The sequence below is a fragment of the Trinickia sp. LjRoot230 genome (assembly GCF_964253315.1).
Lineage (GTDB): Bacteria > Pseudomonadota > Gammaproteobacteria > Burkholderiales > Burkholderiaceae > Trinickia.
This window is the reverse complement of the sequence record NZ_CAXUQX020000001.1, coordinates 3,025,561-3,081,947: the sequence shown is the minus strand read 5'-3', so window position 1 is coordinate 3,081,947 and position 56,387 is coordinate 3,025,561. Positions and strand designations below refer to the sequence as shown.

The window sequence follows — 56,387 nt, the reverse complement described above, 5'->3', positions numbered from 1 at the left end:
CGAAGAGCGGGCAACTGCGCCTCACGACGGACTGCCTCGTCGTGTTCGTGGCCGTCGATGAAAACGGCACACCAATTCCCGTGCCGCCGTTCGTGCCCGCCACCGACGAACAAAAGCGCGTGGCGAAGTATGCGATGGACGTCAAGAGCGCGCTCGATGCGATCGTCGAACTCAAGCCCGAGGAAATGGCGCAGGGCAGAATCTGACCCGCCACGCCACCCCACGGGTGCCTGAGGGGGGTTAGACGCCGCGCCGGCCGACCATGTCGCCCGGCCGCACCCATTCGTCGAACTGCGCCTCGCTCATGTAGCCCAGCGCAAGCGCCGCGGCTTTGAGCGTGGTGCCTTCCTTGTGCGCTTTCTTGGCGATCCGCGACGCCTTGTCGTAGCCGATGTGCGGATTGAGCGCCGTGACGAGCATCAGCGATTCGTTCAGCAGCGCGTCGATGCGAGCATGGTTCGGCTCGATGCCGACCGCGCAATGATCGTTGAAGCTGCGGACGCCATCGGCGAGCAGGCGGATCGATTGCAGCACGTTGTGCGCGATCATCGGGCGAAACACGTTGAGCTCGAAGTTACCGCTCGCGCCGCCGATATTGACCGCGACGTCATTGCCGAATACTTGGCAGCAGAGCATGGTCAACGCCTCGGACTGCGTCGGATTGACCTTGCCCGGCATGATCGAGCTGCCCGGCTCGTTCTCGGGAATGGTCAGCTCGCCTAGACCGCAGCGCGGGCCGCTCGCGAGCCAGCGTATGTCGTTGGCGATCTTCATCAGACTGGCGGCAACCGTCTTCAACGCGCCGTGCGCGAAGACGAGCGCGTCAGCCGCGGCCATCACCTCGAATTTGTTGGCCGCGCTGACAAACGGCAGCCCCGTCAGCCGCGCAATGACGGCGGCCACGCGCGTGGCGAACTGCGCCGGCGCGTTGAGCCCGGTGCCCACGGCGGTGCCGCCTTGCGCGAGTTCGTATAAATGCGGCAACGCCGATTCGACGTGCCGTATGCCCTGCTCGATCTGTGCGACATAACCCGAGAATTCCTGCCCGAGCGTCAGCGGCGTGGCGTCCTGCAAATGCGTGCGGCCGATCTTGACGACATCGGCGAACGCGCGCGCTTTGGCGTCGAGCGTGGCGCGCAAGGCCGACAGCGCGGGCAGCAAGTGCTTGACGATGCCTTGCGCGGCGGCGATGTGCATGGCGGTCGGAAATACATCGTTCGATGACTGGCTGCGGTTGGCATCGTCGTTCGGATGAACGAGGCGTGCTTCGCCGCGCTGGCCACCGAGAATTTCGCTCGCGCGGTTCGCGATGACCTCGTTCAGGTTCATGTTGGTTTGCGTGCCCGAGCCCGTTTGCCAGACGGCCAGCGGAAATTCGCCGGCATGACGGCCGGTAATGATTTCATCCGCGGCCAGAACGATCGCGCGCGCTTTGTCTTCGGCGAGCACACCCAACTCCAGGTTGACTTCGGCGGCGGCGCGCTTGACGAGCGCGAGCGCGTTAATGAGTTCCGGTGATTGCTTTTCGCTCGAAATCTTGAAATTTTCCAGTGAACGCTGCGTTTGGGCACCCCACAGACGGGCATTCGGCACAGCGATTTCGCCGAACGCATCGCGTTCCATGCGTACATCGTCGGTCATGATCGGCTCCGGTAGGAAGGATCGAATCGGTAACGGCGTTCACAGTTGCGAATCGATCGGCAGCCACAAGAATAGCCCCGTCAGCAAGTTGCGCAGGAAACCGGCCTGCGGATCGAGCGACCAGGTGCGGTGATACGACACGTGGTCCACCGTTTCGTTGGCGCTCCACACGAGGCCCGACACAGGCGCACCTTCTGCGCGCAGCCGCGCGTTTTCCTCCGGCGTGGCGAGCGTGACGTGATAGCTCGCATCGGGCGATGTGGCGCGCAGTATCTGCGACGCGACGGCTTCGGCCAGCGCGGGACTGTCGATAAAGAGCGCCAGCTCGGTGTTCAGGTGAGCCGAGCGCGGATCGAAATTCAGCGAACCGATCACGAGCATGCGCCGGTCGATCACATAGGCCTTCGCATGCAAGCTCGAGCGCGAGCCAGAACCGGAGCCGGAAAACAAGCGCGAATGCTCCTGTTGCAGCGGCTGGAACTCGTAGAGTTCGACCCCGTTTTGGAGCAACGGAATGCGATATGGAGCATAGCCTGCGTGAACGGCGACTGCGTCGGTCGACGCCATCGAGTTGGTGACGATGGTGATATGCACGCCTCGCCGCGTCAGCGCGCCGAGCATCTGCACGCCGGCAGTATGGGGCACGACGTAAGGTGAGAGGATCAGCACCTCATGCTGTGCGCCGCGCACGAGTTCGGCGAGCCGCTGCATCGGCGGGCTGCGGTAGGTGTCGTTCGGATCGGTGACTTTGCGCGGTGAATCGACGAGAAACTGCGCGTGCGCCCACACAAGACCGAGTTCTTCTTTCGATATCCGGACGGCCAACGGCTCGCTCGTGAGCGGCTTTGCGCCGACCGTTTCCGCTTGCGCGCGCCAGTGCGCGCGCAGCGCTTCGCGGGCGGTGCGCAGGTCGTCGGCAGCGTAATGCCGTTTGTCGAGCGCGCTGATCGGATAAGCGAGCGCGCTGTTCCAGAAAAGATCGAAGCTTCGGGAGACATCGCGCACGATCGGCCCCGCTGCAAACGCATCGAGATCGCGAAACTGCAAGGTGGGGCTCGCGCTGAAGTATTCATCGCCGAGATTGCGTCCGCCGACGATTGCCACGGCGCCGTCGGCGATCATCGCCTTGTTATGCATGCGGCGCGTGAAGCGGTCGAGGCGCGTGAGCAGGTCTTCAGTGCGCGCAAATACGCTGCCACGCGTGCCGCCGAACGGGTTGAAGACGCGCACTTCGATCAGCGGATGCGTCGCGAGCGCGGCCATCAAGCGCCGGTTGTCCTTGAAATTGAGGTCGTCGACGAGCATGCGCACGCGCACGCCCCGCTCGGCCGCGTAAAGCGCGGCGGCGAGCAAGAGGCGCCCCGTCGTGTCTTCGGCGGCGATGTAGTACTGCAGATCGAGGGTCTTCGTTGCCGCGCGCGCAAGTGCAATGCGCGCTTGCAGCGCGTCTGTGCCGTTTGTCAGCAGGCGAAAGCCGGATTGGCCCGCATGCGCGGCTACGAGGGGCGTAAGCGCTGTGCCGAGCGGTGTGGCTTGCGGGTCCGCCAACGCGTGCGTCGCAGGTCGATCGAGCGAGGTGGCCGGCGGCAGCGTCGAGCAAGCGCTCAGCCCTAGCAGCCCGAGTGTGACGGTGACGGTGACTGCGACCGCACCTGCACGTGCCAGCGTGCGACGCGTGACGCGCTGTATCGAGCGCAGCGGATGCCAGGTGCGCCGCGTGCCAGCCGCCCGTGCCTCAGATGCCACGTTGCGGACTCCGTTGTGCTGGAAGGGTTTTTTGCGTCACAGCGAAGTCGTTTGCTCTGCCACGAAAAACTCATTCTAGGGGAAGGTGGCCCGCAGCGGGGGCTGGGGCTTGTCCGGGGTGGCAAAAAGAAGCCTCGCGAAAAATGCGGGCGGTGTACGACGTGCGATCCGGCTTTCGATCCTCCGCTACGAATGTCGGCTTCGCCGAGTCATCCGTTCGAACCGCAGGGTCATCAAAAGCGCCACGCTCGCGAGCCCAGTTGCAAGCCCCCACCAAAGCCCGCGCGCGCCGAGACCGGCATGAAACGCCAACAGATAGCCGGTCGGAAAACCCACGCCCCAATAACCAAACGCCGCGGCCAGCATCGGAATGCGCGTGTCTTTCAGGCCACGCAGGCAGCCGGAGCCGACCGCCTGCATTCCGTCGACGATTTGAAATACCGCCGCTACGCCGAGCAACGATGCGGCGATACGGATGGTCTGCGCATTGGCTGGATCGTCCAGATGCAGATAGATCCCGACGATCGCGTGCGGCGCGACGACGAGTACGAGGCCGGACAGCGACATGAAGGCGACGCCGAGCCCGAGCGCGACGAAGCCGGCATGGCGCGCCGCCAGCGGTTGCCCGGCGCCCATCCAATAGCCCACGCGCACGTTGGCGGCTTGTCCGATCGCGAGCGGGACCATGAACGAGACCGATGCGACGTTCAATGCGATCTGGTGCGCGGCAAGCTGGGCTTCGCCGAGCAGGCCGATCATCAGGCCGGTGCCGAGAAAGAGCGTCGACTCGACGCCGTATGTGATTGCAACCGGCCAACCGATGCCAAACAGCTCGCTGATCAGCGGGACGTTCGGGCGGGCTGCCGCAACGAAATGCCGATAGCGCTTGCGGCCATGCAAGAGCGCGACCAGGGCGATGGCCGTGAGCCAGACCGTGATCGTGGTCGCGGTGGCAGATCCGAGGAGCCCGAGCCTGGGCAGGCCGTAGGCACCGTGAATCAGTCCGTAGTTGAGTACCGCGTTGACGCCGACGCTCGCAATCGAGATCCACAGCAGCCGCTTCGCCGCGCCGATGGCCGGCAAGAACGCACGCATCATGCCGATGCCGATCAGGCTGCCGAGCGCGGCCCAGCGCAGCACGCCGGTATAGGCGCCGACGTCGCGCGCGAGGGCACTGGGTTCACCGAATGCGAGCAGGATCGGCTGCGAGAATGACAGTACCGCGAACGCCGGCACGGCGAGCAGTGCGGAGAGCAGCAGCCCGGTCCAGTAAATGTGCGGCACACGGTGTTCGGCCTGTGCGCCGCGCGCGTTCGCGACCGTGACGCTGACCGAGCTCAGGATGCCTTGCAGCAGTGTGACGATGACGAAGAAGAGGCCCGCGCCGAGGCCGCCCGCTGCGAGCGCATCGGCGCCCAGCGAGCCGAGCAGGATCGTATCGGTTACGCCCATCGCCATTTGCGAAAGCTGCGAGATGGCGAGCGGCGCAGCGAGCCTCGCCGTTTCGGCGGCGTGGCGCGAGAAGGTAGGCGGCGCATTCGCCGCGTGCGAGAGACCGGGTTGTGGCATGGCTGAACGAAGCGGAGGCCTCGCGTAGGGTGTTTGGCGCCAGTGCGACAGGACGATGCCTGCGCGATGGCCCTTTTTATCGGAAAGCAAGAGGAGCAGCTTATTGCCTGGCGGCGCGCCTGTCGATGGACGGCTTTGTCCGCGACCGCGGTGCGATGCTCAGACGGCTTCGTGAACCGCGATGCGGGTGTCACCGAACATCACCACCTGGCCCGCGCGGACTTTGCAGGTCTTGCGCAGCTCGACATGCCCATCGACGGTAACGGCACCTCCGGCGACGAGCGCTTTGGCTGACCCGCCGCTGTCGGCGAGGCCGGTCAGCTTGAGCAGATTGTGCAATTCGACGTACTCGCCCGTCAGCGTGAAATTGAGATTGGCCATGGCCAGATGTGCGAGGCGGTTGAACGAAGGAGGGCACGCATCTTAAGCCATGCGGCCGGCCGCGGGAATAGGCCGAACGCTTTACTTGCGGGCAGACAGTGTATGGATATACAGTATGCATCGCCGCGCCACCCGCGTGAACTCTCGATTTTCAGTTCGGATTTGTCGTGCTTTCGTCCCCTGTTGCGCTTAAACGTCCATCGCCGGACGCCACCTATCTCGACAAACTCAACGACGCGCAGCGCGCGGCCGTGGAATACGGCGTGGGCGAAAACATCGGCCGCAGCGGGCCGCTGCTTGTGATTGCCGGTGCCGGCTCCGGCAAAACGAATACGCTCGCGCACCGGGTGGCCCATCTCGTGGTCAAGGGCGTCGATCCGCGGCGCATCATGTTGCTGACATTCTCGCGCCGAGCGGCGCAGGAAATGACCCGGCGCGCAACGCGCATTGCCGGCGCGGCGCTGGCGTCGCGCGCGGATTTCGCCCAGGCGCTCACGTGGTCGGGCACGTTTCACGGCATTGGCGCGCGCCTGCTGCGCGAGTATGCGGAGCGCATCGGCCTGACGCCTGCCTTTACGATCCACGATCGCGAGGATTGCGCCGACTTGATTAACGTCGTCCGGCATGACTTGGGCCTATCGGCAAAAGCGCGCCGGTTTCCGACCAAGGGGACGTGTCTTGCGGTCTATTCGCGCGTCGTCAACACCGGCGACGCACTGGCCGATGTGCTGGATGCGGCGTTCCCGTGGTGCCGCGAATGGGAGGCAGAATTGCGGCGTCTGTTTAGCGGCTACGTGGCTGCGAAGCAAACGCAAAACGTGCTCGATTACGACGATCTGCTGCTGTATTGGGCGCGCATGGCTGCGGAGCCGGCCATTGCCGCCGACCTCTCGGCGCGTTTCGATCACGTGCTAGTCGACGAGTATCAGGACACCAACCGCTTGCAGGCGTCGATCCTGCTCGCCATGAAGCCGGATGGGCAGGGGCTGACGGTTGTCGGGGACGACGCGCAGTCCATCTACTCGTTTCGCGGCGCGACGGTGCGCAATATTCTCGATTTTCCGGCGCACTTCACGCCGCAAGCGCACCGCGTGACGCTCGAGCGCAACTACCGCTCGACGGTGCCGATCCTGGCTGCCTCGAACGCGGTGATCGGGCTTGCATCGGAGCGCTTCACCAAAGACCTATGGAGCGATCGGGCGTCGCACCAGCGCCCGCATCTGGTGAATGTCGCTGACGAGTTGGAGCAGGCGCGTTACGTCGTCGAGCAGGTGTTGTCGGCGCGGGAGGCCGGGGTCAAGCTCAAAGCGCAGGCCGCGCTTTTTCGGGCGGCTCACCATAGCGCAGCGCTCGAAATCGAGCTGACGCGACGTAACGTGCCCTTCGTGAAATTCGGGGGGCTGAAGTTTCTCGATTCGAGCCACGTGAAGGACGTGCTGGCCGTGCTGCGCTGGGCGCAGAACCGGCGCGACCGCATGGCGGGATTCCGCGTCGCGCAATTGCTGCCGGGCGTGGGGCCCGCGACGGCCGCGCGGCTGCTCGACGAAGCCGCGCCGGCGCCCGATTTCGCGCATGCTCTGGCTGCCTTCGCGCCGCCGGCGCGGGCTGCGGCCGACTGGGCGTCATTCGTCGCGCTGATGGCCGATCTGGCTGGCGCCCGCACGCCTTGGCCCGCCGAATTCGAGCAGGTGCGGCGCTGGTACGAGCCGCATCTCGAGCGCGAGCACGACGATGCGGCGATGCGCCATGCCGATATCTTGCAAATGGAGAGCCTAGCTGCGACGTATGCGTCGCGAGAGCGCTTTTTGACTGAACTGACGCTCGATCCGCCCGATGCGACGAGCGGCGAAGCGGGCGCGCCGCTCGTCGACGAGGACTACCTGATCCTTTCGACGATCCATTCGGCGAAGGGCCAGGAATGGCGCAACGTGTTCGTATTGAACGGCGTGGACGGCTGCATTCCTTCCGATCTCGGGGCGGGCACGCAAAGCGAACTCGATGAAGAGCGTCGGCTCCTTTACGTCGCGATGACGCGTGCGAAGGACGATCTGCACATCGTTGTGCCGCAGCGTTTTTACGTGCATAACCAGGCGCAGCATGGCGATCGCCATGTGTTCGCATCGCGCACGCGTTTTATCCCCGCGCAATTGCTGCCGCATTTTCAGATTGAAGCTTGGCCCGCCGCTGTGCCGCCCGCTGCGCCGAGCGAGGCCGGCCGCGCTGCGGCGGCCAAGGCGCGCGTCGATATCGCCGCGCAACTCAAGAAAATGTGGGATTGACGAACGAAGCTATACGGCGGGCCGCATCGAGCCTCACCGTTGCCTGCGTTGCTCGGGGCGCGGCTGCGATGCCGTGGCGGGCACCATGAAGATGCTGCGCAGCCACGTGGCGAGGCGAGAGAAGATGTCGTAGGGTTCTTCGACGAAAATTTCGGGCTTGAGCAGCCGCAAGAACTCCATGATCTGCTGGGCTTCCTGCTTTTGAAACGAGCCATGGGCGAGCCCGAGCTTGAGCAAGCCGCGCAGCTCGCCGAGCTTCTCGCGCGCGGTGCTGCCGACGCTCGTTTCGCAGGCGATCTTCGCTTCGTAGACGCGCTGGCGCAGCGATTCGGCAAGACGCCAGGCCGGCGTTTGCATCTTTTCCTCTAGCGCTTGAATGTCTCGCGCTGACGACTTGAATTGTGCCGCCAGCGGGTCGAGAAGGGCGGCGTCGCCACCGGCTTCCTTGACGATGGCAGCAGCCCAGTCGCGGCACGCCTTCGCGAGTTCGTCGGAGGTCCACTGCGACCGGTACGCGAACGCGAACCCGTGCTCCTCGGCCTGTTGCACGAGGATCGCCACGACATCGGGAAACTCCTTGTCCAGCGTGCGCTTGGCCCACGCGTACTGGCCGCCTTGCAGCATGCGCTGTACCGCGTGCTCGGTGAGCGGCACCATGTTGTCGAGCAGCTTGGCGCGCAGGAAGTCTTCGAACGAGGGCGTCGCGAACTGCGGATCGAGCTTGAGCGATACGCGCACGAAGGCTTCGAAGTCCTTGTGCAGCGAGGCGACGGTCTCATCTCGAAGAGAAAGGGTGATCTGGCCCATGGCGTGTCCTGATGGCTCGTGCATGCGCTCGCCGCGCCGCGTAAGGCGACGCGCGGAGCAGCGGCAGCACCCGCCGGCGACCAATCAGGCAGCCAGGTGGCGCTTCGCGATGCATGAAAAGGCATCGCGTCGATGTCTCGGATGGGGGCGGCGACGGCGGTGGCGATCTTATATCGCGTCGCTAACCTCGCTGGCCAGCCCATGCATTTCGTCTGTTTATCGGCTGCGCGGGGCGGAACTTGAGGACGATTTTTGCACCGCGTCAGTGCGCGACGAGCCACTGCCAGGTGAAGAAGACGGCCATCCCGGCCGCGATGGTCAACAGCGGCCGGCGTGTGAGAGCGGAAACGGCACACGCGGCGAGCGCGCCGATGAGCTGCGGGTTGCGCCAAGTCAGCTCAGGCCCGCCGCCGTGAGGGGCCACGGCCATCGGAACGATGATTGCCGTGAGCACGGTGACGGGTACGAAGCCGAGCGCCATACGCACGAGCGGCGGGAAGACGACGCGCTCGCCCAGCACAAAGACTGCCGCGCGAATGAGGCAGGTAATCAGCGCCATGCCCACGATCAGAACGACGTAGTTCATTGCGTGGCCCTCGCTTGCTCCCGGCGGGCTGCCCAGGGCTTGGAAAGGACAAGGCCGACGGCCACGCCGCCCGCCACGGCTGCCAGCAAGCCGAGCTTGTAGGGCCACGCGGCGCAGAGCATCGCGAGCAGGCCTGCCGTCGCGGCTGCGGCGACGTAGCGCAGTGCGACGAGTTGCGGCACAACGATCGCGATGAACGTCGCCACCATGGCGAAGTCGAGCCCCAGCGACTGCAAACTCGGAAAAGCCGCGCCGAAAACGAGGCCGGCAAGCGTCCAGATCTGCCAGTTGACGTACATCGCCACACCCGAACCGAGAAAATAGTGGGGGCCGATGGCGCCGGGTGGTGCGTGGCGGTAGTGCGAATAGGCCACGGCGAACACCTCGTCGGTCAAGAGTGCGGCCAGCGTCCATCGCCAGCGGGCGGGCAGGTGCGCGACGTACGGCGCGAGCGTGGCGCTGTAGAGCAGATGACGAACGTTGACGACGCAAGTCGTGGCCCATACGACGACGAACCCGGCGTGCCCTGCGATGAGCCCGAGCGCAATGAACTGGGCCGAGCCGGCGAACACCGCGAGCGACATCAACTGGCCCTGCCAGAGATGGAGCGGGCCCGACGTGACGAGCGTGCCGAAGATGACACCGAACGGCGCGCCGCCCACCATCATCGGGATCGTGTCGCGTGCGCCGTCGGCAAATTCGTTGAGCGAAGTGCGCGAATTCAAGGCAGGTTCCTCCTATGGCAGACGAGGATACCGGCGCGTGTGCGCAACGGGCTTGTACGTTCTTGCGCGTGGAGAGGACGAACAAGGACGAATGTGGAAAGCGGATGCTGCCGAGCGAAGCGCGCGAGGCGTGCGAACCGGTTAGCTGGTCTGCCAGCGGCCAGGCGGCACGCCGAACATGCGGCGAAAGTGCCGCGTGAAATGGCTTTGATCGGTAAAGCCGCTCGCGGCTGCGACGTCGGTAACGGGTACGCCCGCCCGCAGCGGGCCCAGCGCACGCTGCAAGCGCAGCTGGTTACGCCAGGCGTGCGGGGGCAGGCCGGTCGTGCGCGCGAACAGCCGTGCGGCGTGGAAGGCCGAGAGGCCAACGACGCTAGCGAGCTCGGTCAGCGTGACAGGTTCGGCGAGGTCTGCACCCAAGCGCGCTTTCATAGCCGCCACACGCGGCGGATCGGCCGCGCGCTGGACGCCGGCCGGCTGCACCCGTGCGTGACGCGCGATCAGCAGTGAAAGCGCTTCGACGAGCGCTGTTTCTGCCATCAGCGCGTCGGCGCCCGGCGCATCGGCGCCCGGCACGTCGGCGCCTGTTTCGAGCAGTCGATGCGCGCGGCCGATACGTTCGGAGAGATCGGGGTCGGAAATGGGTTCCACGGGGAACCATGGCATCGCCTGCGGCTTGCCGGCCATATCGGCGGCCAGCCGATGGACGTAGTCGACGGGGACGTAGAGCACGCGGTAGCGCCAGCCTGCTTCGATCGCGCGTGAGCCCGTATGGACTTCGCCGGGATTGATGATCGGTACCGAGCCTGGCTCGGCAACATGGCGCCCGCCCCGGTACGTGTAGGCTTCCGCACCCGCTTCGATCATGGGGACGGTATAGGCCTCGTGCCAGTGCGGCGCGAACGCGTGCTCGCGATACTCGGCCGTCAGCATATCGGCGTCCGGTAGGAGCGGCGTGCGCCAGTAGCGGGCGCAATCGCGAAAGCGTGGCGCGTTCATGATCGTGTGGATGGGGGCGAAAACCTGGCAGGAACGACGAGACCGACCTAAACGGTACCATAGGCAGGGCCCGGTCATCTGGTCGATACGCCGATCGAAAAAAGCGGCCGATAAAACAGAAGGCCCGTCAATGCTGACGGGCCTTTCACGTGTTTGGCTCCCCGACCTGGGCTCGAACCAGGGACCTACGGATTAACAGTCCGGCGCTCTACCGACTGAGCTATCGGGGACTTGCAGTGGTATTGCAGCAGTTGTTGCAGCGATGGGAAGGTGGCGCCGCTGCAAAAAATTGCATCTCGTTATGCAAAAGAGCCCGTTTGGGTAACGGGCTCTTGCACATATTCTTTGGCTCCCCGACCTGGGCTCGAACCAGGGACCTACGGATTAACAGTCCGGCGCTCTACCGACTGAGCTATCGGGGAACAACAAACAGCAGAGAAGCGAGATTCTATGAAGTGGCGCGCGGCGTGTCAAGACCCTTGCCCGGATTCGGCCGCGAGCGGGCAACATGATTTGACGCTCGCGCTGCTTTTGCGCGGCTTGTGCGCTTTAGCGTTCGAGTTGGTTCAGCTTGTCTTTGACGTCTTTCCACTGATCTGCTTCGGGCAGCGGCACTTTCGTCTTCGTGATGCTGGGCCAGTCTTTGACGAGTTCGGCATTAAGCGCGACGAACTGCTGCTGATCGCCGGGGACGTCTTCCTCCGCATAGATTGCGTTCACCGGGCACTCGGCTACGCACACGGCGCAGTCGATACACTCGTCGGGATCAATCGCGAGGAAGTTGGGACCTTCGCGAAAGCAGTCGACCGGACACACGTCCACGCAGTCGGTGTACTTGCACTTGATGCAGCTTTCGGTCACAACGTGAGTCATTCAAACTCCTGCATACGGAATATCGGGGGAAGCGGATACCGGACCAGCAAACGGGGTATTGTAGCGTAACGCGCACGCCGGAGCGGCCATAGGCCTCGTGCCGGCTTTAGATTGATTCGTGATTAGTTTATGGCGGCCGCCGTCGGCGCGACGCCCGTCACCGGTTAAGACTCATGATCATTACATCGCTGATCGATACCGATCTTTACAAGTTCACGATGATGCAGGTGGTGCTGCATCAATTCCCCGCGGCGAACGTGGAGTATCGGTTTCGCTGTCGCACGCCGAATATCGATCTCACGCCTTATATCGATGAGATTCGCAATGAAGTGCGCGATCTCTGTCAGCTTCGATTCACCGAAGATGAACTCGATTATCTGCGCAGCATGCGCTTCATCAAGAGCGATTTTGTCGATTTTCTGGCGCTCTTTCATCTGAATGAAAAATACATCTCGATCACGCCCTCGCCAAAACGCAATGGCGAGATCGACATCGAAATCGTCGGCCCGTGGCTGCACACGATTCTGTTCGAAATTCCTGTGCTGGCGATCGTCAACGAAGTCTATTTCCGGAACACCCAACGCCAGCCGGACTACGACATCGGGCGCGAACGGCTGCGCGAGAAGATCACGCTGCTGGGCGCGCGGCCCGAGTTCGCCGATTGCAAGATCGCCGATTACGGCACGCGGCGGCGCTTCTCGAAGCGCTGGCACGAAGAGGTGATCCTCACGTTGATGAGCGGCATCGGCGAGCAACTGGCCGGCACGAGCAACGTCTATTACGCGAAAAAGCACGACCTCACACCGCTGGGCACGATGGCGCACGAGTACTTGCAGGCCTGTCAGTCGCTCGGGCCCCGGCTGCGCGATTCGCAAACCTACGGCTTCGAAATGTGGGCGAAAGAGTATCGCGGCGACCTCGGCATCGCCTTGTCCGATGTCTACGGCATGCAGGCGTTCTTGAATGACTTCGACATGTATTTCTGCAAGCTCTTCGATGGCGCGCGCCATGATTCCGGCGACCCGTTCGAATGGGGCGAGCAGCTGTTGCGTCATTACGAGGAGAACCGCTGCGACCCGCGCACGAAAGTTCTCGTATTTTCGGACGCGCTCGATATCCCGAAAGTGCTGCAGCTATACGAGCGCTTTCGCGGGCGCTGCCGGCTCGCATTCGGCGTCGGTACGAATCTGACCAACGATCTCGGCTACAGTCCGCTGCAGATCGTCATCAAGATGGTGCGCTGCAACGGGCAACCGGTGGCCAAGCTCTCCGATTCACCCGGCAAGAACATGTGCGACGACAAGGCCTATCTCGCCTACTTGCGACAAGTGTTCGGCATCACAACGCCCGCCGAAGACCGCGACGAATAGCGTGGCGTCTTATCCATTCGGCCAAGTGTGTCTTGAAAAAGAGCGCCGGTATAATCGGCGATCCGACATTGCCCGCAAAGAAGGAATAGCTCATGGACACATCGGCGGCACGCCGCAACATCCTCGCGCGCATACGCGCGGCGAGCGGCCGCGCGGCACAGCCGGAGCCGGCCGAACGCGGGGCCGTGGCCGATTACCTCGCGCATCATCCCGCGGGGCCGCGTCCTGCGTTGCCGGCCGATCCGGTTGCGCGCGTCGTACGCTTCGTCGAGCAGGCGCGGCTGATGGGCACGACGGTTGACGAAGTCGATTCGCTCGCCGATGCCCCAGCCGCGGCTGTCCGTTACCTGGCGGACGCGGGGCTGGCGGCTCGCGCGGTTATCTGGCGCACGCTCGAATCGCTTGCGTGGGCTGATGCGGGTCTGGTGGTCGAATCGCGCGCGCCGCAGGGTACCGATCTGGTCGGAATCACCGGCTGCTTTTGCGCCACGGCCGAAACCGGTTCGCTCGTATTGCTTTCGGGCCCGGGCACCGATGTCGGCGCGGCACTGCTGCCCGAGACGCACATTGCCATCGTGCCGGCCTCGCGCGTGGTGGCGGCTTATGAAGAGGCCTTCGCGCTGATGCGCACCGAACGCGGCGAGTTGCCGCGCGCGGTCAACTTTGTGTCGGGGCCCTCGCGCACCGGCGATATCGAGCAGACCATCGTGCTCGGCGCACACGGCCCTTATCGCGTCCATGCCATCGTCGTGCGCGGCGCTTAATGGGTGCCATGCGGGTGCCGCGCCGGTAATCCATCGATGCGCTTGATCATCGCGCGCCGCATGCGGCGCGCTTCTCGAACCTTTTGAGGAAGTACATGAAAAAACGACATGCCGCGTTCGCGGGCATGCCGGTTTCGGCCGCGTTTGCGCTCGTGCTGGCGGCTGCGCTGTGGTCCCCGGCAGCATCGGCTGCCACGCTCGAAGGGGCGTCGCTCTCGGTGCTGTGGGCGCTGCCATTCGCCGGGATTTTGCTGTCGATTGCCGTTTTACCGCTCGTCATGCCACATTTGTGGCATCGTCATTTCGGGAAGATTGCCGCCGCCTGGGCAGTCGTCTTCCTTGCGCCGTTCGCGTACGCGTTTGGCTTCGATACTGCGCTTGGCACACTCGCGCATGCGCTCGTCGAGGAGTACATCCCTTTCATCGTGCTGCTGACGGCGCTTTACACGATCGCCGGCGGAATCTGCGTGCGCGGTAACCTGCATGGCTCGCCCAAGGTCAACACCGCGATACTCGCGCTCGGCACGGTGCTCGCGAGCGTCATGGGCACGACGGGCGCGGCCATGCTGTTGATCCGGCCGCTGTTACGCGCGAACGATAATCGCAAGCACGTCGTGCACGTCGTGGTGTTCTTCATTTTTCTCGTGGCCAATGCCGGCGGCTCGCTCACGCCCCTCGGGGATCCACCGCTTTTTCTCGGCTTTCTGAACGGCGTCAGTTTTTTCTGGACGACGGTGCATCTGTTGCTGCCGATGCTTTTTGTCTGTTCGCTGCTGCTCGCGCTCTTTTACGCGCTCGATTGGTACTTCTATCATCACCGTGAGGAAGAGCGCGCAGCAGCGTTGGACCCAACGCCCGATACGCGACGCTTCAGCATCGAAGGCAAAGCGAACGTGGTGTTGCTTGCGCTGGTTGTCGCACTCGTCTTGATGAGCGGGCTGTGGAAGCCGGGTCTGTCGTTGACCGTGTTCGGCACCGCGCTCGAACTACAAAACGCGGTACGCGATGTCCTGCTCGTCGCGCTCGCGCTGATCTCGCTTGTCATCACACCGCGCTCGGCGCGTGTCGGCAATGCATTTAATTGGGCACCGATCGAAGAAGTCGCGAAGCTTTTTGCCGGCATCTTCATCACGATTGCGCCAGTCATCATGATGTTGCGAGCGGGCGCGCACGGGCCGTTCGCATCCGTGGTCGATCTGGTCACGAACGAGCGCGGCGCACCGGTAGACGCGATGTATTTCTGGGCGACGGGGCTGTTGTCGTCGTTTCTCGACAATGCGCCGACCTACCTCGTGTTCTTCAATCTCGTCGGCGGCGATGCGCCCACGCTGATGACATCGGGCGCCACGACGCTCGCGGCGATCTCGGCCGGCGCTGTCTTCATGGGCGCGAACAGCTATATTGGCAACGCGCCCAATTTCATGGTGAAGTCGATGGCCGAGTCGCGCGGCGTGCGCATGCCGAGCTTCTTCGCCTATCTCGGATGGTCTGGCGCGATTCTCGTGCCGGTCTTCCTGTTGACGACATGGCTGTTTTTTTCGGGGCAGTGAGCGGCTCGCCGAACAAGCCGTAACGTCACTGCCCGCACTACGGAGACCCCGATGCAAAAGATTCTCGTCGCGCGCCCGATTTTCCCCGATGTCGTCGACAGGCTCCGCGCGCACTTCGAGGTGGACTGGAACAATGGTCCTCCGCTCGGTCCCGATGAGCTCGCACGACGTCTCGCGGATAAGGACGGCGCACTCACGGCGGGTGACCCGATCGGCGCCGCCGTGTTGGCAGCCGCGCCGCGGCTGCGCGTCGTTGCGAACATGGCGGTCGGCTATAACAACTTCGATATTCCCGCTTTCAACGCGGCCAATGTGCTCGCGACGAATACGCCCGACGTGCTGAACGAATCGACGGCCGACTTCGGTTGGGCGTTGATGATGGCGGCGGCGCGCCGTATCTCCGAAAGCGAACGGTGGTTGCGCGCGGGCGAATGGAAAGGGTGGCGCCACGACGGCTTTCTCGGCGTCGACATTTACGGCTCGACGCTTGGCATCATCGGCATGGGACGCATCGGCCAAGCGCTCGCGCGGCGTGCGCGCGGCTTCGGCATGCGTGTCGTCTACCATAACCGCTCGCGTGTGGCGCATCAGATCGAAGCCGAACTCGGCGCCGAGTATCTGTCGAAGCAGATGCTGCTGCAGCAAGCCGATCATGTCGTGCTCGTGCTGCCTTATTCCCGCGAAAATCACCACACGATCGGCGCAGCCGAGCTCGCACTGATGAAGCCAACGGCCACGCTGACCAATATCGCGCGCGGCGGTATTGTCGACGATGCCGCGCTTGCCGAAGCGTTGCGCGACAAGCGCATCGCGGCGGCCGGGCTCGATGTCTTCGAAGGCGAGCCGGGCGTGCATCCTGGCCTGCTCGCGGTGCCCAATGTCGTGCTCACGCCGCACATCGCCAGCGCCAGTGAAACAACGCGTCGCGCGATGGCCAACTTGGCGGCTGATAACCTGATGGCCGCGCTGAGCGAAGGTCCGCTTGCCGGCAGGGTCCCGAATCCGATCAACCCGCAGGTATTGGAGAGAACACGCTGATGATCACGGTTTTCACGCTGGCGCTTGCGGTCGCTGTCGTCGTTCTGGCGTTCGCGCTGGCGCTCGCGTTAAGAGGCCTCGCGCGCGAGGGCGATCGCGCTGCCGTGGAGGCGCTTGGCGAGCGTATCGAAACGTCCGGCGAGACGCAAACGCGTGCGTACGAGCGCCTCGAGCGCGAATTGCGGGGCGAAATCGCCGAGACATCGCGCTTGTCGCGTGCCGAACTCGGCGGCAGTTTTGCGCAGTTCCAGCAAACACTTGCGGCGCATCAGGCGAGCGCCGCCACCGTGCAAAACCAGCAGATGGAGGGCTTCGCCGCGCGGCTTTCGCAACTGACCGAAACGAATGCGAAACAGCTCGATGCGATGCGCGAGAGCCTGCACAGCCAGGCGCTGACGTCGCGTGAAGAGCAGAGCACAACGCTCAAGCGCTTCGGCGACACGCTCGCCCAGCAACTCGCGCAATTGATCGAAGCGAACGACCGGCGCTTCGCTGAGGTGCGTGCCACGCTCGAACAGCGTTTGAAGGATATCGAGGCGAACAACTCGACGAAGCTGGAAGAGATGCGTCGCACGGTCGACGAGAAGCTTCACGCGACGCTCGAGCAGCGTCTTGGCGAATCATTCAAGCTTGTCTCGGATCGGCTCGAGCAGGTGCATCGCGGGCTTGGCGAAATGCAAACGCTCGCAGCGGGGGTGGGCGATCTCAAGAGGGTGCTGACAAACGTCAAAACGCGCGGGACGTGGGGCGAGGTGCAGCTCCAGTCACTGCTCGAACAGGTGCTGACACCCGACCAGTACGCGAAAAACGTTGCGACGGTGCCGAGGAGCGGCGAGCGCGTGGAATTCGCGATCAAGCTGCCGGGGCGCATCGAGCGCGGCAATGGAGACGGTGTGGCCACCCCAGTCTGGTTGCCGATCGACGCCAAGTTTCCGCGCGAGGATTACGAACGGCTCATCGATGCGCAGGATCGCGGCGACGTCGTGGCGGTCGAAGAGGCGTCGCGCGCACTGGAAACGCGGGTACGCAATGAAGCGCGCACGATTGCCGAGAAGTATGTGGCGCCGCCCCATACGACAGACTTCGCGCTGCTGTTTTTGCCGACCGAGGGGCTCTATGCCGAGGTGCTGCGCCGGCCCGGGCTGACGGACCAATTGCAGCGCGATTACCGCGTGACGATCGCGGGGCCGACTACGCTCACCGCGCTGCTGAACAGCTTGCAGATGGGGTTCCGTACGCTCGCGATCGAGAAGCGGTCAAGCGAGGTGTGGCAGGTGCTGGGCGCCGTGAAGACCGAATTCGGCAAATTCGGCGCTGTGCTCGCAAAAACCAAGTCCCAACTCGAAACGGTGACACGCTCGATTGCCGCCGCCGAGCAGCGCACGCGCGTGATGAACACGAAGCTGCGCGAAGTGGAGGCATTGCCAGGCGAGCAGACGGAAGGGCTGCTTGGCGAGGCCGATTTAGGCCCGCAGGACACCGAGCCCGTAGGCGAGTAGGCGAACGAGCAGCCGTGGCTTGATCGTTGCCTCGTTGCTTTGGCGTTATTCGGCCTTTGCAAGACGCATCAGCGCGTCGTTGGTAATGCGCACGATGCGCCATTCGGGTAGCACGCTCGCGCCCATTTTGGCGTAGAAGTCGATCGCCCGCTGATTCCAGTCGAGTACCGACCATTCGAAGCGTCCGCATTGCCGCTCGACAGCAATGGCCGCAACGCGTTGCAAAAGCGCCGTGCCTAGTCCGCTGCCACGCAGGCCGGGCTGCACGTAGATGTCTTCGAGATAGAGCCCGCGACGGCTCAAAAACGTCGAGAAGTTGTGGAAGAAGAGGGCGTAGCCCACGACGCGTGCATCTTGTTCGGCAACGAGCGCCTCCGCCGCGGGCCGCACGCCGAACAGTGCCTCATGCAGGCTTTCGTCGCTGGCAACGAACAGATGCGTGAGCTTTTCGAATTCCGCGAGTTCACGCATCAGCGCGAGCATCGCTGGTACGTCGTCTGGCGATGCGGCGCGAATAGTGCCGTCCATCAGGCTTCCTCCGGTGCATCCGCGAGGACGATTTCAATGCCGCCAAAGCGAGAGGCCACCCAGTTATAGGCGTGACAGGCAATCCACAGCAGCACGAAGCCGAGAATGGCATTGAGCAGCAGTGCGCTCAAGATGGTGCTCAGTTCCACCGAGCCGTACTTGATGAACGCGACGAGCATGCCGAGAAGCACAATCGGAACGCTGAACGTCAAATAGACGAGGATGAGCGCCTTGGCGGTCTGACCGGGCGCGATCGATAAGATTTGTTTTTTCATATGCAAGAAGTCCCGTAAGAGACGATGTACTCGATTCGTTGATCAGATCAGACCTTCGAAGGGCATGATCTCGACGGGCGCGCCCGCTGCGACGTCGCCTTGTTCGTGTGCCAGCACAATCAGACAGTTGGCCTCGCTCATCGAGCTAAGCACCCCCGAGCCCTGCGAGCGCGTCGGGCTGACACGCCATGTGCCGTCGGACTCGCGCACAGCGATGCCGCGCTGATATTCGGTGCGGCCCGCTCGTTTTTTGATCGGACTCGTTGCGGTAGCGGTGAATTGCCACGGTGCGCCGCGCTGCGCGCCCGACATAGCCAGCAGCGCCTCGCGCACGATCTGATAGAACGTCACCATGACCGCAACGGGGTTGCCGGGAAGACCGAAAAAGAGCGCTGGGCAATCGCCGTTGTTGCGGGCGCCAGGCCAGAGGCGGCCGAATGCGAGCGGCCTGCCGGGGCGCATCGCGAGTTGCCAGATCGCCACGTCGCCGAGCTTCTCGAACATGCGGCGAGTGAAGTCGGCGTCGCCCACCGAGACGCCACCCGAACTCAGCACGACATCGGCACTGTGTGCGGCCGTGCGAAAGGCGGCTTCGAGCGCGTCCGGGTCGTCGCGCACGATGCCGAGATCACACGCTTGCACGTTGAGCCGCGAGAGCATGGCTGCGATCGTGTAGCGATTGCTGTCATAGATGCAGCCTGCGTCGAGCGGTTCCCCGACCGAGCGCAATTCGTCGCCCGTCGAGAAAAACGCCACCCGCAGACGTCGGCGCACGGCCACCTCGGCGACACCTAGCGAGGCGACGAGCCCGATATCGGCCGGGCGAACGACGCGCCCGGCGGCGAGCGCCGGGCGGCCGCGCGCAAGATCTTCGCCCGCGCGCCGACGATTCGCCCCACGCGCAAGCCGCCCCGCGTCGAACGCAATGCGCGCTTCGACGCACGTGACAAGCTCCTGCGGGACGACGGTATCGCAATCCGCCGGCATCGGCGCGCCCGTCATCACGCGCACGCACTCCTGCTGGCGGATTTGGCCGGAAAACGGATGGCCTGCGCGCGCCTCGCCGGCAACGAGGAGCGTCAACCGCGTCGCGGAGCCGGCCGGTTCGGCCGGCAAGACGGGTGCATCGGCGGCGAGCATCGCACCGTCGAACGCGTAGCCGTCCATGGCGGAATTGTCGTGCGCCGGCACATCGATGGGCGAGATCACGTCTTCTGCCAGCACGCGGTCAAGCGACGCGTGTAATGCCACTCGCTCGACCCCCGCGACGGGCAGCGCCCAGCGGCGCACGATCGCAAGCGCCGCGGCAACCGGCAAGGCTTGCGAGTCTTGCGCCGAGACGCTATGGGAGATGTCGTCGGAGTCGGAGAGGGTCATCGATGATTGGACGTCGCGGTTCGTCTACTGGGGGCCGCGAGCGCTTTTTGCCTCGGCCCGCCGCATCAGAGGCGCGCTCGCTTGCGGCTCGTGTTTACGACACGCCCGGTGACCACGAGCGCTCGAGATCGGCGAGCTCTCGCAAGGAGTTGGCATTGTAAAACGCACGCTCGTCGACAAAGGCGACTTCGACGCTGATGTGGCGCGCGTACCACGCCCGTACCTTGCGCCCGCCGTCGGCCAGAAAAGCGGCGAGGTCATCGGCGAGTGAAGCGCGCAGCAAGGCGAACACAGGGTGCAGCGTGGGGAGTCCGTTCGCGTCGACGGTGGCGACCGTCGCGATATCGGCGCGTGCTTGTGCGAGTGCGGCAGCGAGCCGGCTGGCCAGATCCGACGGAAGGTTCGGTGCGTCGCATGGGGCGCACAGCACGAATTCGGTGTCGGCCGCGCGCAACCCGGCGAGAATGCCCGCGAGCGGACCCGCGAAATCGCTCGACGCATCGCTCACGACGCTGGCATGCATTGGCGCGCCGAGTGCGACATACGTCTCGAGGTTGCGATTTGCGCTGATGAGCAAAGCGTCGACTTGGCGGCCGAGCTGTCTTGCGACGTGGAGTGCGAGCGGTTCGCCACCCAGCAACTGGAGGCCTTTATCGAGCCCACCCATGCGTGAGCCGCGTCCGCCGGCGAGAATCAGGCCTGTCGTGCGCGAAGGCGTATCGAATGGCATGGCTTCGCTGCGACCTTATCCGCCGATGTAGGACATTTCGACGCGTGGGGCGCCGTCATCCTGACCGATGGGCGCGCCGCTGCCGCGCAACTGCGAGTAGCGATCTGCGCGCTTTTGCCAGATCCCGGCGATGGCCGCCGCGATGTCGGCATCGGAGGAGCCGTTGCGTACAAGCGCACGTAGATCATGCCCCGACGACGCGAAAAGGCACAGATAAAGTTTGCCTTCGGTGGAAAGCCGGGCACGCGTGCAGGTTCCGCAAAATGCGCGCGTGACGCTCGAGATCACGCCGATTTCGCCGCTGCCGTCCGCATAGCCCCAGCGTTGCGCGGTTTCGGCCGTGCTATGCGGCTCGAGCGGCTCGAGCGGGAAGGCCTCGGCAATGCGCGCGACGACCTCGGCCGACGGCAACACTTCGGTCATGTTCCAGCCGTTCGATGTGCCGACGTCCATGTATTCGATGAAGCGCAGTACGATGCTGGAACCTTTGAAGTGACGCGCCATCGGCACGATCTCACGGTCGTTGGTACCGCGCTTGACCACCATATTGACCTTGAGCGGCGCAAGACCTGCCGCCTGCGCGGCCGCGATGCCGTCGAGCACGCTTGCTGGCGCGAAGTCAGCATCGTTCATTCGCCTGAACAGGGCGTCGTCGAGTGCGTCCAGGCTGACCGTGACGCGGTTTAGCCCGGCGTCCTTCAGCGCGCGCGCCTTGCGCTCGAGCAGCGAGCCGTTGGTGGTCAATGTGACATCGAGCGGTAGGCCATCGGCCGTCGTCATGCGCGCCAGACGCTCGATGAGCCGTTCGATATTCTTGCGCAACAGCGGTTCGCCGCCCGTCAGCCGGATTTTGCTGACGCCATGCGCGACGAAAATCCGGGCGAGTCTTTCGATTTCCTCGAACGACAGCAGCGCGCTGTGGGGCAGGAACGGATAGTCTTTGTTAAAGACCGCGCGCGGCATGCAATAGACACAGCGGAAATTACAGCGGTCTGTGATCGATATGCGCAGATCTCGCATTGGCCGCGCATATGCGTCGGTCAAGATCCCGCGGGGCGTGAACGCAGCGCCAGCGATATCGGGCACGGCGCTGATATCGGCGACGGGAATGATGCGGCGGGACATGATCGAATCAAGAAACGGTCAGAAGGCCATTCTAGCCGAATACGCAACATTCGATCGGCTTTGTGTTCCGGGCTTGCGGGTTTCGATCATATTACCGTGCCGGCAATAAAAAGCCCGCCTCCGAGGGGAGGCGGGCTTTGAGAGAGAGAAGCGTGCTACTGCGGCTGGGTCAGTCGGCTTTGCGCGTCTCCACTTGCTGCATCGGCGCGGCATCCGCGGGCGGCAGCGGTTTGCGCTCGCGCACCACACGCTGTTGCGGCGCGGCCTGCGCGGCCGCTTCTTGCGCGGTGCGCAGCTTTTCGGCGTCGGTATTGACCCAGACCAGCCCGGCCGATTCGAGCATCGGCTGCAAGTCGGCGGTCGAAAGGCCGTTTGCGCGCTTGGCGGGGGCGGCGGACGGCGCCGTCGTTTCCGCGCCGACAGGCGTCGCAGGCACATGTGCTTGCTCGACGTGGGCCGACTCGGCTACCGGTGCGGCTTGCACAGCTTGCGCGGGTTGTACCGGTTGCTCTGGCGGCTCGGTCGGGGACGCTTGTTGAACGACCGGCTCGGTGGCGACGGGTTCGGCGGCCGGCGCGAATTCGCTCACAGTCAACTCGGCAGGTGCAGCTGCAGGTGCAGCTGCAGGTGCAGCTGCCGGCGCGGCGGCCGGGTGCTCGAGCGCCGTCTGCATTGCGGCCGGCAGCGGCTCCGCGTGGGGGGCGAGCTCAGGCGCGGGCCGCGATGCAGCGGGCTCGACGGGCGGCGCGCCTGCTGTCAGCGCGGCCACGGTGGGCGCCGGTTCCCGCGCTTGGGCGGCCGCTGGCATCTCGGCTTCGGGCAAAGGCGCTGTTACAGGCGCCTGAGTCGCGACCGGTGTAACGGTTGCGACCGGCGCTGCCTCGGCTGCTTCGCTCGGCGCGACGGAGCGCTCGGCTTGCGTTGCGGCTTGCACCGGCTGACCTGGCTGCACTGGCGCCGCTTGCGGGGCCACTTCGGCAACCGCGCCTTCCGCTTCGGCTACGTCCGCAGCATGCGTGACATTGACGCCGTCTTCTTCACGCTCGCGACGACCGCCGCGGCGGCCACGCCGGCGACGACGACGCTCTTCTCCATCCCGTGCCGTGGTTTCCTGATCGGGGCCCGTCGTCGCGCCCGGCGCTGCCATAGCGGCGGCTGCGGCCGTCTCGGTATCGAGAATGGCGGCTTCTGGACGGTTCACCGTTTCTGGTGCGATGTCGGTCAGCGGCTTGCGACGTTCGCCGCGTTCAGGGCGCTCGCCTCGTTCGCGACGCTCGCCGCGGGCCGTCGCACCGCCCGTTTCGGCGACGCGCTCGCCGCGCTCCTGCATGCGCTCGCGTCCCTCGCGCGGCTCGCGTGCTTCACGTGGTTCACGCGGCTCCCGTCCCTCGCGCGTTTCGCGACCGCCGCGTGCTTCGCGAGGCTCGCGCGATGGCTGCTCGTCGCGCCGCTGCGAGGGCTGCTGGCCCTGGCGTGCGCCGGCGCCTTCGCCACGCGCGGCGCCTTCGCGGCTGGCCGCGCCGCCGCGCCGATTGCGGTTGCGCGACTGTTCACCGCCGCGCTCGCGTGCCGGCTTCGCCGGTTGCACCGGTTCGGGCGCGACGACCGGGGTGGCCGGTTGGCCACCAAAAAGACCCTTGAGCCAGCCGATGAACCCACCCCCTGTGCGGGCCGGAGCAGCGACTGTCGCAGCCGCTTGCGGGGCGGACGGTGCGCTCGGTGCTGGTTTCTCGGGCGTGATGCCTTTGACGGCGGCTTCCTGCTTCGGCTTCGTCTCTTCCGGGCGCTTGCTGTAGCCCGTTTCCGACTCGAGTTCGTGGGCCGCTTCTTCCGCCATCTTCCATGACGCGCGCGGATCATCGAGGCGCGCGTCGTCGTGACGCAGGCGCTCGAGCTTGTAATGCGGCGTGTCGAGGTGCTTGTTCGGGATCAGGACGACATTGACCTTGAAGCGCGATTCGATCTTGTTGATTTCCTGACGCTTTTCGTTGAGCAGGAAGGCCGTGACTTCGACCGGCACCTGGCAATGAATTGCCGCGGTGTTTTCCTTCATCGCCTCTTCCTGAATGATCCGCAGCACTTGCAAGGCGGACGATTCAGTATCGCGGATGTGGCCCGTGCCGTTGCAGCGCGGACACGTGACGTGGCTGCCTTCGGAGAGCGCCGGGCGCAGCCGCTGGCGCGACAGTTCCATCAGGCCGAAGCGCGAGATCTTGCCCATCTGCACGCGGGCGCGATCGTGCTTGAGCGCATCTTTGAGGCGCTGCTCGACTTCGCGCTGGCTCTTGGCCGATTCCATATCGATGAAGTCGATGACGATCAGGCCGCCCAGATCGCGCAAGCGCAATTGGCGGGCGACTTCGTCGGCGGCTTCAAGGTTCGTGCGCGTGGCCGTTTCTTCGATATCGGCACCCTTGGTGGCGCGCGCCGAATTGACGTCGATGGCGACGAGCGCCTCGGTGTGATCGATCACGATCGCGCCGCCGGAAGGCAGCGGCACCGTACGCGAGTAGGCCGTTTCGATCTGATGCTCGATCTGAAAGCGGGAAAAGAGCGGCACGTCGTCGTGGTAGCGCTTCACCTTGCCGACGTTGTCCGGCATGACGATGTCCATGAAGGCGCGTGCCTGGTCATGGATTTCGGTCGTGTCGATCAGGATTTCGCCGATATCGGGCTGGAAGTAATCGCGAATGGCGCGAATCACGAGGCTCGATTCGAGATAGATCAGCATCGGCTGACCCGGCTGGCCGCTTTGCGAGGCGGCCTCGATCGCGCGCCATAACTGCATCAGGTAGTTCAGGTCCCACTGCAGTTCTTCGGCGCTGCGGCCGATGCCGGCCGTGCGCGCGATGATGCTCATGCCATCCGGCAGCTCCAGCTGCCCCATCGTTTCGCGCAGTTCCTGCCGGTCGTCGCCCTCGATCCGACGCGACACGCCGCCGCCACGCGGGTTGTTCGGCATCAGGACGAGGTAGCGGCCGGCGAGCGAAATGAAGGTCGTGAGCGCGGCGCCCTTGTTGCCGCGTTCTTCCTTCTCGACCTGCACGATGATCTCCTGACCCTCGCGCAGCGCGTCCTGAATGCGCGCGGAGCGCATGTCGACGCCATCACGGAAATACTGGCGGGCGACTTCCTTGAACGGCAAAAAGCCGTGCCGGTCCTCACCGTAGTTGACAAAGCAGGCTTCGAGCGACGGCTCGATGCGCGTGACGATGCCCTTGTAGATATTGCCTTTGCGCTGTTCGCGCCCGGCGGTTTCGATATCGATATCGATGAGTTTTTGCCCATCGACGATGGCGACGCGCAGTTCTTCCTGCTGCGTCGCATTGAACAGCATGCGTTTCATTGAACGGCTCCAGAGCGGCTTGGCCGACGTGCACGACCGGCTAGAGCAGCCTAGGCCGTACGCGTTGGGGCGCGCCGCGTCTTCGTTTTGTTGTCACAAACACGCTGGAGCGGGAACGATGGCGGGGAGAATTGCCTTGAAGGGGCTCGCTGCAAATCGGATGGACTCGCGAGCCGCCGGGCGCATGCGAACACGGCTTCAAATAACGGCGTCGCACAGGGCGCGCTTCGCGTCGCCGCACTTCGAAAACCACGGCTCGCATCGTGCGGTGCACGCTTGCCGGCCGGGGCAAAGCCGCATCGTCTACGACGCGGCGCGAAGCCCGTAAGACGCTCGACAGCCACGCGGGGTGTCTCGCCAATTTTGACGTCGCCTCAAACGCCGCTTAACGCGGGACGCTCAGGGCGCTCGCCGTAGTTTTCGCAATCCGGGAGCTAAAGTGACGCTCGAGCTCGCCAGATGAATTCTTTTTTACCAACATTCCGTTACCGTCGGGATCGGTTGCGACCGAACGCGCCTGTGGGCGCCGTCCTTGCCGCGACGGATTCCGTGCGTGCAACTCGTTGCTACTCTTGACAGGGCGAGCAACCGACCCTTGGGTACAGCCAAGCAAGTAAAATAGAAACTGCTCGCTTCGCCCCTCACATCCTGCCGGATTCGCCGGCCAATACGCCGGCAGCCGCAAGCTGCTGGGGCAAATTATATTCAGAATGAATGAGTTAGGCAAAATATCCCAGAAATCGGTCGCAGCCGACCAAGTGTCGATGATACAGGTTGACGACGGTGTCGCTGGACAGCGCATTGACAATTTTTTGTTGCGTGTCTGTAAAGGTGTGCCCAAAAGCCATATTTATCGAATTTTGCGCAGCGGGGAAGTGCGGGTCAACAAAGGGCGCGTCGACGCGAAATATCGGCTCGTGACCGGCGACATCGTGCGGGTGCCGCCAATACGTACCGCGCAAAGCGGGCAGAGTGAGCCGGCTATGGCCGCCCCGCCCGCCGACTTTCGGGTGATTTTCGAGGATGAATACCTGCTCGTGATCGACAAGCCTGCGGGCGTGGCCGTGCACGGCGGCAGCGGCATCGCGTTCGGGGTGATCGAGCAGATGCGCGAAGCACGCCCGCTCGGCAAGTTCCTCGAGCTCGTGCATCGGCTCGATCGCGAGACGTCGGGTGTCCTGATGCTGGCCAAAAAGCGTGCAGCGCTCGTCGGCCTGCACGAGCAGATTCGCGAAAACCGGATGGACAAGCGCTATTACGCTTGCGCGCACGGCGAATGGGCGGGTGACTGGGGGCGTCGCCGCGCCGTAAAGGCGGCGCTCACGAAATATCTGACCGCGGACGGCGAGCGCCGTGTGCGCATCGACCCGGAAGGCCTCGCGTCGCACACGGTGTTCAACCTCGTCGAGCGCTGGCCGCATTACGCGCTGATCGAGGCCGAGCTCAAGACCGGACGCACGCACCAGATCCGCGTGCATCTGGCGCATCTTGGGTTGCCGATCGTCGGCGATGCCAAATATGGCGATTTCGCGCTCAACAAGGCGTTGGCTCGGGCCAATTCGCGACCAAGCATCAAGCGTATGTTCCTGCATGCGTACCGGCTGAGCCTGGTCCACCCGGTCACCGGCGAGCCGCTGACTTTCGAGGCGCCCCTACCGGACGAGTGCCGGCGTTTTATCGACCAGTTAAACGAATTGACGAACGAGGCGCAAGCCGATGGCCCAGCAGCAATTTGACCTGATCGTCTTCGATTGGGACGGCACATTGATGGATTCGACCCGGCACATCACGCGCAGCATTCAGTCGGCGTGCCGCGACCTGGGCCTGCCGGTGCCGACCGACGAGGCCGCCAGCTACGTGATTGGCCTCGGTCTGCGCGACGCGCTGCAGATTGCCGCCCCGACGCTCGATCCGAGCGACTATCCGCGCCTCGCCGAGCGCTATCGCTTCCATTTCTTGCTCAAAGACGCGCAAATCGAACTGTTCGATGGCGTACGCGAAATGCTCGCCGAGCTGCGCGAGCTTGGCTACTTGCTGGCGGTGGCGACCGGCAAGAGCCGGGTCGGGCTGAACCGGGCGCTCGACGTGGCGGGCCTTGGGAGCGTGTTCGCCGGCACGCGCTGTGCGGACGAGACGTTTTCCAAGCCTCATCCGGCCATGCTGCATGAGTTGACACGCGAATTGGGGCAGGATCTGATGCGCACAGTGATGATCGGCGATACGACGCATGATCTGCAAATGGCGCAAAACGCGGGTGCTGCTGGCGTGGCCGTGAGCTACGGCGCGCATGCGGCCGGGGCGTTGAGCGCACTCGAGCCCTGTTTCGTCGCGGACAGCGTCGGCACACTTGCCGGTTGGCTCAGGCAGCACGCATGATGAGCGGCGAACGAGAGGCGGTGCGCGTGTGCGCATCGGATGCGCTGATCGACGGCGGGCCGGGCGTACGGATCGCGGCCCGCTATGCCGATCAGGACGTCGTTGTCTTCTTCGTGCGCTATGACGGCGGCGTGCATGGGTACCTGAACCGTTGTGCCCACGTACCGATGGAGCTTGATTGGATGGAGGGCCAGTTCTTCGATTCATCAGGCTTATACTTGATGTGCGCGACGCATGGCGCGATCTACGCGCCTGACACCGGGCACTGCGTGGGCGGCCCGTGCCGTGGCGCACGCTTGCGGCCGGTTGGCGTCGAAGAGCGCGATACGCCCGAGGGCCGCGCCGTTTTCTGGCTGCCTGACGATATCTTGCGCCCCGCCGGCGTCTGAATTACAAATGCGCGTTGCTCACGGGTCGCCTGCTGCGGCGAAGCTCTTTGCTTTGGCTTTTAGCCGCTTCCACTTCTTGTTAATCGTTTGACCATTGATGCATGGCCGATAACCCTACCCCTGAATCCGGCGAGCGCGCCGAACTCCACCCGCCGTCAACCACGTCCGCCGCTTTGAGCAGCCGCGAGCCCAATTGGGAGCGCGCCGTTCTCGAACGGGTGGCGCTCGCCGCCGTCAAGGAGCAGCGTGCCGCGCGTCGGTGGAAGATCTTCTTTCGACTGGCGTTTTTAGCGGTACTGCTGTTCATCGCTTTCCAACTGATGGACGTCTCGGGCGACAAAGTGGCCGTGACGGGCCGGCATACGGCGCTCGTCACCATCGACGGCGAAATTGCCTCGGACACCAGCGCGAACGCGGACGATGTCGGCACGGCATTGCGTCGCGCCTTCGCGGACACCGATACTGCCGGTGTCGTGCTGCAAATCAATAGCCCGGGCGGCAGCCCGGTGCAGGCGGGCATGATCTATCGCGAGATTCACCGTTTGCGGGCGAAGTATCCGTCGACGCCGCTTTACGTCGTCGTGGGCGACATCTGCGCGTCGGGCGGCTACTACATTGCCGCGGCGGGCGACAAGATCTATGTCGACCGCGGGAGCATCGTTGGCTCGATTGGCGTGCTGATGGATGGTTTCGGCTTTACCGGATTGATGGATAAGTTGGGCATCCAGCGGCGCTTGCACACGTCGGGCGCGAACAAGGGCTTTTACGACCCGTTTTCGCCAGAGACACCGGCCATGAACGAGCACGCGAAGGCAATGCTCGACCAGATTCATCAGCAATTCATCGATGCCGTGCGCGAGGGGCGTGGGAAGCGGCTGCACGAGACGCCGGACGTCTTTTCCGGGCTTTTCTGGACCGGCGAAAAGAGCGTCGAACTGGGTCTTGCGGACGGCTTTGGCGACACCGGTCATGTCGCGCGCGACATCATCAAGGCGCCGCACGTCGTCGACTTCACTGTGAAAGAAAGCATTCCGGATCGTATTGCCCGTAAATTCGGCACTGCGATGGGTACGGCGGCCGTTCGCTCGATCGCGGCGGCTGGCGTGCGCCTGCATTGACGAACAGGCGTTGCCCGCTGACCTGCGCGCTCAGTTTGCCAGCATCAGAAAGATGGCGGGCCGCTTGTGCAACTCCAGGGTGGCCGTGCTTTTTTTCCAAGCCGAGATCGGCCGGCTGACGATGGTTTCCGTCTCGAGCGTGAGGTCGACGGCGACGGCGACGAGCGTCGATGGCGCGCAACCGGCCAGCAGTGCGTCGAGCAAAGCCCGATTGCGATAGGGCGTCTCGATGAAAATCTGCGTCTCGTTGGCCTGACGAGAGTGGGCTTCGAGTTCGCGCAGCTTTTTGGTGCGCTGCGCCGCGTCGACCGGCAAATAGCCGTGAAACGCGAAGTGCTGCCCGTTGAGTCCCGAGGCCATCAGCGCGAGCAAAATCGAGCTCGGCCCGACGAGCGGCACCACCTTGATGCCGCGCTCGTGCGCACGCCGCACGAGCAGTGCGCCCGGGTCGGCGACGGCCGGGCAGCCCGCTTCCGAGACGAGGCCCGCATCGCGGCCGGCCAGCACCGGGGCGAGCAGACGGTCGATTTCGCCCGCCGGCGTCTTCACGTTCAGCTCGCGAATCTCGATGTCCTGTATCGGCTGCTCGGCACCTACGCGTTTCAAGAACGCGCGCGTGGTTTTCGCGTTCTCCCCGATGTAGTAGCCAAGCGTTGCCGCGCGTGCGATCACACTCGCGGGCAGCACCGTCGCGAGCGCGGCAGCGTCGCCGTCGCCGAGTGCATTCGGGATCAGATAAAGGACGCCGCTCATTGCGCACCGCCTTTCGCGTCGATGCCAAAGAGCGGGAAACCGGCGCTCCGCAGCATTCGCGTCAACGCGATCAGCGGCAGGCCGACAAGCGCGGTGGGGTCGTCCGAATCTATCGCATCGAGCAGGGCAATGCCGGCGCCTTCCGATTTCGCGCTGCCGGCGACGTCATAGGGCATCTCGGCGCGCAAATAGGCGTCGAGCTCGGCGTCGGGCAGCTCGCGAAAGCGCACGCGCGTGACGACGTCTTCGGTCTGAGCGATGCCGCGCGCGCTGTCGAAAAGACAAAGCGCGCTATGAAATTCGACGGTGCGCCCACGCATCGCCTGCAATTGCGCGAGGGCGTTGTCGTGATTGCCCGGCTTGCCGATCTGGCGTCCGTCGAATGTTGCCACCTGGTCGGAGCCGATGACGAGCAGCGCGCCGGCACGCGTGGCGACGGCGCGGGCCTTGGCTTCGGCTAGCCGCAACGCAGTGGCGGCCGGGCTTTCGCCGGCGTGTGGCGTTTCGTCGAGCGAGGGCGCAATGACGTCGAACGGTATGCGCAGCCGTTCGAGCAGCGCGCGCCGGTAGGGCGAGCTGGAGGCGAGAATCAGGCGCGGCGGTTGGGAGGGAGTGGCGGGCATGGTCGAGGATGTGGGTCGCTGAACCGCTAAAACGAATGCGGCTTAAGTGTTTGACTCGAAACGGTAAAACGGATATAGTTGCCGACTTTTCACGGTTTGCGTGTGCCAAGCCCTGGAACACCGTGCAAGGCTGCAAGACGCGAGGAGCGGGCTCATGAGTCAAGATGTCGGTAAGCATAACGACGAGCGGCACGGTGCTGTCAGTGCCATTCGTCCTCGCGAGTTCGATGTCTTCGAGTTCGCCCGCAGTGCACGGCAGGCTGCCGGCGCGGTGCGCCTCTCGCAACTGCCGCGCATGTTAAACGAAGTGCCGGCCGACGCGCCAGAGCGCGATGCCGTCTTTACGTGGCAAGCCGAGGGCAGTACTCAGCCGGAGTTGCAAGACGACGGAAGCGAAGCCGCGCAGCCGTATTTGCGGCTGGCGGTGCATGGCACGACGTGGCTCGAGTGTCAGCGCTGTCTGACGCCGTTTGAGCAAGCGTTCGATGTCAACGCCACGTACCGGCTGGTTGCGACGGAAGAGCAAGCCGAGGCCTACCCGCTCGACGACGAAGAACTTGACGTGATCGTCGGCTCGCAACAGTTCGATCTGATCGATCTAATCGAAGAAGAACTGCTGCTCTCGCTGCCGCTCGTGCCGAAGCACGAAGTCTGTCCCCAGGTGCACGAAAGCCTGGCGTCGGGTGCGGCGGGCGAGTTGGCTGAGTCGGACGGTTCGGCTGATGACGGTGAAGCAGATGGTGAAGGTAGCGAAAGCGGCGAAAGCGATGACGCGGGCGGCAAGCCTAACCCGTTCAAGGCTCTCGAAGCGTTAAAGCGCGGCGACGGTGCAGGCGGTAAAAAGCACTGAATCGTCGCATGAGTCGTAGCGCGATGCGGCGCGCAGGCCGGATGGCCAGTGGCGTTTCGCCGGTCGGGCTGTGTTAGAATCCCGAAAATTTTTAGGAGTTACCATGGCAGTCCAACAGAACAAGAAGTCGCCGTCGAAGCGCGGCATGCACCGCTCGCACGATTTCCTGAGTGCAGCGCCGCTGGCCGTCGAGCCGAGCACCGGCGAAGTGCATTTGCGTCACCACGTCAGCCCGAATGGCTACTATCGCGGCAAGAAAGTCGTCAAGACGAAAAACGACTAATCGCATCAAGTGCGATGCTTGCTTGGCTTGGCCGTGTCTCGCATGGCCGGCGGCTTGTCTGACATTTTCCCGGCGCAACGAGAAGGCGGCATTCAACTGCCGCTTTTTTGTGCCTGAAATTCGTCGCAGTCCATGACTATAAAGCTCACGATCGATTGCATGGGTGGCGACCACGGGCCCGCCGTGACGGTGCCCGCCGCCGTCAGCTTCGTTCGCTCGCACGCGGACGCCCATCTGGTGCTCGTCGGCCTCGAAGCCCCGATTCGCGCGCAACTGAAAAAGCATAAGGCGCAAAACCTTGCTGCGCTTAGCGTGGTGGCGGCGTCAGAGGTCGTTGCGATGGACGACTCGGTGGAAGTGGCGCTGCGCAAGAAGAAAGATTCGTCGATGCGCGTGGCGCTCACGTTGGTGAAAGAGGCGCAGGCGCAAGCCTGTGTATCGGCGGGCAACACCGGCGCCTTGATGGCCGTGTCGCGTTACGTGCTCAAGACGCTGGTCGGTATCGAGCGTCCGGCCATTGCCTCGGCTCTGCCGAACCCGCACGGCTATACGATGATGCTTGACCTCGGCGCCAACGTCGATTGCGAGCCGCAGCACTTGCTTCAATTCGCCGAAATGGGGCATGCGCTGGTATCGGCGCTTGAGGGCAAGGAGCGGCCGACGATCGGCTTGCTCAATATCGGCGAAGAAGTCATCAAGGGCAACGAGACGATCAAACGCGCGGGCGAACTGCTACGCGCGAGCACGCTCAACTTTTACGGTAATGTGGAAGGCAACGACATCTACAAGGGCACGACGGACGTCATCGTCTGCGACGGTTTCGTCGGCAACGTGGCCTTGAAGACGTCGGAAGGCTTGGCGCAGATGCTCTCCGATTTCATTCGCGAAGAGTTTGGCCGCTCGCCGATCACGAAGCTGATGGCGCTCTTGGCACTGCCTGTTCTGATGCGCTTCAAAAAGCGTGTCGATCATCGGCAGTACAACGGAGCAGCGCTGCTCGGGTTGCGCGGCCTTGTCATCAAGAGTCACGGCTCCGCGGACGCTTATGGGTTTGAGTGGGCTATCAAACGCGGGTATGATGCCGTCAAAAATGGCGTCCTCGAGCGCCTTGCGCGCGCCATGGAAGAAAACGCCTACCCGCTCGAGCAAGCGGCACGCGCGGCGGGGGGCGCGGGTCACGCGAATCCGACCGGGCGTCCCGACGAGCCCTACGCTGCGGTATCCTCGAAAGCATAATGGTCCAATCGAAACTCTATTCCCGCGTGCTCGGCACAGGCGGCTACCTGCCGTCCAACCGTGTCACGAATCAAGCGCTGGCGGATCGTCTCGCGACGCGCGGCGTCGAAACGAGCGACGAATGGATCGTCGCGCGCACAGGCATTCATGCGCGTCATTTCGCGGCGCCCGACGAGTCAACGAGCGATCTGGCGCTCGCCGCATCGCAGCGGGCGATCGAGGCCGCGGGCATCGATCCTCAATCGATCGATCTGATCATTGTTGCCACGTCGACGCCTGACTTCGTCTTCCCGAGCACGGCGTGCCTGCTGCAAAGCAAGCTGCAGATCAAAAACGCAGGCGCGGCATTCGATGTGCAAGCCGTTTGCTCCGGTTTCGTCTATGCGCTTTCGATGGCCGATGCGCTGATCCGCAGCGGCCAGCATCGCACCGCGCTCGTCGTTGGCGCGGAGACCTTCTCGCGTATCCTCGATTTCGACGATCGCACGACGTGCGTGCTGTTCGGCGACGGTGCTGGCGCCATCGTGCTGTCCGCATCCGAGGAGCCGGGCGTGCTCGCGAGCGCACTGCACGCCGACGGCAACCATGCCGGCATTCTCTGCGTGCCGGGGCATGTGAACGGTGGCGTGATTGCCGGCAATGCGTTCCTTCATATGGATGGTCAAGCCGTCTTCAAGCTTGCCGTACATGTGCTCGAGAAAGTGGCCGTCGAGGCGCTCGAGAAGGCGCATCTGACATCCGGCCAGGTCGATTGGCTAATTCCGCACCAAGCCAATATCCGTATCATGACAAGCACCTGCCGCAAGCTTGGGTTGCCGCAGGAGCGCATGGTCGTGACGGTCGGTGAGCATGGCAACACGTCGGCAGCGTCCATTCCGCTTGCGCTCGATATCGCCGTGCGCGACGGGCGCATCAAGCGTGGCCAGAATGTGTTGCTCGAAGGTGTTGGCGGCGGCTTCACCTGGGGTGCGTCCGTCATTCGTTTTTGATGCGACGGTGAGCTCGGCACGGTGTGCCGGCGTGGCGGCCTGACAGGGCTGCCATCGCTGCCGCGCGCGTATTCCACGGGTTTCAGCTATTGGCTTTGGTATTTGAGCACTTTGAGGGCGATATGAAATTTGCGTTCGTTTTTCCGGGGCAGGGCTCGCAGGCGGTCGGTATGCTGAATGCGTTTGCCGATCGCGTGATCGTGCGCGAGACGCTTCAGGAAGCGTCCGACGCGCTCGGTCAAGATCTCGGCAAACTGATTGCGGAGGGCCCTGCCGACGAACTGAATCTGACGACGAACACGCAGCCCGTCATGCTGAGCGCGGCATACGCGCTCTTTCGCGCATGGCGCGAGGCGGGTGGTGCGACGCCGTCCATCGTCGCGGGCCACAGTCTCGGCGAATACACGGCGCTGGTCGCCGCCGGCGCGCTGGCCTTTCGCGACGCCGTGCCGCTCGTACGCTTTCGCGCGCAAGCGATGCAAACGGCGGTGCCGGTGGGGGTGGGCGGCATGGCGGCCATCCTGGGCCTTGACGACGACGCCGTTCGCACCGTATGCACCGAAGCGGCGCGCGAGGGCGGGGGCATTGTGGAGGCGGTAAACTTCAACGCGCCGGCGCAAGTCGTGATCGCGGGCCACAAGGCGGCCGTCGAGAAGGCATGTGAGCTTGCGAAGGCCAAAGGTGCGAAGCGCGCGTTGCCGCTGCCGGTGTCGGCGCCGTTTCACTCGTCGCTGCTCAAGCCTGCGTCGGACCGTCTGCGCGAATATCTGGCCAGCGTGGAAATCAGCGTGCCGCAAATTCCTATCGTCAACAACATCGACGTGGCTACCGCGATGGAGCCGGCCGCCATCAAAGACGCACTCGTGCGCCAGGCGGCGGGCCCGGTGCGCTGGGTCGAGTGCATCCAGGCGATTGCCAAGACGGGTGCCACGCATGTCGTCGAGTGCGGCCCGGGCAAGGTGCTTGCCGGGCTCACGAAGCGTATCGACGGCACGCTCGTCGTCGGCTCGATTACCGACCCGGCCTCGCTCGACGAAACGCTCAAGCTTCTCGCCGACTGACACCACCTCACGACGTAGCCATCGGCTTTTCGCCGATATTGAGATCATCGGCGCACCGTTGCGGCCTCGAAAGCGGGCTGGGAACGGCGGCGTATTACACGGACAGATCATGCAAAAAGCACTCGATAAACAGATTGCGCTCGTGACGGGCGCCTCGCGCGGCATCGGCCGTGCGATCGCGCTCGAGCTTGCACGGCAAGGCGCCACGGTTATCGGTACCGCAACGAGCGAGGCCGGCGCCCACGGCATCGACGAAGCGTTGGGGACGGAAGGGCTCGCGGGCCGTGGGGCCGTGCTGGATGTGCGCGATGCGGCCGCCGTCGATACCCTGATCGAAACGATAATCAAGGAATTCGGTGCGCTCAACGTGCTTGTCAACAACGCCGGCATCACGCAGGACCAGCTCGCGATGCGGATGAAGGACGACGAGTGGGATGACGTCATCGATACCAATCTCAAGGCCGTTTTCCGGCTTTCGCGCGCGGTGTTGCGCCCAATGATGAAGGCCCGTGGCGGGCGCATCATCAACATTACGTCAGTGGTGGGCTCGGCCGGCAACGCGGGCCAGGTCAACTACGCCGCAGCCAAAGCCGGCGTGGCCGGCATGACGCGCGCGCTTGCGCGGGAAATCGGCAGCCGCGGGATCACCGTCAATTGCGTCGCACCGGGCTTTATCGATACCGACATGACGAAAGCGCTCGCGCAAGAGCAGCAGGCAGCCCTCAAGACACAGATTCCGCTCGGCCGGCTCGGCAGCCCGGAAGATATTGCGCACGCGGTGGCATTTCTCGCGTCGCCCTTTGCCGGCTATGTCACGGGTACGACGTTGCACGTGAACGGCGGCATGTACATGTCGTAACCGAATTCAGGTACCATCCGCGCCTTGGTATGTTTTTCTCCGAAAAACGAGCCACTGCGTCTGCCTTACCGTTGGTACAGTGTTCGGCGCTGAGCGGCACCGATGGAGCCGCGGCTTCACCCCCGTGGCGGCGTTGCAAATCCTCGCGATGCCACCGGGCATCGCTGCGGTTTGCGCCTTTCCACGAGGGCGAATCCGCAGGCCCATCAGCGCCGCTCAGCACCGAACACCGTACTAGTCTTGCGTGCGCTTTTTTGCGGAACCAAACCTGATAAAATGCGCGCACTTGCATTTTTGAACTTCTTTCCCTCGGAGGGGTAATGGACAACATCGAACAGCGCGTCAAGAAGATCGTCGCGGAACAACTGGGCGTCGCGGAAGCCGAAATCAAAAACGAGGCCTCGTTTGTGAACGACCTCGGCGCGGACTCGCTCGACACGGTTGAACTCGTGATGGCGCTCGAAGACGAGTTCGGCATGGAAATTCCCGACGAAGAAGCCGAGAAAATCACGACGGTTCAGCAAGCCATCGATTACGCTCGCGCGAACGTCAAGGCATAAGGCCTGGCGCGCACGTCTTTTCGCGCCGGTCGCCTTCGACGCGTGTGTTCCGTTTGATGTCGACGCCAGCGCTGAATTCATAGCCACAGGGCGCACAGGGCAAGTCCCTGTGGCCGCTGTGGCTTTTGCTTTTGTCATCCTATGAAGAAGAGGTTACCGTGAGTCGTCGTCGTGTTGTTGTGACAGGCCTAGGGCTGGTATCGCCTGTCGGCAATAATGTTGCCGACGGCTGGGCCAATCTGGTGGCCGGCCAATCCGGCATCGCCAATATCACCAAATTCGATGCAACGAGCTTTTCGACGCGCTTTGCTGGCGAAGTGAAGGGCTTCAACATCGAGGACTACCTTCCGGCTAAGGAAGCACGCCATATGGATACGTTCATCCATTACGGCATGGCGGCCGGGATGCAGGCGGTGCAAGACAGCGGGCTGGTCGTCACCGAAGCCAATGCCGAGCGTATCGGCGTTATCGTCGGCTCCGGCATCGGCGGCCTGCCGCTAATCGAGACAACGCAAACCGAATTGCTCAATCGTGGCCCGCGGCGTATCTCGCCGTTTTTCGTTCCCGCGTCGATCATCAACATGATCTCCGGCCATCTTTCGATGAAGTTCGGCTTGAAAGGGCCGAATCTCGCGATCGTCACGGCATGCACGACGGGCCTGCATTGCATCGGCGAAGCCTCGCGTTTGATCGAGTACGGCGATGCGGACGTGATGGTGGCGGGCGGCGCTGAAGCGACGGTCTCGCCGCTCGGCATTGGCGGGTTTGCGGCGGCGCGTGCGCTGTCCCAGCGTAATGATGATCCGGCAACGGCGAGCCGCCCGTGGGACAAAGACCGCGACGGCTTCGTCCTGGGCGAGGGTGCTGGTGTGATGGTGCTCGAAGAGTACGAGCACGCCAAGGCGCGCGGCGCGAAGATTTATGCCGAGATCGCCGGCTATGGGATGAGCGCGGACGCCTACCATATGACGGCTCCGCTCGAAGACGGCGACGGCGCACGCCGCTGTATGCTGGCCGCATTGCGCAACGCGCACGTGAATGCTGACGAGGTGAACTACGTCAACGCGCACGGCACGTCGACGCCGCTGGGCGACCTCGCCGAGACGGTCGGCATCAAGCGGGCGCTCGGGGACCAGGCCCGGCGGCTGATCGTCAATTCGACGAAGTCGATGACAGGGCACCTGCTGGGCGGCTCGGGCGGCCTGGAATCGGTCTTCACGGTGCTTGCCGTGCATCATCAGGTTTCCCCTCCGACGATCAACATCTTCAATCAAGACGCCGAATGTGACCTCGACTACTGCGCCAACACGGCACGGGACGCGAAGATCGATGTCGCGTTGAAGAATTCGTTCGGATTCGGCGGAACCAACGGCACGCTTGTGTTCAAACGCTTCTAAAACGCTTGGTCAACGATCGTACCCCCGCTGCGGCGGCCCTCACGCTGCCGCCACTCATCGCGCTGCGGCGCTCGGTCGCGATGCGCTTGGCGATGCTCGCGTTCATCAGCATCGCAGCGTTTAACGTCTACGTTACGCTCGCGTCTCGCATCGGTGTGTCGAGCGCGTTCTCGTTCGCCGTCGCGGCGTTTGCCGCGTTGTGGCTTGCGGCGTGCGCGCACGAGCGGCGCCAGCCTGTCGCGCTGGGGCTCGATCCCGGCGGGATCGTCGCGTACGGCGCCGCGGGCGACATGCTCGTGCGCGGGTCGATCGTGAGCTGCGCGCAGTGGGCAAACAGCGTCATTGTCATTGCCGTCAAGCCGGACGGCGATAGGCGCGTCGTGCCGCTCGTCATTGCGGCCGATGCGCTCGACGCCGAGTCGTTTCGCGTACTCGCGGTAAGGGCGCGGCATGCTGCGCACCGTTATCTGTAACGGCGGTAACCGCGGTTACACAAGGCGGCGCATCGCGCAGTGATGGGGACGCTACAATAGCGCTCCTGTCATCGTACCCTGCGCCTTTCAGGCAAACGGACCCAATCAGTGAGCGAAAAAGAAATTGACCAGGTGCTGGTCGAACGCGTGCAAAAAGGTGATAAGGCTGCGTTCGAACTCCTGGTTGCCAAGTATCATCGCAAGATCATTCGGCTGATTTCACGCCTCGTGCGCGATCCGGCCGAGGTCGAGGATGTCGCTCAAGACGCATTCATCAAGGCCTACCGGGCGTTGCCGCAGTTTCGCGGCGAATCGGCTTTTTATACGTGGTTGTATCGGATTGCCGTCAACACGGCCAAGAACTATCTGGCGACCCAAAGCCGCCGCGCACCGACTTCCACCGAAGCCGATGCGGAAGAAGCGGAAACTTTCTCGGACGCCGATCAACTAAGGGATATCAACACGCCTGAGTCGATGTTGATGAGCAAGCAGATCGCCCAGACGGTCAACGCGGCAATGGCGCTGTTGCCGGAGGAACTGCGGGTGGCCATTACGCTTCGCGAAATCGAAGGCTTGAGCTACGAGGAAATCGCGGAAATGATGGGGTGCCCGATCGGCACCGTGCGCTCGCGGATTTTTCGCGCGCGTGAGGCGATTGCAACAAAATTGCGTCCATTGCTGGACACGCCCGAGGGCAAACGCTGGTAGTCGGGCGCTAACTGGTTAACTGGCCGACGGCTGCCTGATCGGACACCTGATTGGCTGGTAGGGCCCACCGCGGCAAAGGGCACGGCAAGGGTGGTGGATTACGGGGTATTTGTGAGATGGGAGCGGAGATGGGGAGCGTCATGGGGTCGGTCTCGAAGCAATCGCAGGTGTGCTCGCGAGGCGAGCGTATTTCCGCTTGTGTCGACAGTGAGTGGCGAAGCGGCGGGTCCGGGTCACCCGGAGATCTGCTTGCCGAGCTGAGCGGCGCGGAATGCGCCATGTGGTCGGAGTATCACTTGATTGGCGACGCGCTGCGTTCGGACGATCTCGCGATGCATCCTGCTGCAAGTTCGGCGTTTTTGCGCGGGTTCGCGCAACGGCTCGAAGCGGAGCCGTTCGTGCTCGCACCGAGTGCGGGCAGCCGCACGCGTGGTCTTTCGTCGCTGTTGCCGATGCGGGCCGTGCGTCGCCGCGTGCTGCCGGGCTTGGCGGTTGCCGCAGCCGCGGCTACGCTGAGTTGGATCGTCTTGCCACAACTGCAGCATATCGGTGCCCCGCGGGCGACGATGCAAGCGGCCGCTGTCATCCAGCACGGCGACGCCCCGACCCAGTCGGTCGCGATGGCCGCTCCGTTGGATGGCGCCGATGGCAACATCATCCGCGACGCTCGACTCGATCAATACCTGGAAGCGCATCAGCAGTTCGCGCAGCAACCGATGGTCCCCGGCTCGGCACCGTTTATCCGCGCTGCAGCGCTGACTGCGCAAGGTCAATAAACTGATGCCGACATTGCAGGTGAGGCGTGTCGCCGGAAGGGGGCGGTTGCCGCTTGCGCGGCTTTTGATGGCCGCGTTGCTCGTCACAGCGTCGCAAGCGCGCGCACAGCCCGCGCATTCGGAGGCGAGCGGCGCCTTATCGGCGCATGCCGCCCAAAGCGCAGCCGATTGGCTCGAACGGATTCCTCGCGCGGCGCAGCAGGAGAACTACGAAGGCGTCTTCGTATATCAACGCGGCACGTTCGTTCAGTCATCGCGCATCGCGCACTACGCGAAGCGCGGCGAGGGCGAATTCGAATCCCTCGAAAGCCTTGATGGCAAGCCTCGCAAGATGCTGCGCCACGACGACAGTCTTTACACCTTCGTCCCGGAACGGCACCTGTGCATTGTCGAAAAGCGTCAAAACCGCGACGCATTTCCGGCTTTGCTGAGCGACAGCGGCCAGCAGGTGCTTGCCGTCTATGAACCGAAGTTGCTCGGCCCCGATCGCGTGGCGGGTATCGATGCTCAGGTGATCGAGCTCGTGCCGAAAGACGCCTACCGCTTTAGCTACAAGCTCTGGGCCGATGCAAAAACTGGCCTGCTGTTGCGCACGCAGACACTCGATGCAAGCGCGCAGGTGCTCGAGCAAACGTCGTTCACGCAACTGCGCATCGGCGTGCCCGTCGATCAGGCGCCGATCGCCAACGGCATCCGCAATACGGCGGGCTGGACGCTCGTGCGCCCGCCCGTGCAACCGGTTGATATGCAAGCGCAAGGGTGGCAGTTCGCGCCCGAGATACCCGGTTTTCGCAAGATTCGCGAACTGCGCCGGCCGATGGCGGCGCGCCGCGCCGAGGACCCGCCGATTCCCGTCGATCAGGCGGTGTTTTCCGACGGGCTCGCGACGGTGTCGGTTTTCGTCGAGCCGGCCGAAAAGAATTCGCGCAAGGAAGGCGCCGGTGCAAGCGGTGCGACGCACGTGCTCGTCACGCGCCATGGCGACTACTGGATTACCTTGCTAGGGGAAGTTCCGCAAGGCACACTGCAACTCTTTGCCTCTGCCATAAAATACAAGGCTTCCAGGTAACCCGGTCACGCTTTGGTCCATCCCCTTATGACGAATTACTCGGTGCGCCACTTCCTCGCGGCCGCGGCAGTGCTCGTATGCCTGCCGTTGACGTCGGCAGCCGCTTCGCCAGCCGCCAACCTGCCTGATTTCACCGATCTCGTCGACAAGGTGGGGCCCGCTGTCGTCAATATCCGCACGACGGCGCATGTATCGAGTTCGCCGACGCAGCGCGGGCTGCCTCCTGGCGCCGACGAAGGCGACATGTCGGAGTTCTTCCGTCGCTTTTTCGGTATTCCGTTGCCGAATCCGAATACGCCGAACAACCCGAACAATCCGAATCGCCCGAATAGTCCCAACAGCCCGAACGCTCCACGGGGTGGTGACAATGGCGGCGGCCAGGACGGTCAGGACAATTCCGATTCCGAGCAGAACGCGGGCGTGGGTTCCGGCTTCGTCATTTCGGCGGACGGCTACGTGATGACGAACGCGCACGTCGTCGACGATGCCGACACCATCTATGTCACGCTGACCGACAAGCGGGAGTTCAAGGCAAAGCTGATCGGCGCTGACGACCGCACTGACGTGGCCATCGTCAAGATCAACGCCGCGAACCTGCCGACGGTGACGATCGGCGATTCGAACAAGGTCCGCGTCGGCGAATGGGTCGTGGCCATCGGCTCCCCGTTCGGGCTCGACAACACGGTGACGGCCGGCATCGTCAGCGCAAAAGGGCGCGACACGGGCGACTATCTGCCGTTCATCCAGACGGATGTCGCCGTCAACCCGGGCAATTCAGGTGGACCGCTCATCGACATGCAAGGCCGGGTCATCGGTATCAACTCGCAGATCTACAGCCGGACGGGCGGCTTCATGGGCATCTCGTTCGCCATTCCGATCGACGAAGCGATGCGCGTGGCCGAGCAGCTGAAGGCCACGGGCAAGGTGGTGCGTGGGCGCATTGCGGTCGCAATCGGCCAGGTGACCAAGGACGTGGCTGACTCGCTGGGGCTGCCCAAAGCGGGCGGTGCGCTCGTGAGCAGCGTCGAGCCGGGCGGCCCGGCAGACAAGGCGGGCATTCAACCGGGCGATATCATCTTGAAGTTCAACGGCACGCCTGTGGACGCCGAGACCGATTTGCCGCGCATGGTAGGCGACGCCAAGCCGGGAACGAAAGCCACGGTAACGATTTGGCGCAAGGGCCGCACCAGCGAGCTGCCGATCACCGTTGCACAAACGCCGACGGACAAGACGGCCAAAGCGGCCGAACGTCAGGCGCCTCGACCGAAAGCGCAGCCGCGCAACCCGCTTGGCGTGGCGGTTGGCGACCTCTCGCCGGAGCAGCTAAAAGCGTTGAAGCTGCCGCGCGGGGGCGTGGAGGTGCAGGCGGTCGAAGGGCCAGCGGCGCGCGTGGGGCTGCAAAAGGGGGACATCATTTTGCGCATCGGTGACACCGATATCGCGAGCGCGAAAGAATTTGACCAAGCGGTGGCTCATCTCGATCCGCAAAAGCCTGTCGCGGTACTCGTGCGACGCGGCGACAACACGCAGTTCGTGCCGATGCGTCCGCGCGCGGCCCCAACGAAGTGAGCGCGACGGCGCCCTCGCAAGCTGCGCGGCTTACGCCGGTGCTGATACTTTACGGGCGCGCATGGTGTCACCTGTGCGAAGACATGCTGGCCGCGCTTACGCCACTTGCTGCCGAATACGGCGCGCACATCGAGGTGATCGATGTCGATGCCGACCCGGAACTCGAGGCGCGCTACAACGAACTGGTGCCCGTATTGGTATATGAAGGCCTCGAGTTGTGCCACTACCGGCTCGACGTGGCACGCGTGCGGGCCGCGCTCGAGCCTCGCCCGTCAGCGCAATCTGAACAGCACCATCGCGCCGCCGCCGAAAGTGACGAAAAGCGGACGTCCGAATAGCCAAAATCCGCCGTCCGAAGGCCATTTCGGCTAAAATGGCGCGGTTTTTCACGTACTTACAAGGCGTGCTCCGCGGTTGTCCGAGCGCGCCTTTTTCGCTTGATCGGCACTGAATGGATCATATTCGTAACTTTTCGATCATTGCGCACATCGACCATGGCAAGTCGACGCTCGCCGATCGCATCATCCAACTCTGCGGCGGCTTGTCCGACCGTGAAATGGAATCGCAAGTGCTCGATTCGATGGATCTCGAGCGCGAACGCGGCATCACCATCAAGGCTCAGACCGCTGCGCTCAGCTACCGGGCGCGCGATGGCAAGCTGTACAACCTCAATCTGATCGATACCCCGGGGCACGTCGATTTTTCGTACGAGGTGAGCCGCTCGCTTTCCGCTTGCGAAGGCGCGCTGCTCGTTGTCGATGCCAGTCAGGGTGTGGAAGCGCAGACGGTGGCCAACTGCTACACGGCGATCGAGCTTGGCGTCGAAGTCGTGCCGGTGCTCAACAAGATCGACCTACCGGCCGCGGACCCCGAGAACGCGATTTCCGAGATTGAAGACGTCATCGGCATCGACGCAACCGACGCGGTGCGTTGCAGCGCCAAAACGGGTCTCGGCGTCGAAGACGTGCTCGAGTCGTTGATCGCCAACGTGCCGCCGCCGAAGGGCGATCCGCAAGCGCCGTTGCAGGCGCTCGTCATCGATTCCTGGTTCGACAATTATGTCGGCGTCGTCATGCTCGTGCGTATCGTCAACGGCACGCTGCGCCCGAAGGACAAGATCAAGCTGATGGCCACCGGCGCGCAGTTCCCGGTCGAGCACATCGGCGTGTTTACGCCCAAATCGAAGGATCTCGAATCGCTTTCGGCGGGCCAGGTCGGCTTCATCATCGCGGGCATCAAGGAACTCACGGCCGCGAAGGTGGGAGACACCGTCACGCTCGCGGCCACGCCGGCTGCCGAGCCGCTGCCGGGCTTCAAGGAGGTCAAGCCGCAGGTGTTCGCCGGGCTTTATCCGGTCGAAGCGAATCAGTACGATGCGCTGCGCGAGTCACTCGAAAAGCTCAAGCTCAACGACTCCTCGCTGCAATACGAGCCCGAAGTCTCGCAGGCTCTCGGCTTCGGTTTCCGCTGCGGCTTTCTCGGCCTGCTGCATATGGAGATCGTGCAGGAGCGGCTCGAGCGCGAGTTCGACATGGATCTGATCACCACCGCACCGACGGTGGTCTACGAAGTCGTGCTCGGCGACGGCAACACGATCAGAGTCGAGAACCCGGCCAAGATGCCTGACCCGTCGAAGATCGAAGAGATTCGCGAACCGATCGTCACGGTCAATCTTTATATGCCGCAGGACTACGTGGGCTCGGTCATTACGCTTTGCACGCAAAAGCGCGGCTCGCAGATCAACATGCAGTACCACGGCCGGCAAGTGCAGCTGACCTACGAAATTCCGATGGCCGAGATCGTGCTCGACTTCTTCGATCGCTTGAAATCCGTCTCGCGCGGCTATGCGTCGATGGATTACGAGTTCAAAGAGTATCGCGCGTCGGACGTCGTCAAGGTGGACATGCTGATCAACGGCGACAAGGTCGATGCGTTGTCGGTCATCGTCCATCGCTCGCAGTCGCAGCACCGCGGTCGCGAAGTGGCCGCCAAGATGCGCGAGATCATTCCGCGCCAGATGTACGATGTCGCGATTCAAGCGGCCATCGGCGCGCACATCATCTCGCGCGAAAACATCAAGGCGCTGCGCAAGAACGTGCTGGCCAAGTGCTACGGCGGCGACATCACACGCAAAAAGAAGCTCCTCGAAAAGCAAAAAGCAGGCAAGAAGCGAATGAAGCAGGTCGGGTCTGTCGAGATTCCGCAAGAAGCTTTCCTCGCCATCTTGCGCGTCGAAGACAAATAACAAAGGACCCCGACTTTCATGAATTTTGCGCTGATTCTTTTCGTGCTCGTCATTTTGACGGGCATGGCATGGGTGGCCGACAAGCTCGTTTTCCTGCCGCAACGGCGGCGTGCGGCGGACGCCGCGGTGGCCGAGTTCGATCGTCAGCAAGCGCGCGTCGGTGAACGTTTTGCCGACGAAAACGCGCCGCAAACACGGGCCCGGCTGCGCGACGAACAGTTGCGCCAGCCATGGTGGCTCGAGTACACCGCCAGCTTTTTCCCGGTCATTCTCGTCGTATTCCTCGTGCGCTCGTTCGTCGTCGAGCCGTTCAAGATTCCGTCTGGCTCGATGGTCCCCACGCTGCTGGTGGGCGACTTCATCCTCGTGAACAAGTACGACTACGGTCTGCGTCTGCCGATTATCAACACGAAGATCACCGAAGGGCGGCCGGTGAAGCGTGGCGACGTCGTCGTGTTTCGCTACCCGAAGGACGAATCGGTCGACTATATCAAGCGTGCGATCGGATTGCCCGGGGATGTCGTGGCCTATGAAGACAAGCAACTGACGATCAATGGCAAGCCGGTGCCCGAGGTGGCATTGCCCGATTACTTCGACGAAGAGCGCATCGGTTACGCAAAGCAATTCGAAGAGTCGCTCGAGGGGCGCAAGAACGCGATTCTGAACAACCCCGCGGTGCCGCCTTTTATCATCGGCGCCGAAGATTATCCGAATCGCGACAATTGCTCGTACAACAGCCGCGGCGTGGTCTGCAAGGTGCCGCCCGGCCACTACTTCATGATGGGAGACAACCGCGATAACAGCGCAGATAGCCGCTATTGGGGCTTCGTGCCCGACCAGAACATCGTGGGGCGCGCGTTCTTCATCTGGATGAACTTCAGCAACCTCAAGCGCATCGGCTCGTTTCAGTGAGAGCGGGGCCGGCGGCGCGTGTCGTCGCTCCACGTCGCGCGTCACCTTGCGCTTCCCCCTGATGTCAAGCCGCTTTTTTCGCATCAGCCCCGCCCGATCGACGCGGCTGATGCGCGCGTTATACTCTGCACATGCCGCTATCTCCGCTGGAAAGCCGGTTGCGCTATGAATTTCGCAATGCGGAATTATTGCGCCAGGCGTTAACTCACCGCAGTCATAGTGCCTCGCACAACGAACGGCTCGAATTTCTCGGCGATTCCGTTCTAAATTGCGCGGTGGCTGCTTTATTGTTTCAGCGATTCGGCAAATTGGACGAAGGCGACTTGTCGCGCGTACGTGCCAATCTCGTCAAACAGCAGTCGCTTTACGAGATTGCTCAGGCCCTTAATATTGCCGAAGGCTTGCGTCTCGGCGAAGGCGAGTTGCGCAGCGGCGGGTTCCGGCGTCCGTCGATTCTCGCTGACGCGTTCGAGGCGGTGCTGGGCGCGGTCTTTCTCGACGGCGGTTTCGACGCGGCGCAGACCGTCGTCAAGCGGCTCTATGTGCCGATTCTCGATCACATCGACCCGCGAACGCTCGGCAAAGATTCGAAAACGCTGCTGCAGGAATATCTGCAGGGGCACAAGATCGCGCTGCCCACCTACACTGTCGTCGCCACGCACGGCGCCGCGCACAATCAACAGTTCGAAGTCGAATGCACCGTGCCGAAGCTCGAGATCAAAGTCTCCGGCTCCGGTGCGAGCCGGCGGGCAGCCGAGCAGGCCGCCGCCAAGAAGGCACTCGACGAGGTGATGGCGCTGGCGCCCGCCATGCAGGTGAAGGGCAAGCGTTCGCGCGGCACGCGAGCCGGCCAGCATGCCGAGCCCGAGGTGGTGCCCGGTGTCAAAGGCATCCAAGCGGCGCTCGATTTGCGTGCGCCTGAGCGCAAATCGGACAAGGACAAAGCCGTGCGCGGCGAATCGAAACCGGTCGCGCCGGATGTTGCCGCCGAGCGTCCTACAACGGTGCCCCCCGCCATGATTCGCGCCGTGCATGTCGAGCACAAACCGGCCTTGCGCACGCCGGATGCTGCGCCAAAGGCGGAGGCTGCGCCCAAGGCGGACCCTGTGGCAGGCAAGGGCGAGGCGGCGTCGGGCAAAGCCGATCCCTCCGCGCGCAGCGGGGCACCCTCGGCTTCGGGCGGTCACGCCGAACTCGTTTCCGACATCGCCGGCACGGCTCGGCCGCACGCGCCCGAGCCCGATCTTTCATGAGCGACACAGCGTGGCGGCCGCCGGCGGCGGGCGCGCGCTTCTTTTTGAACCGGTAGCCAGCATAATGAATGAACTTTCTTCCACCGGTTTTCGCTGCGGCATGGTCGCGATCGTCGGCCGTCCGAACGTTGGCAAATCGACGCTGATGAACGCGCTCGTCGGCCAGAAAATCAGCATCACGTCGCGCAAGGCGCAGACCACGCGCCATCGAATCACCGGTATCCATACGTTCGACGATGCGCAGTACATCTTCGTCGATACACCGGGCTTTCAGACCCAGCATAGCGGTGCGCTCAATCGTTCGCTCAATCGTGCGGTCACGTCGACGCTCACGTCCGTGGATGCGATTTTGTTCGTCATCGAAGCAGGGCGGTTTGGTCCCGACGATCAAAAGGTGCTCGATCTGATTCCGCCGACGGTGCCGACGCTTCTTATCGCGAACAAGCTCGATCGTGTCAGCGATAAAAACACGCTCTTTCCGTTTTTTCAAAAGATGGGCGCGTTGCGCGATTTCAAGGAGATCGTGCCGCTGTCGGCCAAGAACCCCGATGACATCAAGCGTTTGCTCGAGATCGTCAAGCCGAACCTGCCCGAGGGTACGCCCATCTATGGCGAAGACGATCTGACCGATCGCAGCGAGCGTTTTCTTGCCGCCGAGATCCTGCGCGAGAAAGTGTTCCGCTGGACGGGCGATGAGTTGCCCTACACGAGTACGGTGCTGATCGAAAAATTCGAGACCGAAGGACGGCTGCGTCGTGTGTTTGCGACGATTCTCGTCGAGCGCGACACGCACAAGGCAATGATCATCGGCCAAAAGGGCGCGAAGCTGAAACAAATCAGCACCGAAGCGCGCCTCGACATGGAAAAACTCTTCGACGGTCCCGTTTATCTCGAAACCTTCATCAAGGTAAAAAGCGGCTGGGCCGATAACGAAGCCGGGCTGCGCGCCTATGGGTACGAATGACGCGCTGATGATGAGCGCACCGGTCGGCGAGCATGATCACGAGCCGGCCGCAACGAGCGGCGAGCTGCCCATCACCGAACCGCCTAACGACGAACGGCGGCGCAAGACGGTGCGGCGTCCAAGCGCGGAGCGTCGCGCCGGGGCGGCGGGTGTGCGTGCATCTGAATCGCGCATCGCGGAGCAGCCCGCCTTCGTGCTGCACAGCTATCCCTATCGCGAAACGAGCCTCGTCATCGATGTGTTTTCGCGCGACCATGGTCGCGTGGCGCTGGTGGCGAAAGGTGCCAAGCGCCCGCACTCGGCTTTGCGCGGCGTGCTGCAAACGTTCCAGCCGCTTTCGATGTCGTGGTCCGGTAAATCGGAGATGCGTACGCTGACGGGCGCGGAGTGGGTTGGCGGCATGTTGCCGCTTTCGGGTGACGCGCTGCTATGCGGCTTTTATGTCAACGAGTTGCTCGTGAAGTTCTGCGCTCGCGAAGACGCGCATCCGCAATTGTTCAATCACTATGTCGTGACGTTGACGCGCTTGGCGCACGAGGAGCCCGCCGTGCAAGTGCTGCGCTCGTTCGAGCGCGTCTTGCTGCGCGAGACCGGTTACGCCATGGCGCTCGATCGCACCGCTGCACGCCAGGCCGTGACGCCCGATGGCCGCTACGTCTTCGACCCGGAGCGCGGCGTGCGCGAGGCGTCACCTGAGTGGCCGTCGGTCTGGCCCGTGGTATCGGGCCAGACCTTGCTCGACATGGAAAACGACGATTACCGTCGGACGCAGACGGTCGCGCAAAGCAAGACGCTGATGCGCTTTTTGCTCAACACTTACCTTGGCGGCGTGCCTCTTGCGACGCGCCAGATCTTGATCGACTTGCAGAACCTATGAGCTTCTTTCTTACGTCACCCAACGTCATCGACCTCGGCGTGAATATCGATCACGTCGCCACGCTGCGCAATGTGCGCGGCACCGCCTACCCCGATCCGATTCGCGCGGCGCTTCTCGCCGAGGACGCCGGAGCGGACGCCATCACGCTGCATCTGCGCGAAGATCGCCGCCACATTATCGATGCCGACGTCTACGCGTTGCGTTCGCAGTTGCGCACGCGGATGAACCTCGAATGCGCCGTCACGCAAGAGATGCTTGATATCGCGTGCGAGGTGCGCCCGCACGACGTCTGCCTCGTGCCCGAGAAACGGGCGGAGTTGACGACCGAAGGCGGGCTCGACGTAGCGGGGCATTTCGAGGCCGTGCGTGCAGCCTGCCGGCAACTGGCCGATGCGGGGGCGCGTGTGTCGCTGTTCATCGACGCCGATGAAGCGCAGATTCGTGCCGCGCAAGAAGCCGGTGCGCCGGTTGTCGAACTGCATACCGGCCGCTACGCCGATGCGCACGACGAGCGCGAACAGCGCGACGAGTACGATCGCATCGTGCGGGCAGTGGCATTCGGCGCCTCGCTCGGGCTGAAAGTCAACGCGGGGCATGGGCTCCATTACACGAACGTTCAGGCGATCGCGGCGATCGAGGGCATCGTCGAACTCAACATCGGCCATGCGATCGTTGCGCAGGCGATCTTCACCGGCTGGGATAACGCTGTGCGCGAAATGAAGGCGATCATGGTTGCCGCGCGCCTCGCGGCGACGCATTGAACGGCGGCATTGCTCATGGCGATTTACGGCATCGGTACCGATCTTGTTCAGGTAAGCCGCATTGCGGCGGTCATGACGCGCACGAACGGACGCTTCGCTGAAAAGGTGCTGGGCGCCGACGAGCTGCGCGTCTATCATGCGCGCCGCGCCCGCTCCGAGGCGCGTGGGCTGGCTTATCTTGCCACCCGTTTTTCGGCGAAAGAGTCGTTCTCCAAGGCGATCGGACTCGGCATGCACTGGCCGATGACGTGGCGTGCGCTGCAAACACTGAACGAGCCGAGCGGCAAGCCCTTCGTCGTCGCCTCGGGCGAGTTGGCCGAGTGGCTCGCCAAGCGCGGCATTACCGCGAACGTGACGGTCAGCGACGAACGCGATTATGCGGTGACGTTCGTCGTCGCCGAAACACCTGCAGGGGCGTCGGAAGCATTCGGCGCATCTGACTGAAGCTGCACAATTCTTCTTTTCTGTTCTTCCTTCCTTACTTACCCATTTCGAACCGATGAAGCAGATTCCCGGACCGGTCATGCTCGATGTAGAAGGCACGGCACTGAACGCAGACGACGTGCGGCGCCTTTCGCATCCGATGACGGGCGGCGTCATCTTGTTCGCCCGCCATTTTCAAAGCCGTGCGCAGCTCGTTGCGCTGACCGATGCGATTCGTTCGGTACGCGACGATCTGCTCATCGCCGTGGACCACGAGGGCGGCCGCGTTCAACGATTCAGAACCGACGGCTTCACTGTCTTGCCGCCGATGCGCCGGCTCGGTGAGCTATGGGATAAGGACGCGTTGCTCGCCACCAAGGTCGCGACCGCAACCGGCTATATCCTGGCTTCGGAACTGAGAGCGTGCGGCATCGACATGAGCTTTACGCCTGTGCTCGATCTCGACTACGGGCACTCGCAGGTGATCGGCGATCGCGCGTTTCACGGCGACGCGCGCGTCGTCACGCTGCTCGCGAAGAGCCTCAGTCATGGGCTGGCGCTCGCCGGCATGAGCAATTGCGGCAAGCATTTTCCAGGGCATGGTTTTGCGGCCGCCGATTCGCACGTGGCACTGCCTGTCGACGAGCGGCCGCTCGAAGCGATTCTGCGCGACGACGTTGCGCCGTACGACTGGCTTGGGATGTCGCTTGCGTCAGTCATCCCGGCACATGTCATTTATGCGCAGGTCGACGACAAGCCTGCCGGATTTTCGCAGATCTGGCTCCAAGAGGTACTGCGCGGCAAGCTGCGTTTTACCGGCGCTATTTTTAGCGACGATCTCTCGATGGAGGCTGCGCGCGCCGGCGGCACGTTGACCGAGGCAGCGGCCGCGGCGCTCGCGGCCGGCTGTGACATGGTATTGATCTGCAATCAGCCGCAGGCGGCGGAAGTCGTATTGAACGAACTGCGCCACGCGCCTTCGAAGGCGTCGGCGCGGCGCATCAGGCAATTGCAAGGGCGCGGGCGGGCGCCGCGTTGGGCGAAGCTCGTCGCGCGCGCCGACTACCAAGAAGCGCACGCCTTGTTGCGCAGCGCGTTGCCTTGAGGTACCGATGGCGGCGCGCGCGTCGTTAGCCGCTACGACAACTTCATGCGTTGCAGCTTGTTGTAAAGCGTCTTGGGGCTGATGCCGAGCAACGTCGCTGCGCGGTGCCGCGTGCCGCCGACCGCGTCCAGCGTGGCACGAATCAGCAAATCCTCGACGTCCGAGAGCGGCGTCCCGACCGTCACTTGCACGCTGCCGCCGTTCAGGCGGCGTCCGCCGACCGTCGTGGCTTCCTCGGCGCGCAAGGTGTCCACGATGTCGTCCGACACGTTATACGCGCGCCGCACGCGCTCATGCAGTTCGCGGACGTTGCCCGGCCAATCGTAGCTCAGGCACTCGCGTATCAGGTTGGGCCCCACGCGCTTGTTGACGGTGGCAAGCCCGCTTGCATTGACTTCCCGATTGAGATCGTCGACCAGCGCCTCGGCGAGCAGCACGGCATCATCGCCGCGTTCGCGCAGCGGCGGCAGCGCAATCGATGCCGCGTCGAGCCGCAGCCACAGATCTTCGCGTAGCGCGCCCTCGTTGACGGCATCGCGCGGCGGCTTGCGCATTGTCGCGACGATGCGGCAATCGAGGCTGACCAAGCTCGTTCCGCCGACCCGCATGTACGTCTGCGAATCAAGCGCTCTGACGAGCGCCTCTTGCTGGCTGAGCGGCAGTTCGGCGATCTCGTCGAGAAAGAGCGTCCCGCCGCTTGCCTGCTCCAACAGCCCCGGTTCGCGCCGCTCCGCGCCTGGTACGGTGCCGGGTTCGTGTCCGAAGAGCAGGGTGTCCAGCGGGCGCTCGGCACCGGCTTCGCGTGCGAACGTACGGCAATCGAAGGTGATGAACGGGCCTTTGCGCCGCCGGCTCATCTCATGCAGCGTGCGGGCGACCACTTCCTTGCCCGTGCCTGCTTCGCCGCCGATCAGCACCGCGGACTCGGTGGGCGCCAGGCGTTCGAGGGAATCGTAGACATGCTGAATGGCATCGCTGCGTCCGATCATCGGCCCGAAGCGGCCCAGCCTTCGCAGCTTCGTGCGCAACGTTTGCACTTCCTCGGTCAGCTCGTACGGCCGCGGGATGCGGGCCAACAGGCTGCGCAGGCGCGGGATGTTCACGGGCTTGAGCAGGTAGTCCCAAATGCCATGGCGCAGGCCTTCGATAGCGCTTTCCACGGTGGCGTTGCCAGTCATCACGATGACGGGCAGCACGCCGTCCGGCTGTGCCGGCAGGTGAGACAGGAGATCGAGGCCGCTGCCGTCGGGCAAATTCAAATCGATGAGTACGACATCGGGGATGAAGCGGCTCAGCGCGGCGCGCGCTTCGGCAAGGGAAACCGCGGTATCGACGGAGAAACCGTCAGCTGCGACGATGGCGGAGAGGCCGGACAGGCTATTGGGATCGTCTTCGACAATCAGAGCGTGTGGCATAAAGGGCAATCAATCCATTCAAAGAACCGGCCGACGCCCTGACGAGGAGCGACACGCGCGGGCGAAAACGTTTCAAGCGGAACGGCCGATCGGGACAGCAAGCACGTTCCGCGCCATTTCTGATTCCTTTTCCGAAACAAGCGCTTAGCGTTTATTGTGCGGGCCAGGCGCAAGTTTGGCCGGTCAGAACGGGAAAAACGACCGGTAAAGTTTTCCCAACGATACACGAGTCGTACGAAAAAAAAAGCGCCCCGAGGGGGCGCTTATTCCGAGTGGACCTGCAGCCCAGGGCTGCCAAGTGCGGCCGGCTAGGCGCGGCTGCGGTATTCGTGCGTGCGCGTATCGATTTCGATTTTGTCGCCGATGCTGCAAAAGAGCGGCACCTGCAGTTCGAAACCGGTGTTGATTTTTGCTGTCTTGAGCACCTTGCCCGACGAGGTATCGCCCTTGACGGCCGGTTCGGTGTAGGTGATCTCGCGCACGAGCGTAGTCGGCAACTCGACGGAAATGGCTTTGTCGTTATAGAACACGACCTCGCATTGCATGCCGTCTTCGAGGTAGTTGAGCGCGTCGCCCATCATCTCTTGCTCGACTTCGTATTGGTTGTAATCGGCGTCCATGAACACGTACATCGGATCGGCGAAGTACGAGTAGGTCACTTCCCGGCGATCGAGCACGACGACGTCGAATTTGTCGTCGGCCTTGTAGACCGTTTCCATGCCCGCGCCGGTCAGAAGATTCTTGAACTTCATCTTCACGACGGCCGCGTTACGGCCCGATTTGTTGTATTCGGCTTTCTGCACGACCATGGCATCGCTACCGATCATCACGACGTTGCCCGTGCGGAGTTCCTGTGCAATCTTCATAAAAACACTGTCCTTGCGAATGAGATTTTCATGTTGCTCAACGGCATCGATCGCAAAGGAATGAATAGCCGTTGGAGATAACCGCTTATTTTAACTGGCTTTTTGCGAATCGTGCTAGGTTTGATGCGAGATCGCCCACTGTCGCGAGCTCGTCACCCCAGGTCGCGGCGCGCGTTTCAAAGGCGCGGCGGTGCGACCAGAAGTCCGCCCAATCAGGCGTGCCGGCCCCGTTCCAGGCATGCCAGAATCGGTCCATCGCTGTACGCGCGCGCTCGGCGAGCGGCGCGGCGTAATGGCCCAGCGCCGCGTCCAGCTTGGGCAGATGCGCGGCATCGGCTTGCGGATAAATGTGCCAGACGAATGGGCGCCGCGCCCACTGCGCGCGCACGAACGAGTCTTCGCCGCGCACGAAATTGAGATGGCTGACCCACAGCAACTCGTCGAAGGCGGTTTGGGGCACAAACGGCAGCGCGTGCGCGCGCAGATTGCCGCGCTCGGCATGGGTCGGCGCCGCAAACGCGGGCAGGCCGAAAAAGCGGGCGACAGCACCCGAAATGCGGCCTTGCGGCACGAGCAGCACAATCGGCTCGTCGCCGTCGCGCCACTGCGCGAGCAGGGCGTCGATGGCCGGATTTTCGTACGCGAAGAGCGAAATGACGGTGGCGTCGGGGCTGGGCGGGGGGCCGAGCGTGGCGCGCTCCCACCATGCTTGCCGGGCGGGCGCCGAGGCGCTGAACGTACTGCGCGCCGCATCGAGCCCCTGTTCTTTGATGACACCGCCCGTGCCGGGGCCGAGCCCGGGGAAGAAGAACGTCTTCGTCAGCGCGTGGCGCGGATGCGGGGACGGTTTGAGGTGAACGTCCGCCACCCAGTCCTCGGCGCTCAGATACTCGAGGTTGAACCAGATCGGGGGCGGCGTGCGCCGGGCCATCGCCGCGATGTAGGCTGGCGGCAATTCGCACGCGAATGCCTCGATTACGATATCGGCCACTTGCAGCGCAACGCCCGCGTGCAGCGGCTCGCGCCAGTGCTCGATGGTCACGCCGGCAAGCGTCTGGCGCGCCAGCTCGGTGTCGAGCGCGGGTTCGAGGCGGGCGAAGGTATGAAGATCGTCGACAATCAGGCGCACCTGCCAGCGATGCTCGGCGGCAAGTTGGCGAGCGAGCCGCCAGCAGACACCGACATCGCCGAAATTGTCGATGACGGCGCAAAAGATATCGCACGCGATCGTCGGTGCCGTCGCCGACGTGGGTGGGACCGGCGCGGGGACGGGCGGGAGAGGCGGATTGGACATGAAGCGGGGCGCCTGTGCGAAGGGCGCATGCGCAAATGCTCTAAACTGGCGATTCTAAAGCACGCAGCGTCGCCCGGTGCGCCGTGCCCGTGTGTTGCTTAAGCTTTGCCTTGCGTTGCTCCGCCCTGAACATCCGCATGACCGAACCGCACGTTCCCGAACCCGTTTTCGAGCCCAAGCTCGTGCTCGCTCAATTGCCGCATCTGCCGGGCGTCTACCGGTATTACGACAAGCTTGGCGCCGTGCTCTATGTCGGCAAAGCACGCGATCTCAAAAAGCGCGTGTCGAGCTATTTCACGAAGACGCAGTTGTCGCCGCGTATCGCGATGATGATCACGCGCATTGCGCGGATCGAAACGACGGCGACTCGCTCCGAGGCCGAAGCGCTACTGCTCGAAAACAACCTGATCAAAGCGCTGGCGCCGCGCTACAACATTCTTTTTCGCGACGACAAGTCCTATCCGTTTTTGAAGCTCACGGGGCACAAGTTCCCGCGCATGGCGTACTACCGCGGGGCCGTCGACAAGAAAAACCAGTACTTTGGGCCGTTTCCGAGTGCATGGGCCGTGCGCGAAAGCATCCAGATCCTGCAGCGGGTGTTTCAACTGCGCACCTGCGAGGACTCGGTTTTCAGCAACCGCACGCGGCCGTGTCTGCTGCACCAGATCGGGCGCTGCACCGCACCGTGCGTCGGGGCGATCAGTGAAGCGGACTACGCGCACGATGTCGAAAACGCGTCGCGCTTTTTGCTCGGCCGGCAAAACGAGGTCATGGACGAACTCGAAGCGAAAATGCATGCGTTCGCGGCCGAGTTGAAATTCGAGCAGGCGGCGGCGGTGCGCAATCAAATGAGCTCGTTGTCCACCGTATTGCACCAGCAGGCGATCGAAGTCGGCGGCGAAAGTGATGTCGATATTCTCGCGGTCGTCGCGCAGGGCGGGCGGGTCTGCGTCAATCTCGCGATGGTGCGCGGCGGGCGGCATCTCGGCGACAAGGCGTATTTTCCGGCACACGCCGAGGCCGCGCTCGCCGATGCGCAGGTGGCGCTTATCGAGATCGACGCGGATGCGGACGCCGGCGCGGGCGCGAATACCGATGCCGATACGCCGCAAGCCGCTGAAATCAGGGCGAGTGTCGAAAGCGAGGTGCTCGAGGCCTTCATCGCACAGCACTATCTCGGCAACCGTGTGCCGCCTGTGCTCGTCGCGAATCACGCGCCGGTGAGCCGCGAACTCGTTGAACTGCTTAGCGAACAAGCCGGACACAAAGTGGCGATCGTCCGGCAGCCACAAGGCCAAAAGCGTGTTTGGCTCGGCATGGCCGAGCAAAATGCGCGGCTCGCACTGGCGCGGCTGCTTTCGGAGCAGGGCTCGCAACAGGCGCGTACGCGTGCGCTTGCCGAAACGCTCTCGCTCGAGTGCGACGATCTTGCGCACGTGCGCGTCGAATGCTTCGACATCAGCCATACGATGGGCGAAGCAACGCAGGCTTCATGTGTCGTTTATCGGGACCACAAGATGCAGCCCGGCGAATATCGGCGTTACAACATCACCGGGATCACGCCCGGCGACGATTACGCCGCCATGCGTCAAGTGCTGACGCGCCGCTACGAAAAGATGGTGCAGTCGGCGGCCGGCAACGCCGAGGACCGCGCCGCCGAGCTGCAGCCCGAGGCGGCCGCGGCCCCGGAGCGCACGGCCGACGCGGCCGAGCCGGTTGCGGCCGGGGCTACGTTACCGACCATCGTGCTGATCGATGGCGGCAAGGGCCAGGTGGAAATTGCGCGGCAAGTCTTCGCCGAGCTCGGCATCGACCGCTCGATCCTGGTGGGCGTGGCCAAGGGGGAGGGGCGCAAGGTCGGTCTCGAAACGCTCGTATTCGCCGATGGGCGCGCACCGCTCGAGCTGGGCAAGGAGAGCGCCGCGTTGATGCTCGTTGCCCAGATTCGCGACGAGGCGCACCGGTTTGCCATTAC

Annotated in this window: 54 protein-coding genes and 2 tRNA genes (2 of these 56 only partly in view); 34 read left to right on the top strand and 22 right to left on the bottom strand. The window is 63.5% G+C overall.

Features of this window, described 5'->3' with window-relative positions:
* Positions 1-206 carry the final stretch of an acyl-CoA thioesterase gene (locus ACSQ20_RS14015; protein ID WP_436020906.1) on the top strand. Its footprint begins 298 nt before the window's first position, so 206 of the gene's 504 nt are visible here — the last part of the coding sequence; its start codon lies off the left edge, out of view; the stop codon is at positions 204-206.
* A gap of 34 nt (positions 207-240) precedes the next feature.
* On the opposite strand, the gene fumC is transcribed toward ACSQ20_RS14015, so the two are convergent.
* The 4 genes from fumC to ACSQ20_RS13995 all read right to left on the bottom strand — a co-directional run bounded on the left by fumC (position 241) and on the right by ACSQ20_RS13995 (position 5,337).
* Entirely contained in the window at positions 241-1,641 is a 1,401-nt protein-coding gene (gene fumC / locus ACSQ20_RS14010; RefSeq protein ID WP_436020904.1) for a class II fumarate hydratase, read from the bottom strand.
* A 39-nt stretch (positions 1,642-1,680) separates the two neighbouring features.
* On the bottom strand, positions 1,681-3,339 hold the full coding sequence (locus ACSQ20_RS14005; protein ID WP_436023104.1) for a phospholipase D family protein: 1,659 nt from the start codon (positions 3,337-3,339) through the stop codon (positions 1,681-1,683).
* A gap of 234 nt (positions 3,340-3,573) precedes the next feature.
* On the bottom strand, positions 3,574-4,956 hold the full coding sequence (locus ACSQ20_RS14000; protein ID WP_436020902.1) for an MATE family efflux transporter: 1,383 nt from the start codon (positions 4,954-4,956) through the stop codon (positions 3,574-3,576).
* 159 nt (positions 4,957-5,115) lie between these two features.
* On the bottom strand, positions 5,116-5,337 hold the full coding sequence (locus tag ACSQ20_RS13995) for an RNA-binding S4 domain-containing protein (RefSeq protein ID WP_436020900.1): 222 nt from the start codon (positions 5,335-5,337) through the stop codon (positions 5,116-5,118).
* 167 nt (positions 5,338-5,504) lie between these two features.
* Here ACSQ20_RS13995 and ACSQ20_RS13990 point away from each other — a divergent pair, with 167 nt between their 5' ends.
* A complete protein-coding gene (locus tag ACSQ20_RS13990) occupies positions 5,505-7,616 on the top strand; it encodes an ATP-dependent helicase (protein ID WP_436020898.1) in 2,112 nt (703 codons plus the stop codon).
* A gap of 33 nt (positions 7,617-7,649) precedes the next feature.
* Here the strand turns inward: ACSQ20_RS13990 and ACSQ20_RS13985 are convergent, their stop codons facing one another.
* The 7 genes from ACSQ20_RS13985 to fdxA all read right to left on the bottom strand — a co-directional run bounded on the left by ACSQ20_RS13985 (position 7,650) and on the right by fdxA (position 11,606).
* On the bottom strand, positions 7,650-8,423 hold the full coding sequence (locus tag ACSQ20_RS13985) for a DUF4088 family protein (protein WP_436020896.1): 774 nt from the start codon (positions 8,421-8,423) through the stop codon (positions 7,650-7,652).
* Between the two features lie 262 nt (positions 8,424-8,685).
* A complete protein-coding gene (locus tag ACSQ20_RS13980; RefSeq protein WP_436020894.1) occupies positions 8,686-9,009 on the bottom strand; it encodes an AzlD domain-containing protein in 324 nt (107 codons plus the stop codon).
* On the bottom strand, positions 9,006-9,677 hold the full coding sequence (locus ACSQ20_RS13975) for an AzlC family ABC transporter permease (protein WP_436023102.1): 672 nt from the start codon (positions 9,675-9,677) through the stop codon (positions 9,006-9,008). The genes ACSQ20_RS13980 and ACSQ20_RS13975 overlap by 4 nt, the downstream gene beginning before the upstream one ends.
* 198 nt (positions 9,678-9,875) lie before the next feature.
* Positions 9,876-10,733, bottom strand: a complete 858-nt coding sequence (locus ACSQ20_RS13970) for an AraC family transcriptional regulator (protein ID WP_436020892.1) — start codon at positions 10,731-10,733, stop codon at positions 9,876-9,878.
* 154 nt (positions 10,734-10,887) lie between these two features.
* Positions 10,888-10,963, bottom strand: a tRNA-Asn gene (locus ACSQ20_RS13965).
* Between the two features lie 116 nt (positions 10,964-11,079).
* A tRNA-Asn gene (locus ACSQ20_RS13960) sits at positions 11,080-11,155 on the bottom strand.
* A gap of 127 nt (positions 11,156-11,282) precedes the next feature.
* Entirely contained in the window at positions 11,283-11,606 is a 324-nt protein-coding gene (gene fdxA / locus ACSQ20_RS13955) for a ferredoxin FdxA (RefSeq protein ID WP_436020890.1), read from the bottom strand.
* A 173-nt stretch (positions 11,607-11,779) separates the two neighbouring features.
* Between fdxA and pncB the strand changes: the two genes are divergently transcribed.
* The 5 genes from pncB to ACSQ20_RS13930 all read left to right on the top strand — a co-directional run bounded on the left by pncB (position 11,780) and on the right by ACSQ20_RS13930 (position 17,827).
* Positions 11,780-12,976 carry a nicotinate phosphoribosyltransferase gene (pncB, locus tag ACSQ20_RS13950; protein WP_436020888.1) on the top strand — a complete coding sequence of 399 codons (1,197 nt, stop codon included), beginning with the start codon at positions 11,780-11,782 and terminating at the stop codon, positions 12,974-12,976.
* A 92-nt stretch (positions 12,977-13,068) separates the two neighbouring features.
* Entirely contained in the window at positions 13,069-13,740 is a 672-nt protein-coding gene (locus tag ACSQ20_RS13945; protein WP_436020886.1) for a LutC/YkgG family protein, read from the top strand.
* A 95-nt stretch (positions 13,741-13,835) separates the two neighbouring features.
* On the top strand, positions 13,836-15,290 hold the full coding sequence (locus ACSQ20_RS13940; RefSeq protein WP_436020884.1) for a sodium:proton antiporter: 1,455 nt from the start codon (positions 13,836-13,838) through the stop codon (positions 15,288-15,290).
* Positions 15,291-15,341: 51 nt separating this feature from the next.
* A complete protein-coding gene (locus tag ACSQ20_RS13935; RefSeq protein WP_436020882.1) occupies positions 15,342-16,328 on the top strand; it encodes a 2-hydroxyacid dehydrogenase in 987 nt (328 codons plus the stop codon).
* A complete protein-coding gene (locus ACSQ20_RS13930; protein ID WP_436020880.1) occupies positions 16,328-17,827 on the top strand; it encodes a DNA recombination protein RmuC in 1,500 nt (499 codons plus the stop codon). The genes ACSQ20_RS13935 and ACSQ20_RS13930 overlap by 1 nt, the downstream gene beginning before the upstream one ends.
* Before the next feature lie 45 nt (positions 17,828-17,872).
* On the opposite strand, the gene ACSQ20_RS13925 is transcribed toward ACSQ20_RS13930, so the two are convergent.
* The 6 genes from ACSQ20_RS13925 to ACSQ20_RS13900 all read right to left on the bottom strand — a co-directional run bounded on the left by ACSQ20_RS13925 (position 17,873) and on the right by ACSQ20_RS13900 (position 25,208).
* A complete protein-coding gene (locus ACSQ20_RS13925; RefSeq protein WP_436020878.1) occupies positions 17,873-18,355 on the bottom strand; it encodes an N-acetyltransferase family protein in 483 nt (160 codons plus the stop codon).
* Entirely contained in the window at positions 18,355-18,630 is a 276-nt protein-coding gene (locus ACSQ20_RS13920) for a hypothetical protein (protein ID WP_436020876.1), read from the bottom strand. The genes ACSQ20_RS13925 and ACSQ20_RS13920 overlap by 1 nt, the downstream gene beginning before the upstream one ends.
* A 42-nt stretch (positions 18,631-18,672) precedes the next feature.
* Positions 18,673-20,007, bottom strand: a complete 1,335-nt coding sequence (gene moeA / locus ACSQ20_RS13915; RefSeq protein WP_436020874.1) for a molybdopterin molybdotransferase MoeA — start codon at positions 20,005-20,007, stop codon at positions 18,673-18,675.
* 94 nt (positions 20,008-20,101) lie between these two features.
* The gene (gene mobA, locus ACSQ20_RS13910; RefSeq protein WP_436020872.1) at positions 20,102-20,737 is read right to left on the bottom strand and encodes a molybdenum cofactor guanylyltransferase MobA; all 636 of its coding nucleotides are present in this window, start codon (positions 20,735-20,737) and stop codon (positions 20,102-20,104) included.
* Between the two features lie 15 nt (positions 20,738-20,752).
* Positions 20,753-21,862 (bottom strand): GTP 3',8-cyclase MoaA, encoded by a 1,110-nt coding sequence (gene moaA, locus ACSQ20_RS13905; protein WP_436020870.1) that lies wholly within the window; start codon positions 21,860-21,862, stop codon positions 20,753-20,755.
* Between the two features lie 169 nt (positions 21,863-22,031).
* Positions 22,032-25,208: an Rne/Rng family ribonuclease gene (locus ACSQ20_RS13900; RefSeq protein WP_436020868.1), complete on the bottom strand. Its 3,177-nt coding sequence runs from the start codon at positions 25,206-25,208 to the stop codon at positions 22,032-22,034.
* A 710-nt stretch (positions 25,209-25,918) separates the two neighbouring features.
* Here ACSQ20_RS13900 and ACSQ20_RS13895 point away from each other — a divergent pair.
* From ACSQ20_RS13895 to ACSQ20_RS13880, 4 genes are all read left to right on the top strand, one after another.
* Entirely contained in the window at positions 25,919-26,944 is a 1,026-nt protein-coding gene (locus ACSQ20_RS13895; RefSeq protein WP_436020866.1) for an RluA family pseudouridine synthase, read from the top strand.
* Positions 26,925-27,584, top strand: coding sequence for an HAD-IIIA family hydrolase (locus ACSQ20_RS13890; RefSeq protein ID WP_436020864.1), 660 nt, complete (start codon positions 26,925-26,927; stop codon positions 27,582-27,584). The genes ACSQ20_RS13895 and ACSQ20_RS13890 overlap by 20 nt, the downstream gene beginning before the upstream one ends.
* Positions 27,584-27,973 (top strand): Rieske (2Fe-2S) protein, encoded by a 390-nt coding sequence (locus ACSQ20_RS13885; protein WP_436023101.1) that lies wholly within the window; start codon positions 27,584-27,586, stop codon positions 27,971-27,973. The genes ACSQ20_RS13890 and ACSQ20_RS13885 overlap by 1 nt, the downstream gene beginning before the upstream one ends.
* Before the next feature lie 101 nt (positions 27,974-28,074).
* Positions 28,075-29,091, top strand: a complete 1,017-nt coding sequence (locus tag ACSQ20_RS13880; RefSeq protein ID WP_436020862.1) for a S49 family peptidase — start codon at positions 28,075-28,077, stop codon at positions 29,089-29,091.
* A 30-nt stretch (positions 29,092-29,121) separates the two neighbouring features.
* On the opposite strand, the gene ACSQ20_RS13875 is transcribed toward ACSQ20_RS13880, so the two are convergent.
* Positions 29,122-29,844 carry an SAM-dependent methyltransferase gene (locus tag ACSQ20_RS13875; protein ID WP_436020860.1) on the bottom strand — a complete coding sequence of 241 codons (723 nt, stop codon included), beginning with the start codon at positions 29,842-29,844 and terminating at the stop codon, positions 29,122-29,124.
* Positions 29,841-30,467, bottom strand: coding sequence for a Maf-like protein (locus ACSQ20_RS13870; RefSeq protein ID WP_436020858.1), 627 nt, complete (start codon positions 30,465-30,467; stop codon positions 29,841-29,843). Before ACSQ20_RS13870 ends, ACSQ20_RS13875 begins: the two co-directional genes overlap by 4 nt.
* Positions 30,468-30,621: 154 nt before the next feature.
* Between ACSQ20_RS13870 and ACSQ20_RS13865 the strand changes: the two genes are divergently transcribed.
* The 22 genes from ACSQ20_RS13865 to nagZ all read left to right on the top strand — a co-directional run bounded on the left by ACSQ20_RS13865 (position 30,622) and on the right by nagZ (position 50,837).
* Entirely contained in the window at positions 30,622-31,317 is a 696-nt protein-coding gene (locus ACSQ20_RS13865) for a DUF177 domain-containing protein (protein ID WP_436020856.1), read from the top strand.
* A 103-nt stretch (positions 31,318-31,420) separates the two neighbouring features.
* Entirely contained in the window at positions 31,421-31,600 is a 180-nt protein-coding gene (gene rpmF / locus ACSQ20_RS13860; protein WP_074263835.1) for a 50S ribosomal protein L32, read from the top strand.
* Between the two features lie 132 nt (positions 31,601-31,732).
* Positions 31,733-32,836 (top strand): phosphate acyltransferase PlsX, encoded by a 1,104-nt coding sequence (gene plsX, locus ACSQ20_RS13855; protein WP_436020854.1) that lies wholly within the window; start codon positions 31,733-31,735, stop codon positions 32,834-32,836.
* Positions 32,836-33,825 (top strand): beta-ketoacyl-ACP synthase III, encoded by a 990-nt coding sequence (locus tag ACSQ20_RS13850; RefSeq protein ID WP_436020852.1) that lies wholly within the window; start codon positions 32,836-32,838, stop codon positions 33,823-33,825. Before plsX ends, ACSQ20_RS13850 begins: the two co-directional genes overlap by 1 nt.
* A 122-nt stretch (positions 33,826-33,947) precedes the next feature.
* The gene (fabD, locus tag ACSQ20_RS13845) at positions 33,948-34,886 is read left to right on the top strand and encodes an ACP S-malonyltransferase (RefSeq protein WP_436020850.1); all 939 of its coding nucleotides are present in this window, start codon (positions 33,948-33,950) and stop codon (positions 34,884-34,886) included.
* Positions 34,887-34,995: 109 nt separating this feature from the next.
* The gene (gene fabG, locus ACSQ20_RS13840) at positions 34,996-35,745 is read left to right on the top strand and encodes a 3-oxoacyl-ACP reductase FabG (RefSeq protein WP_436020848.1); all 750 of its coding nucleotides are present in this window, start codon (positions 34,996-34,998) and stop codon (positions 35,743-35,745) included.
* Between the two features lie 320 nt (positions 35,746-36,065).
* Complete coding sequence (gene acpP / locus ACSQ20_RS13835; RefSeq protein WP_004197638.1) at positions 36,066-36,305, top strand: acyl carrier protein; 240 nt, start codon at positions 36,066-36,068, stop codon at positions 36,303-36,305.
* 158 nt (positions 36,306-36,463) lie between these two features.
* The gene (gene fabF, locus ACSQ20_RS13830) at positions 36,464-37,702 is read left to right on the top strand and encodes a beta-ketoacyl-ACP synthase II (RefSeq protein ID WP_436020843.1); all 1,239 of its coding nucleotides are present in this window, start codon (positions 36,464-36,466) and stop codon (positions 37,700-37,702) included.
* A gap of 5 nt (positions 37,703-37,707) precedes the next feature.
* Positions 37,708-38,175 (top strand): hypothetical protein, encoded by a 468-nt coding sequence (locus ACSQ20_RS13825; protein ID WP_436020841.1) that lies wholly within the window; start codon positions 37,708-37,710, stop codon positions 38,173-38,175.
* A gap of 108 nt (positions 38,176-38,283) precedes the next feature.
* Positions 38,284-38,883 carry an RNA polymerase sigma factor RpoE gene (gene rpoE, locus ACSQ20_RS13820; RefSeq protein WP_436020839.1) on the top strand — a complete coding sequence of 200 codons (600 nt, stop codon included), beginning with the start codon at positions 38,284-38,286 and terminating at the stop codon, positions 38,881-38,883.
* A 140-nt stretch (positions 38,884-39,023) separates the two neighbouring features.
* A complete protein-coding gene (locus ACSQ20_RS13815) occupies positions 39,024-39,659 on the top strand; it encodes a sigma-E factor negative regulatory protein (protein ID WP_436023099.1) in 636 nt (211 codons plus the stop codon).
* Between the two features lie 4 nt (positions 39,660-39,663).
* The gene (locus ACSQ20_RS13810) at positions 39,664-40,728 is read left to right on the top strand and encodes a MucB/RseB C-terminal domain-containing protein (RefSeq protein WP_436020837.1); all 1,065 of its coding nucleotides are present in this window, start codon (positions 39,664-39,666) and stop codon (positions 40,726-40,728) included.
* A gap of 27 nt (positions 40,729-40,755) precedes the next feature.
* Positions 40,756-42,297 (top strand): DegQ family serine endoprotease, encoded by a 1,542-nt coding sequence (locus ACSQ20_RS13805; protein WP_436020835.1) that lies wholly within the window; start codon positions 40,756-40,758, stop codon positions 42,295-42,297.
* Complete coding sequence (locus ACSQ20_RS13800) at positions 42,294-42,635, top strand: glutaredoxin family protein (protein ID WP_436020833.1); 342 nt, start codon at positions 42,294-42,296, stop codon at positions 42,633-42,635. The genes ACSQ20_RS13805 and ACSQ20_RS13800 overlap by 4 nt, the downstream gene beginning before the upstream one ends.
* A 113-nt stretch (positions 42,636-42,748) precedes the next feature.
* Positions 42,749-44,542 carry a translation elongation factor 4 gene (gene lepA, locus ACSQ20_RS13795; protein ID WP_436020831.1) on the top strand — a complete coding sequence of 598 codons (1,794 nt, stop codon included), beginning with the start codon at positions 42,749-42,751 and terminating at the stop codon, positions 44,540-44,542.
* Between the two features lie 18 nt (positions 44,543-44,560).
* Positions 44,561-45,454 carry a signal peptidase I gene (lepB, locus tag ACSQ20_RS13790; protein ID WP_436020829.1) on the top strand — a complete coding sequence of 298 codons (894 nt, stop codon included), beginning with the start codon at positions 44,561-44,563 and terminating at the stop codon, positions 45,452-45,454.
* 131 nt (positions 45,455-45,585) lie between these two features.
* Positions 45,586-46,707, top strand: coding sequence for a ribonuclease III (gene rnc, locus ACSQ20_RS13785; protein WP_436020827.1), 1,122 nt, complete (start codon positions 45,586-45,588; stop codon positions 46,705-46,707).
* A 64-nt stretch (positions 46,708-46,771) separates the two neighbouring features.
* Complete coding sequence (gene era / locus ACSQ20_RS13780) at positions 46,772-47,671, top strand: GTPase Era (protein ID WP_436020825.1); 900 nt, start codon at positions 46,772-46,774, stop codon at positions 47,669-47,671.
* Entirely contained in the window at positions 47,658-48,548 is an 891-nt protein-coding gene (gene recO, locus ACSQ20_RS13775) for a DNA repair protein RecO (RefSeq protein WP_436020823.1), read from the top strand. The genes era and recO overlap by 14 nt, the downstream gene beginning before the upstream one ends.
* On the top strand, positions 48,545-49,309 hold the full coding sequence (gene pdxJ / locus ACSQ20_RS13770; protein ID WP_436020821.1) for a pyridoxine 5'-phosphate synthase: 765 nt from the start codon (positions 48,545-48,547) through the stop codon (positions 49,307-49,309). Before recO ends, pdxJ begins: the two co-directional genes overlap by 4 nt.
* Positions 49,310-49,324: 15 nt before the next feature.
* Complete coding sequence (gene acpS, locus ACSQ20_RS13765; protein WP_436020819.1) at positions 49,325-49,753, top strand: holo-ACP synthase; 429 nt, start codon at positions 49,325-49,327, stop codon at positions 49,751-49,753.
* A gap of 55 nt (positions 49,754-49,808) precedes the next feature.
* Complete coding sequence (nagZ, locus tag ACSQ20_RS13760; protein WP_436020817.1) at positions 49,809-50,837, top strand: beta-N-acetylhexosaminidase; 1,029 nt, start codon at positions 49,809-49,811, stop codon at positions 50,835-50,837.
* Positions 50,838-50,869: 32 nt separating this feature from the next.
* Here nagZ and ACSQ20_RS13755 read toward each other — a convergent pair whose 3' ends face one another.
* From ACSQ20_RS13755 to earP, 3 genes are all read right to left on the bottom strand, one after another.
* Positions 50,870-52,252, bottom strand: a complete 1,383-nt coding sequence (locus ACSQ20_RS13755) for a sigma-54-dependent transcriptional regulator (protein ID WP_436020815.1) — start codon at positions 52,250-52,252, stop codon at positions 50,870-50,872.
* Positions 52,253-52,560: 308 nt separating this feature from the next.
* Positions 52,561-53,118, bottom strand: coding sequence for an elongation factor P (gene efp / locus ACSQ20_RS13750; protein WP_436020813.1), 558 nt, complete (start codon positions 53,116-53,118; stop codon positions 52,561-52,563).
* 85 nt (positions 53,119-53,203) lie between these two features.
* Positions 53,204-54,412: an elongation factor P maturation arginine rhamnosyltransferase EarP gene (earP, locus tag ACSQ20_RS13745; protein ID WP_436020811.1), complete on the bottom strand. Its 1,209-nt coding sequence runs from the start codon at positions 54,410-54,412 to the stop codon at positions 53,204-53,206.
* Between the two features lie 137 nt (positions 54,413-54,549).
* Here earP and uvrC point away from each other — a divergent pair, with 137 nt between their 5' ends.
* A protein-coding gene (uvrC, locus tag ACSQ20_RS13740; RefSeq protein WP_436020809.1) for an excinuclease ABC subunit UvrC crosses the window boundary here: on the top strand, positions 54,550-56,387 show its 5' portion. Its footprint extends 202 nt past the window's final position; only the first 1,838 of its 2,040 coding nucleotides appear in the window; it begins with the start codon at positions 54,550-54,552; the stop codon falls past the right edge of the window.

Bases quoted from the DNA above. Each gene is read 5' to 3' on its own strand.
- ACSQ20_RS13815 (WP_436023099.1), top strand. From the start codon at position 39,024: ATGGGGTCGGTCTCGAAGCAATCGCAGGTGTGCTCGCGAGGCGAGCGT.
- ACSQ20_RS13945 (WP_436020886.1), top strand. From the start codon at position 13,069: ATGGACACATCGGCGGCACGCCGCAACATCCTCGCGCGCATACGCGCG.
- fabG (WP_436020848.1), top strand. From the start codon at position 34,996: ATGCAAAAAGCACTCGATAAACAGATTGCGCTCGTGACGGGCGCCTCG.
- recO (WP_436020823.1), top strand. From the start codon at position 47,658: ATGGGTACGAATGACGCGCTGATGATGAGCGCACCGGTCGGCGAGCAT.
- fdxA (WP_436020890.1), bottom strand. From the start codon at position 11,606: ATGACTCACGTTGTGACCGAAAGCTGCATCAAGTGCAAGTACACCGAC.
- ACSQ20_RS13975 (WP_436023102.1), bottom strand. From the start codon at position 9,677: ATGATGGTGGGCGGCGCGCCGTTCGGTGTCATCTTCGGCACGCTCGTC.
- ACSQ20_RS13925 (WP_436020878.1), bottom strand. From the start codon at position 18,355: ATGGACGGCACTATTCGCGCCGCATCGCCAGACGACGTACCAGCGATG.
- rpmF (WP_074263835.1), top strand. From the start codon at position 31,421: ATGGCAGTCCAACAGAACAAGAAGTCGCCGTCGAAGCGCGGCATGCAC.
- ACSQ20_RS13850 (WP_436020852.1), top strand. From the start codon at position 32,836: ATGGTCCAATCGAAACTCTATTCCCGCGTGCTCGGCACAGGCGGCTAC.
- ACSQ20_RS13985 (WP_436020896.1), bottom strand. From the start codon at position 8,423: ATGGGCCAGATCACCCTTTCTCTTCGAGATGAGACCGTCGCCTCGCTG.
- ACSQ20_RS13995 (WP_436020900.1), bottom strand. From the start codon at position 5,337: ATGGCCAATCTCAATTTCACGCTGACGGGCGAGTACGTCGAATTGCAC.
- pncB (WP_436020888.1), top strand. From the start codon at position 11,780: ATGATCATTACATCGCTGATCGATACCGATCTTTACAAGTTCACGATG.
- ACSQ20_RS14000 (WP_436020902.1), bottom strand. From the start codon at position 4,956: ATGCCACAACCCGGTCTCTCGCACGCGGCGAATGCGCCGCCTACCTTC.
- rnc (WP_436020827.1), top strand. From the start codon at position 45,586: ATGCCGCTATCTCCGCTGGAAAGCCGGTTGCGCTATGAATTTCGCAAT.
- earP (WP_436020811.1), bottom strand. From the start codon at position 54,412: ATGTCCAATCCGCCTCTCCCGCCCGTCCCCGCGCCGGTCCCACCCACG.
- ACSQ20_RS13890 (WP_436020864.1), top strand. From the start codon at position 26,925: ATGGCCCAGCAGCAATTTGACCTGATCGTCTTCGATTGGGACGGCACA.
- ACSQ20_RS13920 (WP_436020876.1), bottom strand. From the start codon at position 18,630: ATGAAAAAACAAATCTTATCGATCGCGCCCGGTCAGACCGCCAAGGCG.
- plsX (WP_436020854.1), top strand. From the start codon at position 31,733: ATGACTATAAAGCTCACGATCGATTGCATGGGTGGCGACCACGGGCCC.
- lepB (WP_436020829.1), top strand. From the start codon at position 44,561: ATGAATTTTGCGCTGATTCTTTTCGTGCTCGTCATTTTGACGGGCATG.
- nagZ (WP_436020817.1), top strand. From the start codon at position 49,809: ATGAAGCAGATTCCCGGACCGGTCATGCTCGATGTAGAAGGCACGGCA.
- moeA (WP_436020874.1), bottom strand. From the start codon at position 20,007: ATGACCCTCTCCGACTCCGACGACATCTCCCATAGCGTCTCGGCGCAA.
- era (WP_436020825.1), top strand. From the start codon at position 46,772: ATGAATGAACTTTCTTCCACCGGTTTTCGCTGCGGCATGGTCGCGATC.
- ACSQ20_RS13900 (WP_436020868.1), bottom strand. From the start codon at position 25,208: ATGAAACGCATGCTGTTCAATGCGACGCAGCAGGAAGAACTGCGCGTC.
- lepA (WP_436020831.1), top strand. From the start codon at position 42,749: ATGGATCATATTCGTAACTTTTCGATCATTGCGCACATCGACCATGGC.
- ACSQ20_RS13805 (WP_436020835.1), top strand. From the start codon at position 40,756: ATGACGAATTACTCGGTGCGCCACTTCCTCGCGGCCGCGGCAGTGCTC.
- acpS (WP_436020819.1), top strand. From the start codon at position 49,325: ATGGCGATTTACGGCATCGGTACCGATCTTGTTCAGGTAAGCCGCATT.
- ACSQ20_RS13885 (WP_436023101.1), top strand. From the start codon at position 27,584: ATGAGCGGCGAACGAGAGGCGGTGCGCGTGTGCGCATCGGATGCGCTG.
- moaA (WP_436020870.1), bottom strand. From the start codon at position 21,862: ATGTCCCGCCGCATCATTCCCGTCGCCGATATCAGCGCCGTGCCCGAT.
- mobA (WP_436020872.1), bottom strand. From the start codon at position 20,737: ATGCCATTCGATACGCCTTCGCGCACGACAGGCCTGATTCTCGCCGGC.
- fabD (WP_436020850.1), top strand. From the start codon at position 33,948: ATGAAATTTGCGTTCGTTTTTCCGGGGCAGGGCTCGCAGGCGGTCGGT.
- efp (WP_436020813.1), bottom strand. From the start codon at position 53,118: ATGAAGATTGCACAGGAACTCCGCACGGGCAACGTCGTGATGATCGGT.
- ACSQ20_RS13880 (WP_436020862.1), top strand. From the start codon at position 28,075: ATGGCCGATAACCCTACCCCTGAATCCGGCGAGCGCGCCGAACTCCAC.
- ACSQ20_RS13935 (WP_436020882.1), top strand. From the start codon at position 15,342: ATGCAAAAGATTCTCGTCGCGCGCCCGATTTTCCCCGATGTCGTCGAC.
- ACSQ20_RS13930 (WP_436020880.1), top strand. From the start codon at position 16,328: ATGATCACGGTTTTCACGCTGGCGCTTGCGGTCGCTGTCGTCGTTCTG.
- ACSQ20_RS13865 (WP_436020856.1), top strand. From the start codon at position 30,622: ATGAGTCAAGATGTCGGTAAGCATAACGACGAGCGGCACGGTGCTGTC.
- ACSQ20_RS13875 (WP_436020860.1), bottom strand. From the start codon at position 29,844: ATGAGCGGCGTCCTTTATCTGATCCCGAATGCACTCGGCGACGGCGAC.
- ACSQ20_RS13980 (WP_436020894.1), bottom strand. From the start codon at position 9,009: ATGAACTACGTCGTTCTGATCGTGGGCATGGCGCTGATTACCTGCCTC.
- ACSQ20_RS13970 (WP_436020892.1), bottom strand. From the start codon at position 10,733: ATGAACGCGCCACGCTTTCGCGATTGCGCCCGCTACTGGCGCACGCCG.
- ACSQ20_RS13870 (WP_436020858.1), bottom strand. From the start codon at position 30,467: ATGCCCGCCACTCCCTCCCAACCGCCGCGCCTGATTCTCGCCTCCAGC.
- pdxJ (WP_436020821.1), top strand. From the start codon at position 48,545: ATGAGCTTCTTTCTTACGTCACCCAACGTCATCGACCTCGGCGTGAAT.
- ACSQ20_RS13895 (WP_436020866.1), top strand. From the start codon at position 25,919: ATGAATGAGTTAGGCAAAATATCCCAGAAATCGGTCGCAGCCGACCAA.
- ACSQ20_RS13755 (WP_436020815.1), bottom strand. From the start codon at position 52,252: ATGCCACACGCTCTGATTGTCGAAGACGATCCCAATAGCCTGTCCGGC.
- ACSQ20_RS13940 (WP_436020884.1), top strand. From the start codon at position 13,836: ATGAAAAAACGACATGCCGCGTTCGCGGGCATGCCGGTTTCGGCCGCG.
- fumC (WP_436020904.1), bottom strand. From the start codon at position 1,641: ATGACCGACGATGTACGCATGGAACGCGATGCGTTCGGCGAAATCGCT.
- ACSQ20_RS13810 (WP_436020837.1), top strand. From the start codon at position 39,664: ATGCCGACATTGCAGGTGAGGCGTGTCGCCGGAAGGGGGCGGTTGCCG.
- acpP (WP_004197638.1), top strand. From the start codon at position 36,066: ATGGACAACATCGAACAGCGCGTCAAGAAGATCGTCGCGGAACAACTG.